Source organism: Lutimaribacter degradans (assembly GCF_023703375.1).
GTDB lineage: Bacteria > Pseudomonadota > Alphaproteobacteria > Rhodobacterales > Rhodobacteraceae > Lutimaribacter > Lutimaribacter degradans.
This window is the reverse complement of record NZ_JAMQGO010000001.1, coordinates 617995-674106: the sequence shown is the minus strand read 5'-3', so window position 1 is coordinate 674106 and position 56112 is coordinate 617995. Positions and strand designations below refer to the sequence as shown.

Genomic DNA, 56112 nt, shown 5'->3' with positions numbered 1-56112 from the left:
CCTGCCCGACCACGCAACGCCAAATCCTTCAGTCGGGCTGAACGGTCGCGCCCGGAACATCCTGCAACTCGGCCACGACGCGGGCGAGGTCGCCGTCGGCCTCGATATCGGCCAACTCATAGGTCCGGGTCAGGTTTTCGGGCGACAGGGCCAGGTTCGACGTGACAGACCCCTTGGGCCCGGCGGGCCCGTAAGTCTGCCCATCGACGGCGAAATAGACCGCGCCGCTTTCGCCCACGCGGATCGTGTGCGGCTCTTCGGTCTGGGCCACGGCATATGTCTCGCCGGGTTCCATGATGCCCTCGTACACGGTCGAGCCATCGGCGGCTCGCACCCGCACCCAAGCCGCGCGCGCCGCAACCAGCGTGACGCCCGGGCCCAGCTCTTCTACAACACGGGGCAGCGGCGTCTCGCCGCCCTGCTGTTGTGCGGCGCTGGCCTGCATCACGCTGCCTCGCGCCTCGGCCACGGCCTGCGCGATGGCATCGCGCCGATCGACCTGCGGCAACTCGGGCGTGGCGGGCGCGGCGAAAACACCGACGCTGTCCGGGTCGAGCGTCGAGATGGGCGCATCGCGCGCCACCAGCACCGGCACATCCAGCGCTTGCGGGCGATACAGCCGGTCCAGCGCCTCGGGCGCGGGGGAAAAACCGTCATCTTCGGCGGCGCGGGTCACCGCACTGGCAGCTTGCAGCGGATCGAGGTCAGACAAGACATCGGGGGTATTCTCGACCGGCACGACCTGCACCTGCTGCACCTTGTTCAGCACCGTCCAGCCGCCAAAACCGATCGAGCCGATCAAGACCACCAGCACCAGCATCGAGCCGATGGCGCCCGGCTCGATCCGGCTGAAGAACGCTTCGCGCGCGGGGGCGAAGGGCGTGGCCGGTTGGGCAAAGGGGTCGCGAACAGTCGCGGGTGCGCGCGGTGCGTCGTCCTTCTTGATCGAGGACGCTTCGGCCGACATGCCATGCGCGGTGGTAAAACCGCTTTCGGCGCAGAACTGGGCAAAGGCGCGATCAGGGTCCATGTTCAGGTAGCGCGCGTAGGACCGTACGTAACCGGCGATGAAACCGGGTGTATCGAATGCGCTGGGGTCGCAATTCTCGATCGCGGCGATATAGCTGGCCTTGATACGAAGCTCGCGCTGAACGTCCAGCAACGATTTGCCCATGGTTGCGCGTTCGCCGCGCATGACATCGCCAAGTCGCAGATCGAAGTCGTCAAAGCTCATGGGCTCGACTGTCGTCGCCTCATCTCCGCGCTGGGATTTGCGCCCGATCATGCGTCTCTGCCCCGTGTTAACGACAAGCTCGGCCCCATCCCCGGATTCGAGTCGTCTTATTTCTTAATGCCAAGCTACCATGACGCAAGAAAGATTATAACCGTCTGCCGGTCAGGCGCTCATTTCGGCACGATTCAGCGCACAATGGCTCCACAATTCATCCATCGCGCCCACCAATTTGGCAATCTCGCCCGGCCCGTGCACCGGCGACGGGGTGAACCGCAGACGCTCGGTGCCGCGCGGCACGGTGGGAAAGTTGATGGGCTGCACGTAGATGCCGAACTGCTCAAGCAGCATGTCGGACAGCTGCTTGGTGTGCACCGGGTCGCCGACGATGACCGGCACTATATGGCTGCCATGGTCGATGATCGGCAGGCCCATCCCCTTGAGCCGCAGTTTCAGCACCTTGGCCTGTTCCTGGTGGCGCGCCCGCAATTCGCGGCCCGCGTCGGTTTTCAGGAAGGCGACAGAGGCCGCGGCCCCGGCCGCCACGCTGGGCGGCAGCGAGGTGGTAAAGATGAACCCCGGCGCGTAAGAGCGTATGGCGTCGCACATTTTCGCGCTTGCCGCGATATAGCCGCCCATCACGCCATAGGCCTTTGCAAGGGTACCGTTGATGATGTCGATGCGATGGGCCAGGCGGTCACGCTCGGTCACGCCACCGCCACGGTGGCCATACATCCCCACGGCGTGCACCTCGTCGATATAGGTCATCGCACCGAATTCATCGGCGATATCGCAGATCGCCTCGATCGGGCCGAAATCGCCATCCATCGAATAGACCGATTCAAAGGCGATCAGCTTGGGCGCGGCGGGGTCGTCGGCGGCCAGCAACTCGCGCAGATGCGCCACGTCATTGTGGCGGAAGATGCGCTTGGCCCCGCCATTGCGGCGAACACCTTCGATCATCGAGGCGTGGTTCAACGCGTCCGAATAGATGATAAGGCCGGGAAACAGCTTGGGCAGCGTGCTCAAGGTCGCGTCATTTGCGATATAGGCGCTGGTGAACAGCAGCGCGGCTTCCTTGCCATGCAGGTCGGCCAGTTCGGCCTCGAGCCGCTTGTGATAGACGGTCGTGCCCGAAATGTTGCGCGTCCCGCCCGAACCCGCGCCTGTTGCGTCAAGCGCCTCGGCCATGGCCGACAGCACCTCGGGGTTCTGGCCCATGCCCAGGTAATCGTTGCCGCACCAGATCGTCACGGGCTGCTTTTCGCCGTCCGGGCGATGCCAGACCGCATGGGGAAAATTACCCTTTTCGCGTTCTATATCGATGAAGGTGCGATAGCGGCCTTCTTGGTGCAGACGGTTGATGGCTTGATCAAGCTGAGCGTTATAGTCCACGCGCATCCCCTTTTGGTCCTGTTCGTATCGCGCCCGGGCAGCCTGCCGACTGCCGTATTCGCATTCGTGAATAACATTAGGTTTCACACGCATTCTTGCACAGGTTACATTTTGACGCGCAAGGGCTGACATGATTCAGGTCAAGAAAACGACGAATTCCAGCGTTTTTCATCCGCCGAAACGGCGAACCACCAGCATGTACCGCCCGTTGCACGGCCAGCGCCGCCGACGCCCCGGAAATGGGGTGGAGCGGCACGAGTTCCAAGGCCCCGGCCGGCATTGCCCGGCAAGACCAACCGAAGGGGCGGACGTGACAAACGCCCGGCACCGCATTACCACACCCGTGGCCGCTGATCGCGGCCGGCGCGCTGTTGCACCTTGCGCCGGAACTGCCCACAAAGGGTGCGACCAAAAAGAGACAGGACACCGAGATGACACAAGACGCCGTGCTCAGCCACATCGACGCCGATCTGCCCAACGCCATTGCCCGCCTGCAGGATCTTTTGCGCATCCGCTCGATCTCGACCGACCCCGCCTTTGCCGATGACTGCCAGCGCGCGGCGGAATGGCTGGCGGCCGACCTGCGCGGCATCGGGCTGGATGCCGCCGTGCGCCCGACGCCGGGGCACCCGATGGTGGTCGGGCACATGGACGGGCCGGCAGACGCCCCGCACCTGCTGTTTTATGGCCATTACGACGTGCAGCCGGTCGACCCCCTGGCGCTTTGGGAAAGCGATCCGTTCGACCCGGCGGTTGTCGACGGGCCCCACGGCAAGACGATCCGCGCCCGCGGCGCCAGCGACGACAAGGGCCAGCTGATGACCTTTGTAGAGGCGTGCCGCGCGTGGAAGGCCGTGAATGGCGACCTGCCCTGCCGCCTGACCATCCTGTTCGAAGGCGAAGAGGAATCGAGCTCGCCCTCGCTGGTGCCGTTTCTCAAGGAAAACGCCGACGAGCTGCGCGCCGACCTGGCACTGATTTGTGACACGGGGCTGTTCCAGTCGAAAACGCCCGCGATCATGACCATGCTGCGCGGCATGGTGGCCGAGGAAGTCACCATTCATGCCGCCAGCCGCGATTTGCATTCGGGTATGTATGGCGGCGTGGCGATGAACCCCATTCGCGTACTGACCCGTATCCTGGGCGGGATGCATGACGACACGGGACGGGTCACCATCCCGCATTTCTATGACGGTGTTCCCGATCTCGACCCCGAGATAGCCGAGCAATGGGCGGCACTCGGGTTCGATCACGCCACCTTCCTGGGCGATGTGAACCTGTCGGTGCCCGCCGGCGAACAGGACCGCACACCGCTGGAAATGATCTGGTCACGCCCGACGGCCGAGATAAACGGCATCTGGGGTGGCTATACCGGCGCGGGGTTCAAGACCGTGCTGCCGGCCGAAGCCCATGCAAAGGTCAGTTTCCGGCTCGTGGGCGACCAGGACCCGCAGGCGATCCGGCAGAATTTCCGCGACTGGATCACCGCGCAACTGCCCGCCGACTGCACCGCCGAGTTCAAGCTGTCCGGTGGCGCGGGCGGCAGCCGCATGGTCACCGACCACCCGCTTTTCGAACAGACCCGCGACGCCTTGACCGAGGAATGGGGCGAAGAGGCGGCTTTCATCGGCTGTGGCGGCTCGATCCCCATCGCCGGGCATTTCAAGGCGATCCTGGGGATAGACGCGTTGCTGACCGGCTTTGCCAAGGATGACGACAACATCCACTCCCCCAACGAGAAATACGACATCGACAGCTTTCACAAGGGCATCCGCAGCTGGGCGCGGATGCTGGGAAAGCTGGCGTAGCGCAATCAGCCCGAGACCGCTTTCGGGCTGGCTGCGCGCCTGCCCGGCCGGCGCTTGGCACGCGTCAGCCGCCTGGATAGGTGCGCGCGCCAAGCGGCATGGTGGCGATTGACCGTCGCAGGTCGTCGATCATCAACGCCTCGGCGCGGTTCAACCGCTTGCGCGGATTGGCGACAAGAAAGATATCGACCGCAGGCGGATCGTCATAGGGCGGCAGGCGCCACAGCAACCCGTCGGCCACGTCGCGCGCGGCGACATGAACTGGCAGCGCGCCAATGCCAAGCCCGCACAGGATCATGCGCCGCACCTCTTCAAGCTGGCTGGAGCGGCCTACCACCGTCTGGTCCAGCGCGCTTTGCCGACGCAACAGCGCAACCGGCCGCAACGCATCGTTCAAATCATCGGTTTCAAAGGCCACGGCATCGCGGCCGCGCAAATCATCGAGCGTCAGACCCGCCCGGCCGAACAACGGATGGTCCGGCCCGCAATAGAACCCGAAGAATTCGCGGTATAGAACCGCGTAATCAAGGTCGGGGTTCTGCCGGTTCGCAAGACAAATGCCGAAGCTGGCGGTACGATCCTGCACCGCGCGGGCAACCTCGGCGCTGGTGGCGGTGCGCAGGCGAAAACGCACCCGCGGATGATCGGCATGAGTTCTGGCCAGCAGGTCATCCAGAAGCGGCGTGACCACGTGGCTGGCCAGCGCGATCGAAACCTGGCCCGACACCTCGACCTCGGCCCGCGCCGCCAGGTCGGGTAACCGCGCGACGCCGCCGTAAAGATCGGCACATTCCTGGTACAGCGCGCGCCCTGCCTCGGTCAGGGCGAACTGGCCATGGCCCCGCTCGATCAACCGGGTATCCAGCGCCTCTTCCAACCGCTTCAGCGCCAGGCTGACAGCCGGTTGCCCGCGCAGCAAGCGCCGCGCGGCGGTGGTGATGCTTCCAGCCTCGACGATCACCACGAAACTGCGCAGAAGGTTCCAGTCAAGCTGGCTGACGAAGCGCTCACCCGAGGGGGTGGCATTATTTTCATCAATGTCGTTCATTCCATTTATCAATTTGAACGAATGACAGACCCGTGCAAGGGTTTTCCACACCCCTGACAGGAACCAGACAGATGGCCAGCAAACTTTTCTACCAATCCCGCCTGCCCCGCCCCGCGCTTGACCGCGCCGAGGGGATCTACATGTGGGACCAATCGGGCAAGCGGTATATCGACGGCTCCAGCGGAGCGATGGTCAGCAATATCGGCCATTCCAACCCCGCCGTCCTGGACGCGATGCGCCAGCAGATGGAAAAATCGACCTTTGGCTACCGGCTGCATTTCCAGACCGACGCATCCGAATTGCTGGCCGAGAAAACCGCCGCGCTGTGCCCCGATGGCATGAACCGGGTGTTCTTCGTCTCGGGCGGCTCGGAAGCAGTGGAAAGCACGCTGAAACTGGCGCGGCAATATGCGCTGGCCAAGGGCCAGGCGCAGCGGTTCAAGGTGATTTCACGGATGCCCTCGTACCACGGCAGCACGCTGGGGGCGCTGGCGGTAACGGGCTATGCGCCGCTCTCGACACCGTTTGACCCGATGATGCAAAGGATGCCGAAAATCCCCGCTCCGCGCGCCTATCTTGACGGGCTTGACGCTGACGACCCGGCCACTGGCCATCATTACGCCGACATGCTGGAACAGAAAATCCTGGATGAAGGGCCCGAAACCGTACTGGCATTCATCGTCGAGCCAGTGGGCGGCGCCTCGACCGGGGCGCTGGTGCCGCCTGACGGTTACATGCAAAGAATACGCCAGATTTGCGATACTTACGGTGTGCTTTTGATCCATGACGAGGTGATGTCGGGCGGCGGACGCACCGGGCGATTCTGGGGCGCGGATCATTGGGGCACGGCGCCTGACCTTATTTCGATCTCCAAGGGGTTCGGCGGCGGCTACGTGCCGCTTGGCGCGATGATCGCGCGCGATGACATTGTCGAAACGGTGCTGGATGCCGGCGGCTTTGCGCATGGTCACACCTATGCGGGCAACCCGCTGGCCTGTGCCGCGGGCGCCGCCGTGATCGACGAGATCCACCGCGCGGGGCTGATCGACAACGCCGCCCGGACGGGCGATTACCTCAAATCACGGCTGTCCGCGCTGATGAACCGGTTTCCCTTCATCGGCGACGTGCGCGGCAAGGGGTTGTTGCTGGCCTTCGAAATCATGTCTGACCGGGTGACGAAAGAGCCACTGCCCACCGGACTGAATGCCCATTCCCGGCTGGTCGATATCGCCTATGAAAAGGGGTTGATCATCTATTCGCGCCGAACGCGGGGGGGGCTTTCGGGCGATCACTTCCTTGTTTGTCCGCCGATGATCTCCACCCAGGCGCAAGTGGATGAGCTTATGGAACTGTTGATTGCCTCGCTGGATGAGTTCGCGGCCGAATCCGGGCTGGAGCGCAGCGCCGCATGATCCGGCCCGCCACGCCAGAAGATGCCGCGACCATCGCCGCGATGACACGGGCGCTGTCGGGCCACGTGGGTGACTTGGGCCAGCATCGCGGCTCGGCCGATACCCTGCGCCGCGACTTTGCCCGATTCCGTGTTCTTATCGCGGAAAACGGATCAACTGCGTCGGGCATGGTTTTGTTTTTCCCGTATTATTCGTCGCTACGTGGTGAAATGGGCCTCTATGTCCAGGATCTGTTCGTAGGTGCCAATGCGCGGGGCACCGGGTTGGGCCGGGCCCTGCTGGCCGCGGCAGGCCGTGCCGCGCGGGATGAATGGGATGCGCGCTTCCTGATCCTGTCGGCGGCACGAAGCAATGAAACCGCGCTGGCCTTTTACGATCGGCTTGGCATGGCTCCCCATGATGACGCGGTGCAACTGTCGCTGGAAGGCGCGCAATTCACTCAACTGACGGAGACGGCATGAAACTGCCTGACAAGACAACCACGATGGAATCCGCCATCGCCGCGATCCCTGATGGGGCCACGGTGATGCTGGGCGGCTTCGGCGTTCCGGGCACGCCGTTCCTGATGATCCGTGAACTTGTGCGCCAGAACAAACGCGACCTGACGATCATAAAGAATGACGCCAATGAAACCGGGATGGGCGTCGACCACCTGCTGGTCGCGGGTTGCGTGCGGCGGCTGATCACGACCCACCTGGGGCTGAACGCGAACGCCATTCGCATGATGAACGCCGGCGAGATCGAGGTGGAGTTCTGCGCGCAAGGCATGTTGGCCGAACGCATCCGGGCCGGCGGTGCCGGGCTCAAGGCGATCGTCACCGATATCGGCATCGACACCGAGATGGGCGCGGGCAAGCCGCGGGTCGAGGTAAACGGCGAAACGGCAATGATCGAAACCGCCCTGCGCGCCGATGTTGCGGTGCTTCACGCGGCGCAGGCCGACCCGTTCGGCAACCTTTGCTATGCCGCCACGGCGCGCAATTTCTCTCCGCTGATGGCGATGGCCGCCAAGACCGTGATCGTCGAGACCGAGAAGCTGGTCGCGCTTGGCGCACTGGCGCCCGACCACGTTCACACCCCCGGCCCCTTTGTCGATCATGTCGTTCACATCCCCGAACTGTCCGAGGAATACGCCGTTGTCCGACGCTAAACTCCGCCTGATCGCCCGCGCCGCCCGCGACATCGCGCCGGGCATGACCGTGAACCTGGGGATCGGCCTGCCGACGCAGGTGGTCAACCACCTTGGCCCCGATTTTCCCGTCTGCCTGCATACCGAGAACGGCATGACAGGCATCGGCCCCACCCTGCCCTTCGACGCCGCCGACCGGAACCTGATCGACGCCGGCGGGGCTTATGTCTCACCCATTCCGGGGAGCGCCTATTTCGACAGCGCAACCAGTTTTGCGATGGTGCGGTCAGGGCGGCTGGACCTGACGATGCTGGGTGCATTCGAGGTGGCGGAGAACGGCGACCTTGCAAATTGGAAGATCCCCGGCAAATTCTCGCCCGGTGCGGGCGGCGGCATGGAACTGGCGCAAAAGGCCCGCCGCGTCGTGGTACTGACCACCCATACCGACCGGGCGGGCAACCCGAAATTGCTGACGCGCTGCACCCTGCCATTGACCGCGGCGGGATGCGTCGACCGTATTTTCACGGACATGGCGGTAATCGACGTGACACCGGCCGGCTTTGCCTTGCGCGAACTGGCCCGGAGCGTCACGGTGGCGCAAGTTAAAAAGGCCACGGGCGCAGCACTGCACCTGCCCGAGGGCGACATACCGACATTCTGAGGGGAAAGCAGATGGAACGTGAACTGAAAACCAGGATCCTGCACGCGGTCGACACCTTGTTGGACGACCAGGTCGCGTTCCTGTCCGAGCTGACGGCCCACCCGTCGACCCGTGGCAATGAACAATCCGCGCAGAACCTGATGGCCAGGGAACTGGCCGCCCGCGGGATGGAGGTTGACCGCTGGCAGGTCGACGTGGCCGACATTCGCGACATGCCCGGTTTTTCGCCCGTGATCGGAAATTACGACGACGCGGTGAACGTGGTGGGCACCCACCGCGCCACAACCACGAAAGGCCGGTCGCTGATCCTGAACGGGCATATAGACGTGGTGCCCGAGGGCCCGACCGACATGTGGGACACCCCGCCTTATGCCCCCCGTGTCGATGATGGCTGGATGTATGGGCGCGGTGCCGGTGATATGAAGGCGGGACTGGCCAGCAACCTTTTCGCGCTCGACGCGTTGCGCCACGCCGGGCTGACACCTGCCGCCGACATTCATTTCCAATCGGTGGTCGAGGAAGAATGCACAGGCAACGGCGCGTTGGCCTGCCTGCAACGCGGCTATCGCGCCGACGCGGCGCTTATCCCCGAGCCGCTGGCCGAGGGGCTGGTCACGGCGCAGCTTGGCGTTCTGTGGTTCCAGGTGCGCCTGCGCGGGCTGCCTGCCCACGTGGCCTATGCCAGCACGGGTTCCAATGCGATCGACGCTGCCATTCCGCTTATCGCGGCGCTGCACGAGCTTGAAGAACGGTGGAACGCCGATGACCGCAAGCATCCGCAATACGCCGATGTGCACCACCCGCTCAACCTCAATGTCGGCAAGATCGAAGGCGGCGACTGGGCCAGTTCGGTGCCGGCCTGGTGCGTCTTCGACGTGCGGATGGGGTTGTATCCCGATCAGGATCTGCAAGATCTGCGCGACGAGATCGAAACCACGCTGCAAGACGCCGCGCAGAAAAACGCGTTCCTGCGCAACAACAGCCCCGAGGTGGTCTATAACGGCTTTGCAGCCGAAGGTTATGCGCTGAGCGAAGATAGCAGCCAGGCCGCGGCGCAGGCCATCGGCGCGCTGGAAACGGCGCATGGCCTTGTCACCGGCACCGCGCTGGAAACGAAATCCAGCACCGGCACGACCGATGCCCGCTTTTTCGGGCTTTATGCCGATACGCCCGCCTTGGTCTATGGCCCCAAGGCCGAGAACATCCACGGCTTCAATGAACGGGTCGACCTGGAAAGCATGCGTCGCGTGACCCAGACCACCGCGCTTTTCATCGCTGATTGGTGCGGCGTCACGACCGACTGACGCGTGGCGCAGCAAGGGCGCGACCTTTCACGGGGTTGCGCCCGCGCATCTTGTGGTCTTGGGCAACGCGGCCGCATTGCCGCCTGTCAGACGATACCGGAAAACCGCTCGGGCAGCTTGAACAGCTTGTCCGAACCCACCCGCTTGAAATGGTACAGCTCGTTGTTGCGGTGCTTGAACGACTTTCGCATATGCTTGCGGAAGGGCGCGAAATCCCAGCTTTCGTCCACCTCGCGCTCCATGAAGGGCGCGAATACCGCGGCGTCGTCACGCTCTTCCTCGAACCAGACGGCCTTGGTGCGTTTCTCTTTCATCTCGGTCAGCCCGGCGGCCTTTACCATGTCGCGGCGCCGGTTCAGCATGTCCACATACTGGTCGAAATCGCAGAACTTCATGTGGAACAGATACAGGAAATCGGGCGCATCCAGCTTGTCCCAGGTGGCATAGTGCCCGCCGCGCGACAGCTTGGCCGGGCGCGAGATGATGCAGGGTTTCGAATACCACGGGTTCAACTGGGCGTGGCGCCGTGGCCCCAGGATCGACTGTTCTACCCCCTCGGGCTCGCGGTCGCGCAGGTGCAAGATCTCAAGCCCCAGGGCCGTGCGCACCGCGCCGGGCTTTGCCACGTCCATCAACCACGAGCCAAGGTCATGCCCGGAGTCCGGATCGACCACGATGAACTCGTCCACGTCGCAGACGATCACATGAGTATACCATTGCCGCAGCCCGGCCATCAGGTTGTTCTGCGTGCGCCAGCGCCGGATGTTGAAATTCTTGGTGTCGGTGTCGGGAATCGGAAACAGGTTGCAGCCCGCGGCGATCTCGCGCACGGCGGGCTGGTTGCCATGATTGATGACATACAGCGCCTCGCGACCAAAAAAACCGCCGTAATAGTTCACCCATTTCTTCAGGAAAAAATCGTCGTCCCGCACCGTCGTGAGAACCGCAACCTTGGACTGCATCGTTACCGCTTTCGTTCACTGCCTCGTTGTCGCGCAGCATAGCGCGCATTTCGTGGGGCGAGAATCCCCAAAGAATCTGGCCTCAGCGTGACATGCTGCGGGCGATTTTGGCGAAAAGCAGCAAGAACGGTGCGCCATGCATCAGCAGGTCGAAGATGTCGATTGGCTGGCTCAGCGTGCCCTGGACCAACATGCGCAGCTTTTCCAGCAGGTGCGGTTCGGGCACGAAGGGGGCTCCGCCCAGCAGCACGCACAAGGCGACGATCGTGACCCAGGAAATGCTGTCCAGCGCTTTCATGTGTCACCTGTCGTTCGGGGAAAGATGGCGCGGTTGACGGGGCTCGAACCCGCGACCCCCGGCGTGACAGGCCGGTACTCTAACCATCTGAGCTACAACCGCGTGAGGGGTGGGATAGGCGATGCACGGGGGGGCGTCAATAACCAAAATGAAGGTCTTTCCGCCCAATCGCGCCCCCTTCGGGAAACCGCGCGAAATTCGCGCAGTTCCGCACAGTCCGGGCGAAACGTATTGCCTAAAGGGAGATAGTGGCGCGGTTGACGGGGCTCGAACCCGCGACCCCCGGCGTGACAGGCCGGTACTCTAACCATCTGAGCTACAACCGCGCGTGAGGGCGGATTTACGCGCCCCGCCCGCCCCCGTCAAGCACCAGTTTCAGCGTCGCGTGATTTTTTTCGCCGGGTCACACCGACGGGCGTAGACCATGCAGAGCACGCGCGAAGAACGGCGGATTCACCCAAGTTTTCGCATGGCGCAAAGAAAAAGGGGGCGCATGAAAGCGCCCCCGGAGTTTCGTCGATCAGGCTCACTCTGTTAACCGCTCGGTACCATTTCTGCCTGCGGCCTGATCCACGCGGGGCGAGCGCACCCGCCCCGTGTTCGGTCAGCTACACCCGCTCGTCGCGCCGCAGGTGTTGCACTTCATGCACGTGCCGTTGCGCACCAGCGTGTAGTTGCCGCAATCGCCGCAGGCCTCTCCCTCGAAACCCTGCATCTTGGCCTTGGTGCGCGCATCCATCGAAACCGAGCCGCTGGCCACTGTCGTCGTGGTGGTCGAGGCCGCCGCCATCGTGGCGGTGCCGCCCGAGGTTTCCGGCACAAGCGTGTTGAGCGTCGTCACCGGATCGGTGCCGGTGGCCAGCCCCTGCCCGCCATTCAGCACCACCAGCTCTTGCGGCAGACGCTTGCGCAGATATCCGGTCGAGCTGATTTGCTTCAGCACCTCCAACGACCTGGAGGCCGCGCTTTCGCTCAGTTCGCGCAGGTTGGACACGCCTTCTTCCTCGCCACGGCCCAGATCGTCGAACGATGCGCCCTCGGGCTTTACATGGGCCAGGTCGGTACGGTCGAGATAGCTGACCGCCAGTTCGCGGAAGATGTAGTCGAGGATCGAGGTGGCATTCTTGATCGAGTCGTTGCCCTGCACGATCCCGGCCGGTTCGAACTTGGTAAAGGTGAAGGCATCGACGAACTCTTCCAGCGGCACGCCATATTGCAGGCCCACCGACACGGCGATGGCGAAATTGTTCATCATCGCCCGGAAGCCCGCGCCTTCCTTGTGCATGTCGATGAAGATTTCGCCCAGGGAGCCGTCCTGGTATTCGCCGGTGCGCAGATACACCTTGTGCCCGCCCACGACGGCCTTCTGGGTGTAGCCCTTGCGCCGTTCGGGCATCTTCTCGCGGTGGCTGCGGACGATTTCCTTGACCACGACCTTCTCGACGATCTTTTCGGCCAGAACGGCGGCCTTTTCCTGGGCGCTGCCGGTTTCCAGAACCTCGGCGGCCTCGTCGTCATCCTCGACCAGCGCGGCGGCCAGCGGCTGCGACAGTTTCGAGCCATCGCGGTACAGCGCGTTGGCCTTGATGCCCATCTTCCAGCTGCGTTCATAGGCGCGCTGGCAATCCTCGATCGTGGCATCGTTGGGCATGTTGATCGTTTTCGAGATCGCCCCCGAGATGAAGGGCTGTGCCGCGGCCATCATGTCGATATGGCTGTTGACCGACAGGTAGCGCTTGCCCTTCTTGCCGCAGGGGTTGGCGCAGTCGAAGACGTGGTAATGCGCCGGGTCGAGATGCGGCGCGCCTTCCAGCGTCATGGTCCCGCACACATGATCGTTGGCGGCCTCGATATCGGCCTTGCTAAAGCCGAGCTGGCGCAGCAGATCAAAGGTCGGGTCGTTCAGCTTTTCGGGCGGGATGCCCAGCACGTTGGTGCAGAACTCCTCGCCCAGGGTCCACTGGTTGAACACAAAACGGATGTCGAAGGCCGAGCCGAGCGAGCGTTCGATCTTGTCCAGCTCGTTGGGGCCGAAACCATGGGCCACAAGCGTGCTGTGATTGATCGCCGGCGCCTGGCCCAGGCTGCCATGGCCCACGGCGTAGGCGATGATTTCCTCGATCTGCGCGCTGCCATAGCCCAGCTTTTCCAGCGCGGCGGGCACCGACTGGTTGATGATCTTGAAATAGCCGCCGCCCGCCAGTTTCTTGAATTTGACCAGCGCGAAATCGGGCTCGATGCCGGTGGTATCGCAATCCATCACCAGCCCGATCGTCCCGGTGGGCGCGATGACCGTGGCTTGCGCGTTGCGATAGCCATTCTTTTCGCCCAGCCGCAGCGCCTCGTCCCAGGACGATTTGGCCAACTCGACCAGACGCGCATCGGGGCAATTGCCATGATCCAGCGGTACCGGCGTGGTTGCCAGCCCCTCGTAGCCCTCGGTGGCGCCATAGGCCGCGTTGCGATGGTTGCGGATGACGCGCAGCATGTGCTTGCGGTTGCGATTGTAGCCCGCGAAAGCGCCCAGCTCGCCGGCGATTTCGGCGCTGGTGGCATAGGCTGTCCCGGTCATGATCGCGGTCAGAGCCCCGGTCAGTGCGCGGCCCTCGTCGCTGTCATATCCCAGCCCCATGTTCATCAAAAGCCCGCCGATATTGGCATAACCCAGGCCCAGCGTGCGGAACTCGTAGCTCAGTTGCGCGATCTCTTTCGACGGGAATTGCGCCATCGTCACGCTGATTTCCAGCGTCAGCGTCCAAAGACGGATGGCGTGCATGTAATCCTCGGCCTGGAACTGCCCGTCCTTGAAGAAGGTCAGCAGGTTCATCGAGGCGAGGTTGCAGGCCGTGTCATCGAGGAACATGTATTCCGAACAGGGGTTCGAGCCACGGATCTGCCCGTCTTCGGGGCAGGTGTGCCAGTCGTTGACCGTGTCGTGATACTGGATGCCCGGATCGGCACAGGCCCAGGCGGCGTGGCCGATATCTTCCCACAATTCGCGGGCCTTGACGGTTCTGGCCACGCTGCCGTCGGTGCGGCGCAGCAATTCCCACTCGGCGTCATTCTCGATCGCCTTGAGGAACGCGTCGGTCACCCGGACCGAGTTGTTCGAGTTCTGGCCCGAAACGCTGGCATAGGCTTCGGAATCCCAGTCGGTGTCATAGGTCGGGAATTCGATGCTGTCATAGCCCTGGCGCGCGTAATCCAGCACGCGCTTGACATAGGTTTCGGGAATTGCGGCCTTTTTCGCACCGCGAATGGCCGATTTCAGCTGCTCGTTCCGGCTCGGGTCCACCGCGTCCTCGGTGCTGCCATCCCAGGCGCGGATCGCGGCGAAGATATCGTTGAGCTTTTGCTCGTGCATCTTCGAGCCGGCGACGATGCTGGCGACCTTCTGTTCTTCCTTGACCTTCCAGTTCACGAACTCCGCGATATCGGGGTGATCGACATCGCAGATTACCATCTTGGCAGCCCGGCGTGTCGTGCCGCCCGACTTGATCGCGCCTGCCGCGCGATCCCCGATCTTGAGAAAGCCCATCAGGCCCGACGACTTGCCCCCGCCCGAAAGCTTTTCGCCCTCGGCGCGCAGCGAGGAAAAGTTGGTGCCCGTGCCCGAACCGTATTTGAACAACCGCGCCTCGCGCACCCACAGGTCCATGATGCCGCCATCGCCCACCAGGTCGTCGGCGACCGACTGGATGAAGCAGGCATGGGGCTGGGGATGTTCGTAGGCGCTGGTTGATTTCGTCAGTTCGCCGGTTTCGAAATCGACGTAGTAATGGCCCTGGCTGGGCCCGTCGATACCATAGGCCCAATGCAGGCCGGTGTTGAACCATTGCGGGCTGTTGGGCGCGGCGCGCTGCGTGGCCAGCATGTAGCGCATTTCATCGAAATAAGCCCGCGCGTCTTCCTCGGTCGAGAAATAGCCGCCCTTCCAGCCCCAATAGGCCCAGGCGCCTGCCAGGCGATCGAACACCTGTTTGGACGAAGTTTCGCCGGTAAACTCGGGATTGTCGTCGGCAGGGGCGGACCGCCACAGGAACTCCGGCACACCATCTTCGGCGACGCGCTTGATCTTGGTCGGCACACCGGCCTTGCGGAAATATTTCTGCGCGATCACGTCGCTGGCGACCTGGCTCCAGCTTCGGGGCACTTCGACCTCGTCGAGCTTGAACACAACGGTGCCATCCGGGTTCCGGATCTCCGAGGTGGTGGTGATGAAATCCAGATCCGCGTACGCGTCCTGGCCAGCCTGTGTAAATTTTCTTTCGATTTTCATCGGTGCTGCCCCATAAGTGCCGTTTCGTCATCGCCCGAAAGGCAGAGTTGCGGCAGACAGGAACAGTCCGCGCAAAAACAACTTGCGCGATGGCGGCCGGATACAAGCCCGACTTGACTTACTTCTTACAATTCCTGCCCGGCCTGACACTACATATTGTGTCCCCTACCGAAGGCCCGCACAAATTGACGTAATTTGGGTGAAACGGTCAATGCACTTTTTGCGATCAGGAGTGTAAAAATTACATTGACGTGAAGATACGGCGACTCCCCGATGATTCATTGGTTAACGCGCCACTGTGGATAGCCCTGTGAACAACCCCGGTATAAGCGTCGAAAACCGTTGCCTGCGGCAGGCTTACCTGCCACTTTTACAACCAAGGCTCAACTTGGGGCCGCTGACGCGGCTTTTGAACGAGCATTAAGCACCCGGTCGCGGAATCGCGAATATGGGAGGCCCTCCGCGAAGGAACACCACATCTTGGGTATCAAGCGATTCTTTTTCAGTGCCTGCGCCGGGCTGCTGGCGGGCTGCGCGACGTCCCTGCCGATCGCGGCCACGCCTGACATCCAAATGGTATTCGACGCGCCCCCGACGCAGCTTTACGCGGCGATGCCGCTGGCCTGTTCGGGGCCGGGCGAGCGTGTGCTGCGCCCGCGCGACGACCTGATCGAATGTCGCCGCCTGCTACCGCCCGAGGGCGCGGCCAGCGCGATCCTGCGCCATGACGGCACGATAGATGCCCTGCCAGAAAGCGTGATCCGCTTTGAAAGCAGCCCGGCTGACACGGCGGGAACACTCGTCAAGGCCACGGCCTTTGTCGCGGTGCCTCAGCGCGACGGGCGCGAACTGCACGTGATCTATCCCGATACACGGGTCAACCGAAATATCCGTAACATGCTTGAGCAGATGGGCGGCACGCCCCTGCCCCGGTAAAGGATGCCACAGGCAGCGGTGGCGTGAAACGAAAACTGCGCCAGCCTTTCGACCGGCGCAGTTCCTGGTTTTGCACATGACCCGGCGATGCATCGCTTGGCCGGTTTGGCCCGATCAGCGGCCCAATGACCACCAACCGCGGCGCTTGGGCTTCTTGTCGTCTTCGGGCTCGTCGGTGGCAGCCGACGTCGGGGCCGCCGGTTCCGGGGCCGGAGGTGCTGCGGGCGCCTCGGCCTGCGGGGTTGCCTCGGGGGCGGGTTCAGCGGCGGCCGTTGGCGCGGGCTCGGGCTGCTTGTCCGCAGGCTCTGCCTTGGGCTCTTCGGGCGCAGCGGCCTCTTGCTTTGGCTTGGGACTGCGCGATCGTGGCGTGGGTGCCTTGGCCGGCGCGTCAGCCATATCCTCGGGCTTGGCCTCCGGCGTGGGCGCCTCGCCCCCCTCGTCGCCCTTGGCGGCCTCGACCTCGGGTTTGGTGCTCTTGCGGCTGCGCGGTTTGCGCTTGGGCTTCTCCGCCGCCTCGGCACCGTCATCCTTGGGCTTTTCGGTGGCGCGCGGTTTGCGGCTACGCGGCTTGCGGGCAGGCTTGTCCTCGGGCGCAGGCTCGTCGGCCGGTGCGGCCGCGGGCTCTGCCTCGGCTTCGGGTTGCGGCGCGTCTTCTGCGCTTTCGGCCTTGGGGGTGCCTTCCTGCGTCTCGGCCTCGTCACGCGACGCGGATTTGGGCCGCCGCGAGCGCCGCCGCCGCCGCCGCTTCTTGGGCTTCGTCTCGTCCTCGGTCTCGGTAACGGTTTCGGATTCGGTCGCCTGCTCTTCCACCTGGTCCCCGTCGGTATCTTCGTCGATGGCATCCATCAGCGAAGTGTCCACCGAGACGACAGGTGCCGACACCTCGGCCACGATGCGGGTGGCGGTCTTGAACTTCTCAAGGCTGAAATCGGGGCTCACCAGCATCGGGTCGCCCTCGATCCGCACGGCCATGCCGTAACGCGCCTCGATCTGGGCCACGTGTTCGCGCTTTTGGTTCATCAGGTAATTGGCAATGCCCACGGGCGCCTTCACCAACACCTCGCGCGAACGGCGGCGCGTGCCCTCTTCCTCGATCTGGCGCAAGATCGACAAGGCCAGGTTGTCATCCGACCGGATCAACCCGGTGCCGTGACAATGCGGGCAGGGCTGCGTCGTCGCCTCGATCATGCCGGGGCGCAGGCGCTGACGCGACATTTCCAGCAGGCCAAAGCCGCTGATCCGCCCCACCTGTATGCGGGCGCGGTCGGTTTTCAGCTTGTCTTTCAGTTTCTTCTCGACGGCGGCGTTGTTCTTGCGCTCGTCCATGTCGATGAAGTCGATCACGATCAGACCGGCAAGGTCGCGCAGGCGCAATTGGCGCGCCACCTCTTCGGCGGCCTCCAGGTTCGTCTTGAGCGCGGTTTCCTCGATCGAGCCTTCCTTGGTGGCTCGGCCCGAGTTCACGTCGATCGCGACCAAAGCCTCGGTCACACCGATCACGATGTAGCCACCCGATTTCAACTGCACCGTCGGGTTGAACATCGAACTCAGGTAGCTTTCCACCTGGTAGCGCGCGAACAGGGGCAGCGCATCGGTGTAATGCTTCACGTTCTTGGCGTGGGACGGCATGATCATCTTCATGAAGTCCTTGGCGATGCGATAACCGCGTTCGCCCTCGACAAACACCTCGTCGATATCGCGATTATACAGATCGCGGATCGAGCGTTTGATCAGGTCGCCCTCTTCATAGATCTTGGCCGGCGCGATGGATTCCAGCGTCAACTGGCGGATCTGCTCCCACAGGCGGAACAGGTATTCGTAATCCCGCTTGATCTCGGACTTGGTGCGCTTGGCCCCAGCCGTGCGGATGATAAGCCCCGCGCCGCGCGGCACATCGATCTCGTTTGCGATGGTTTTCAGCTTCTTGCGGTCGACGGCGTTGGTGATCTTGCGCGAGATGCCGCCGCCGCGCGCGGTGTTGGGCATCAAAACGCAATAGCGGCCGGCCAGCGAAAGATAGGTGGTCAGGGCCGCGCCCTTGTTGCCGCGTTCTTCCTTGACGACCTGCACCAGCATGATCTGGCGCACCTTGATCACTTCCTGGATCTTGTAACGGCGCGGGCGTGGCTTGCGCGGCAGGCGGATGTCTTCGACATCGTCGTCATCGGCCACCGACTCGATCGTGGTGTCTTTCTCGACCGTTTCGGCGCCGCCGTTCGACTCTTCGCCGGCGTCGGCCTCTTCGGGTTCGGCCACCGGGGTTTCGCCCACCGTTTCCATGGGCGAGGTGCCCTCGGGCACAGTGTCGCCCTCTAGGTCGATGGTCTCCATGCCCGAGATTTCGTTGTTTTCGGGCTCGGCCGTGGCCACCGCATCTCCGTTATCGGCGCGCGCTGCCTTGCTGCGTGACCGGCGACGGGGTTTTGGCTTGTCCTCTTCCTCGTCGCGGGCGCGCATCGCCTCGGCATAGGCGCGCTCTTCTTCCATCAGCGCCTCGCGGTCGGCGACGGGAATCTGGTAATAGTCGGGGTGAATTTCCGAAAAGGCCAGGAAGCCATGGCGGTTGCCGCCGTAATCGACAAAGGCAGCCTGCAGCGACGGTTCGACGCGCGTTACCTTTGCGAGATATATGTTGCCAGCCAGCTGGCGCTTGTTTTCCGATTCAAAGTCAAACTCTTCGACCTTGTTGCCGTCCACCACAACGACGCGGGTTTCTTCCGCGTGGGTGGCATCGATAAGCATCTTCTTTGCCATTTAATCCATTCGCACGGCAGAACCCATGCCGCCCGGGGGGCGCGCCTGTGATCCTGCCATGTCCATTATTTGAGGCGAAGCCGGAGCAGTCGCGGGACAGCCCGGCCACGGGGGCCGCTGTCATCCTGCGTTTCTCACATGCGCCAAGCATCGCGTTTCGTCTCCGACATCTGTCAGGCAGATGCCAATTCAAAGGCCCGGCGCTTGTCAGAGGTCTGCTCGCGCCCGAGGGCTGTTCACAATGGCCTCGTTATCAGAGGGCCATATTCCACGGTCCGGGAAGGGTCGGGTCTTTCTCCACGATGCCCTTTCGGAAAATCCATCCGGCTCACAGGGCGCAGCGTCGCGCCAGCAATCCGTTCCCTAGTCATAGAGGAGGATGGACGCAAATTACAATCGCAAAGTGCGATATACCCATCCCCACCTACCGATCAGGCCACGTAATCCGCCCGTTGCAGGCCGTATTTCGCCATTTTTTCGTTCAATGTCCGGCGCGGCAGGCACAACTCGTCCATCACCGACTGGATCGAGCCCTTGTGGCGCCGCATCGTGTTGTCGATCAACATTCTTTCGAACGCCTCGACATATTCCTTGAGCGGCTTGCCCTCGGTGGTCATCACCGGCTGCATCTCGTCGTGATCCGCCATCAGGAGCGAGGCGATGGTGCCCTGCCCGCGCCGCGCCTGAAGCACCGCACGTTCGGCCACGTTGATCAACTGGCGCACATTGCCTGGCCAGGGCGCCTGCAAAAGCTGCGCGGCCTCTTGTGCACTGACCTGGGGTGCATCGCAGCCATATTCCTCGGCGAATTGCTCCGACAGCTTGGTGAACAGCGACAAAATATCCTCGCCGCGCTGGCGCAGGGGCGGCAAGGTGATCCGCAGCGCCGCCAGTCGGTAGAACAGGTCGGGGCGCAGCACATCCTCAAGCGTCTTGTCCTGCTGTTGCAGGTTGGAAATCGCGACAATGCGGGTTTCGGCGGGGGTGCCCTGCTCGTTCATCACGCTCAGCAGGCGCGCTTGCTGCGTGTCCGACAGCGCCTCGATATCCTCAAGCACCAATGTCCCGCCGCGCGCCTCTTCGATGGCGGGCAGTTGGCTATCCTCGGGCTGCATCGGCCCGAACAGCCGCTTGGCCAGCGCGTCTTCCTCGAAGGCCGCGCAGGAAATCAGCACGAATTTCTTGCCGGCCCGCGCGCCCACCGCGTGCAGCGCGTGGGCGACAAGCGTCTTGCCGGTGCCGGTTTCGCCGTCGATAAGCACGTGGCCTTCGGCCTGGCCCAGGTCCAGGATGTCTTCGCGCAGGCGCTCCATCACCGGGCTCTGGCCGATCAGTTTCTTCATGATCTGGCCACCATCCGACAATTCCCGGCGCAGCGCGCGGTTGTCCAGCGTCAAGCGTCGGGCATTGGCCGCTTTCTTGGCCAGTTCGGTCATGCGGTCGGGGTTGAAGGGCTTTTCAAGGAAATCGAAGGCGCCCACGCGCATCGCCTCGACCGCCATGGGCACGTCGCCATGGCCGGTGATCATGATGACCGGCAACGCGCTGTCGCTGCCCATCAGCTTTTTGAGAAACTGCATCCCGTCCATGCCGGGCATCTTGATATCCGAAATGACGATACCGGGATAATCGGGCCCCAGCGCCTTGAGCGCGTCCTGCGCGCTGGAAAAGGTTTCCGTGTCATAGCCAGACAAGGCCAGCCATTGGCTGATCGACTGACGCATATCCTGTTCGTCATCGACGATGGCAATTTTCATGGCTTTCGACATGGTCGGTTTACTCCGCAGCCTCGATGTCTTCATTGTCTTCACCCAAGATAGGCAGTTGTACCTCGAATACAGCCCCCCCGCCCTCGGCGTTGCGTGCAGTCAGGCGCCCGCCAAGGTCGTTCACGATCCCCGAGGAAATCGCAAGACCAAGCCCGACGCCGTCGCCGGCGGTCTTGGTGGTGTAGAATGGTTCGAACAGCTGGTCCAAATCGTCGATCCCCACGCCGTTGTCGCGCACGGTAAGGGTGGCGGTTTCGCCCGCTGCCAGAATAATACTTATCTCGGGGTCATCCTGGGCGGTGGTGGCGTCGATCGCGTTGCGCAGCAGGTTGACCATCACCTGCTCAATACGCACCCTGTCGCCGTGCACCATAACCGGCTCCGACGGGATCGCCCGGCTGATGCGGATGTGCCGCTGCTTCAGTTGGGGTTCCATCATCGACAATGCCGAGGCCAGCGCATCGCCCATGTTTACAGGTGCAAACTCTTCGCTGCCCTTGCGCGCATAGGATTTGAGCTGCCGGGTGATGGCGCCCATCCGCTCTATCAGGTCGTCGATCCGCTGGAAGGATGAAAGCGCCTCTTCGGGGCGGTTGCGGCGCAACAGCAGCCGCGCACCCGCAAGATAGGTTTTCATCGCCGCAAGCGGTTGGTTCAATTCGTGGCTGACAGCGGCCGACATTTCGCCAAGGGCAGCCAGTTTCGAGCTTTGCGCCAAGGTCTGTTCGGCCACGACAAGGTTCTTTTGCACCCTTTCGCGCTCGGCAATTTCTCGCTGCAAGCGCGCGTTCAATGCGCGAAGGTCCGCCGACTCCCGCTGGAAAAGCGCCATGCGCAGCGCGTTCTTGCGGCTGAGAAAATAGAACGCCAGCGCCAGCAAGATGGCGAATCCCATGATTTCCAGCGCCAGGACGCCATTCACCCGTTCGCGCACGCTGGAATAGGTCGTGAAACTCGTCATCTTCCAACCGCGGAAGGGAATGCGGGTTTCCATCCGCATCACCGCTTCGCCCTGCACGTAGGCATCGGCGGGCAGCGCCGTCCAGTCGGCGGTGGCCTGTATGGCGCGCTGGATGGCGCTGCGCGCGGGCTCGGCAGCAAGCGCCTCGGTCTCGGTCCGGCCGCGCCAGCGCGGTTCCGTCGCAAGGATGATCGTGCCTTCGCTGTCGGTCACAAAAACGGCATCCGAGATCCCGGCCCAGGCACGCTCGAACTTGGCAAGGTCCACCTCGACCAGGATAACGCCCAGAACGGAGCCGCGCTCTTCGACACGGCGCGAATAGGTAAAGACATGGGCCCCGCCATCGCGCTGCATCACCGAGAAAATCGTGCCCGACGCGCGGATCGCATCGACGAAATACCCGTCCGAGCGGTGCTGGCTGCCCAGCCGGTTGCGATCGGTCGCGGCCACCGCGCGCCCGTCGCGATCCAGCAGCATCAGCGATGCCGCGCCGATTTCATCCACGAAAGAAATAAGCCGCTGCGTAGAACTGCTGAAATCGCCCGATTCCAGCGCGCCGATCAGCGCCGGGTCTCGCGCCAGAAGCTGTGGGACGATGGCGTTGCGACGCAGCTCGGACAACAGGTTTCCCGAGTAGAGCGCCAGCCGCAGCTCGGCCCGGTTGCGGGTATTTTCGGTGAAACGACTGGTCAGCAGGATATTGGTTGTCACGACGGTGGCAATTGCCAGAACCAAAAGCGCCAGCAAGGCCACCCGCGCCCGCCAGCTGACGGTGCGCGCGCGTGACGGAAAGGGGGTATTGATGCGGACCATGCTCACAAGGTTACGCCCGGCGGCCCGCCCGCTCAAGTCATGCGGTTGCGAGTTGTTCGATCAATGCGCGGAACATCGCCTGCCCGTCGGTGCCCCCGTGGGCGGGCTCGGCCATGCGTTCGGGGTGAGGCATCATGCCCAGCACGCGCCGGTTTTCCGACAATACGCCGGCAATATCCTCGACCGAGCCGTTGGGGTTCTTGACATAGCGAAAGGCCACGCGATCCTGGTCATTGAGCGCGCGCAGCGTGTCATCGGCGGCAAAGTAATTCCCGTCGTGATGGGCGATGGGCACCGTGATTTCCTGCCCCTCGGAATAACCTGCGGTAAAGGCGCTGTCGGCCGTTTCCACGCGCAGATCCACGGGCTTGCAGATATATTTCAGGTTGGCGTTGCGGCGCAGCGCACCGGGCAGCAGGCGCGTTTCCGTCAGCACCTGGAAGCCGTTGCAGATACCCAGGGCGAAACCGCCCCGGTCAACATGCCCGCGCAGCGCACCGCAGATGGGTGAATTGGCCGCAATCGCGCCACAGCGCAGGTAATCGCCGTAAGAAAACCCGCCCGGAATGCCGACGATATCGATACCATCAGGCAACACGGTGTCCTTGTGCCAGACCATGCTGACCCGCGCACCGGCCTTTTCGAAAGCCACCGCAAGATCGCGGTCGCAGTTCGAACCGGGAAAAACCAGAACCGCCGCGTGCATCAGAGCATCTCCACCCGGTAGCTTTCGATCACCGTGTTGGCGAGCAGCTTTTCGCACATCTCGGTCACAGTTTCTTCGGTGGTGCCCTCGGCCAGGTCCAGCTCGATCACCTTACCCTGTCGTACGCCGTCGACGCCGTCGAAACCAAGGGCGCCGAGGGCATGCCGCACAGCCTCGCCCTGCGGATCGAGCACCCCGTTCTTCAACATCACCGTGACCCGTGCCTTCATGGCGTCCTCCGGAATTCGCGGCAGGCCCCCTGCCCGCCTGATGGTTTGCTTGCGATCAGTTGATCAGCGTCGGTTTGCTGGGCGGCACGTTGGCCTTGGGCATCACGCCCAGGCGCGTGGCCACCTCGGTATAAGCATCGGTCAGGCTGCCAAGATCACGGCGGAACACGTCCTTGTCCAGTTTCTGGCCGGTTTCCATGTCCCACAGGCGGCAGCTATCCGGGCTGATTTCGTCGGCGACGATCAGGCGCTGATAGTCGCCGTCGTAAACGCGGCCGATCTCGATCTTGAAATCCACCAGCTTGATGCCGACGCCGTACATCACGCCCGACAGGAAATCGTTGACCCGCAAGGCGAGGCTCAGGATATCGTCCATGTCCTGCTGGCTGGCCCAGCCGAAGGCAGCGATATGTTCCTCGGTCACCAGCGGATCGCCAAGCTTGTCGTCCTTCAGGCAGTATTCGACCACCGGACGCGGTAGTTGCATGCCCTCTTCTATCCCCAAGCGCTTGGCCATCGAGCCCGCGGCATAATTGCGCACGATTACCTCGAGCGGAACGATCTCGCAGGCGCGCACCAATTGCTCGCGCATGTTCAGGCGCCGGATGAAATGGTTGGGGATGCCAAGGTTCGTCAGCCCGCGCATGAAGTATTCGCTGAGCATGTTGTTCAACACGCCCTTGCCCTCGATCGTGGCGTGTTTTTCGGCGTTGAACGCGGTGGCGTCATCCTTGAAATACTGCACGATCGTGCCGGGTTCGGGCCCTTCGTACAGGGTTTTTGCCTTGCCTTCGTAAATCTTCTTGCGCCGTGCCATGGCCACCTCGTCGCTCGCGCCCCGGGCTGAGTCCCGGCACGCGTAGCTCCCGTTTAGTGTAAGGGCGCGTGCCCCGCAAGGCGCACCCGCCCCTTGCGTCCACGCGCGAGGGCGGGCATATCAAGGCCAACCGACCTGTCAGACAAGGGATGCAGCCGATGACAACTTTCGATGATCGCGAAAGCGCGTTCGAAAACAAATTCGCCCATGACGAAGAGATGAAGTTCAAGGCCGAAGCGCGGCGCAACAGGCTGCTGGGTCTGTGGGCGGCCGAGAAACTGGGCAAATCCGGCGACGATGCTGCGGCCTATGCCAAGGAAGTCGTCAAATCCGATTTCGAAGAGGCCGGCCACGAAGACGTGGTGCGCAAGGTTCTGGCTGACCTGGGCGACAAGAGCACCGCCGAGGAAATCCGCGCCAAGATGGACGAACTGATGATCGTGGCCAAGGGCCAACTGGTCGAAGAAAACTGAAATTGATCTGCGCAGTCGGGCCCCGCGTCCGGCTGCGTGGCCATTTGCGGGCAGCTTTCGTGCGGATATGGATTCCCGTGGTGCCGCATGAACGGCGCACATGAAAACCCGCCCCTAGATTCCTTGCAGGAGCCCCCGATGACGAACGCCCTTTCGCGCCTTCTGGAAACCCGCGACTGGCTGATGGCCGATGGCGCCACCGGCACCAACCTGTTCAACATGGGGCTGAGTTCGGGCGATGCGCCCGAAATGTGGAACACCGACCACCCGGACCGCATCAGGGCGCTTTACAAATCCGCCGTTGACGCGGGCAGCGACATTTTCCTGACCAACTCGTTCGGCGGCAATGCCAGTCGGCTGAAACTGCACGACGCGCAAGATCGCGCGCGGGAGTTGAGCCGCGTCGCCGCCGAACTCGGCCGCGAAGTAGCCGATGCGGCGGGGCGCCAGGTGGTTGTTGCAGGCTCTATCGGGCCGACGGGCGACATCTTTACGCCGATGGGGACGCTGACGCATGAACTGGCGGTCGAGATCTTTCACGAACAGGCCGAGGGCCTGAAAGAAGGCGGCGCCGACGTGCTGTGGCTGGAAACCATCTCCGCCCCCGAAGAATACAAGGCCGCGGCCGAAGCCTTTGCGCTGGCCGACATGCCCTGGTGCGGCACGATGAGTTTCGACACTGCCGGCCGCACGATGATGGGCGTGACCAGCGCCGACATGGTGGCCATGGTCGAGGCGCTGCCCAACCCGCCGATCGCCTTCGGCGCCAATTGCGGCGTCGGCGCGTCCGACCTGCTGCGCACCGTTCTGGGCTTTGCCGCGCAGGGCACCGAACGCCCGATCATCGCCAAGGGCAATGCCGGCATCCCAAAGTATCACGATGGGCATATCCACTATGATGGCACGCCCGAGCTGATGGCCGAATACGCGGTGATGGCGCGCGATTGCGGGGCCACCATCATCGGCGGTTGCTGCGGAACCATGCCCGAGCACCTGGAAAAGATGCGCGAGGCGCTGGAAACCCGGCCGCGCGGCCCCAGCCCGACGCTGGACGAGATCGCCGAACGTCTTGGCGGTTTTTCGTCTGCAGCCGACGGCACGGGCGAAGACGACACGCCAAAACGTCAGCGCCGCGGTCGTCGCCGGGGCTGACCGGCCTCGCCACGGCCGCGATCAGAACAGGCTCGGTTGCTCTTGCGTGCCCAGCGGCACGGCGAACCGCCCGCAGTCAAGAGGCGGCAACCCGCTTGACAGGCCCAGCCGCCGAGCCGCGATATCGAACCTTCGGGCGATCATGCGCGCATGCACGCCCTGCCCCCGCATCCGGTGGCCGAACCGCGAATCGTAAAGTTGCCCGTCATGCATTTCGCGCAGGCGGCGCAGCACTTTTTCGGCCCGGCCGGGAACATGCTCTTGCAACCAATCCTCCATCAGCGGCGCCACCTCGTGCGGCAGGCGCAGCATGATCCAGCTCGCCGCCCGTGCGCCTGCCGCGGCGGCGGCCTCCAGTATCGCCTCAAGCTCGTGATCCGTCAGGCCCGGAATGACCGGGCTGACCATCACCCGCACCGGCACACCCGCATCGGCCAATTGACGGATCAGCGCCAGCCGCCGTGCAGGCAGTGGCACGCGCGGCTCCATCCGGCGCGACAGGTCAGGGTCAAGCGTGGTGATCGTGACGCCCAGATGCGCCATTCCCTGCGCCGCCATGGGGCCCAGGATATCAAGGTCGCGCGCGACCATCGTGCCCTTCGTCACGATACCGACCGGATGACCGAATTCCTTCAATACCTTCAATACCTTGCGCGTCGCTTTGAATCTTGACTCAATCGGCTGGTAGGGGTCGGTATTGGTACCCAAGGCAAGCGGCGCCGGCACGTAGGACGGGCGGCGCAGTTCCTTGTCGAGTATCCGCCATATCTCGGGGCGCGCCACGAGCCGGGTTTCGAAATCCAGCCCGGGCGACAGGCCGAGATAGCCATGGCTGGGGCGCGCGAAACAGTAGATGCAGCCATGCTCACATCCGCGATACGGGTTCAACGAGCGGTCGAACGGCACATCGGGCGAGGCATTGCGCGTGATCGCGCTGCGCGGCGCCTCGATCGCCACCTCGGTGCGCCATGCCTTTGGCGGCTCGGGAATGTCCCAGCCATCACCCTCCCAGCCTGTGCCGGGCTCGACCCTTTCAAAACGCTCGAACCGACCGGCCATGTTGCGCCCCGCGCCACGGGCGCGGCGCGTTTCGGCTGGAACCAGGGGCGGATGTTGCTGCGACATGCCGTGAAGATGGAACATAAACGGAACATTTGCAATTCACTGCGACATCATCGTGAAGATTTTTCCGAACAGGGGCGTGGTTTTGCCTCTATAAGTCGGAACTGTTGGCGCTTATGTCGCTATTGACGCAGTCGGCATGCGACAAAATGACGAAACGTGCCGCCAGAAACACCAACAGCCACGCCACGTTGCGTGGCCCGGAAGGAAAAGCCCATGTCGGAAGAAGAAGACGACATCATCCTCAGTGAACTCGACGACGACGAACTCGTACAACAGATGTTCGACGACCTTTATGACGGTCTCAAGGACGAGATCGAGGAAAGCGTGAACATCCTGCTGGAACGCGGCTGGGCGCCTTACCGCATCCTGACCGAGGCGCTGGTGGGCGGCATGACGATCGTGGGGCAGGATTTCCGTGATGGCATCCTGTTCGTGCCAGAGGTGCTGCTGGCCGCAAACGCTATGAAGGGCGGCATGTCCATCCTGAAACCGCTGCTGGTGGAAACCGGCGCACCGCGCATGGGCTCGATGGTGATTGGCACGGTCAAGGGCGATATCCACGATATCGGCAAGAACCTCGTGGGCATGATGATGGAAGGCGCCGGCTTCGAAGTGGTCGACCTCGGGATCAACAACCCGGTCGAAGGCTACCTTGAAGCGCTGCAAGAGCATAAACCCGACATCCTGGGCATGTCGGCCCTGCTGACAACCACGATGCCCTACATGAAGGTCGTGATCGACACGATGATCGAACAGGGCCTGCGCGACGATTACATCGTGCTGGTGGGCGGCGCACCGCTGAACGAGGAATTCGGCAAGGCCATCGGCGCCGATGCCTATTGCCGCGATGCCGCCGTGGCCGTTGAAACGGCCAAAAGCTTTGTCGCGCGCAAGCACAACCAGGGCGTCGCCACCGTTTGACGGCACCCGCGCCGGTTCAGGCCCCTGCCGACACGGCGGGGGCTTTCGCGTTTTACCCCGAAATCCCGCGGTCGCGCACGGCCATCAAGGTGCAGCTCATCGTGGCGATCAACCGCCGCGCCCCTGCATCGTCCATCGCCTCGGCCCGACCTTCGGTCAAAACCAGGGTTCGGCCCGGTTTCACCACGCGGCCCACGAATTCGAACCGCTCCCCCTGCGCGGGCGCCAGAAAGTTTATCTTGAACTCGACCGTCAGCACCGCGCTGTCCGCATCCATCAGCGAAAACCCGGCAAAGCCGCAGGCGCTGTCCAACACGGATGCAACCGTGCCGCCATGCAGGAACCCGTGCTGCTGCGTGAACTCGGCCGCGTAAGGCATTGAAATGGTCACCTCGCCCGGTGCCATCCGCGCCAGTGTCGCGCCCAGGCTGCGCATCATGCCCTGGCGGGCAAAACTCTCTTGCACGCGCGTCTCGAAATCGGCGCAACGCGGTTGGAACATGGTCGCGGTCATGGCGGGCGCCTCCTGCACTCATTGATGCCTGCTGCGGGGCAGCTTATGTCGCATTCAGGCGCGCCTCATCCGGAACGCCGCGTCACACCGGCAATCACACCACGCAGGAGCCGATCAGAGATGTCGATGCCCGATGATGAAACGCTTACCACCAACGGCCTGCGGCCCAGCGGAACAGGCCGCGTGCTGCTGATTGCCTGCGGTGCGCTGGCGCGCGAGATCCTTGATCTGAAAGAGCGCAACGGATGGGACCACCTTGACCTGCACTGCCTGCCCGCGATCCTGCACAACACGCCCGAGAAAATTCCTGCCGCCGTCGAGCAGGCCGTCACACAGCGCCGCGACGCTTATGACGATGTCTTTGTGGTCTATGCCGATTGTGGCACCGGGGGGCTGTTGCGCGCAGCCTGTGACCGCCTGGGGGTCGATATGGTCGAGGGCCCGCATTGCTACAGTTTCTTCGAAGGCAACGCGCGCTTTGCGACCCATTCCGAGGATGAAATCACCGCCTTTTACCTGACCGATTTCCTGGTGCGCCAGTTCGACGCTTTCGTGTGGAAACCCCTTGGGCTCGACCGCCACCCCGACCTGCGCGAGATGTATTTCGGCAATTACGAGAAACTGGTCTACCAGGCCCAGACAGATAACCCCGCCCTGACCGAAAAGGCGCGCGACTGCGCCGCGCGGCTGGGGCTTGCCTTTGAACGCCGGTTTACCGGCTACGGCGATCTGACAAACGTGCTGGCCAGCCTGCCGCCCCCTGTTTCCTCTCTCTGAAAATATCCCGGGGGGAGTCCGCGGCACGCGGACGGGGGGCAGCGCCCCCTACCCGCGCACCTCACGCGGCACGACCCGCAGCCATATCCCGTCCTTCGCCCGCACCGTCAGATGCGCCACCGGCACCGGCTCGCGGCCCTCTACCGCCTCGAACCGGAACGCGCGGCACAAAAGCGCCAGCAAAAGCGGCCCCTCGACCATGGCAAAGCCCGCGCCCGTGCACACTCGCGGCCCTTCGGAGAAGGGAATATACGCCTCGCGCGCGCAGGTTTTGCCATTCTCGGTATGCCAGCGCGCGGGGTCGAATTCGTCCGGCCGCTCCCAAAGACGTTCGTGGCGATGCAGGTGCCACGGGCTCAGCACGATCTGGCTGCCCTTGGGCGCGGTGCGGTCGCGCATTTGTTGCGGGCAGGTGGTTTCACGCACCATCATCGGCACGGGCGGGTATAGCCGCAGGGTTTCACGAAACACGTCGCGCGCCACTCGCAGCCGCCCGGCTTCGGCAAAGGCGCCGGTCTGTAGCACAGCTGCCTCTTTCGCCACGCGATCTTGCCATTCAGGATAAAGCGCCATCATGTAAAGCGCCCAGCCCAGGGCCGAGGCGCTGGTTTCGTGACCGGCCAGGAAAAAGATCGCCACCTGGTCGACCATCTCTTCGGTTTCGAACCTGTCGCCCGTTTCCGGGTCGACCGTTGTCATGATCTTGGTGGCCAGGTCATCGGGCGCCCGCCCGGCCCGGATCTCTTCCATCCTTGCTGCCGTCAGTTCGGTGATCAGCGTTCGGATGACCCGTGCCGAGGCCCGCGTGCGCCGCCGGTGAAACCTTGGCATCCAGCGCGGCAGGGGCACAAAGGCGGCAAGGTTCAGGATGGGCTGGGTGCGCTGATACGCGCGAAACTCGTGAAAGACACGCGTTGCAATCTCGTGCTCGATCGGGATCGAGAACAGCGTGCGAAAAATCACGTCCGCTGCCGCGTGGCTGGTGATCTCTTCTATCTCGACCGGCCCGTTACCCGTCCGGCCACCCAGCCGTTCGACACAGGCCAGCGCCGCGTCCCACATCGCCGGGTAGGTATCTTTCAGCCGCCCCCCCTCGAACGCGGGGTCGATGATGCGACGCTGCCGTTTCCAGGCCGCGCCATTGGTCAGAAATACCGAATTGCCCAGAAGCGGGCGCAGCCCCTCTCCCACGCGCTCGGATTTCGGGAACTCGTCGGGCCGCTCTTTCAACACGCGACGCACCAGCGCAGGCTGGTTCACCAGGTAAGAGCGAAAGAACGGCGTGCGAAATTCGGCCATCCACGCCCGGTAAAGCTTGGCGGGTTGCGCCGACAGGATGTCGGCACGGAACAGCCGCATGTATTTCAACAGTGACACGCGGTCTGGCCGCGCCTTGGGCTTGGGCGGGGTCATGCGGCCACACTGGTATATTTCGACACGGCCCGCTCAATCCGGCTTTTCGACGCAGGCCGCCCGGCATATCGGCGCGACAGGCGCAGCGGGCCTGCGGTGATCAGGAAATAATCGTAATCCTTGGGCCGATCGAAGGCGCAGAGGTATTGGAAATGCAGCCGGAAATAGCGCCGTTTCAGCGCCCGCCACCGTTGGGGGCCCAGAGTTTGAGAAAACGCCGCCGAAAAGACAAGCGGCCAGCGTTTGTCATGCGGCGACACGCCCGACACGGCAACCGGGTCGCACAACGCAAAGGCGCATCCATCGCCCGGCGCGGTCACGTCGACCCAGGTCAGCCTGTCGCTGCGCGACAGATACGCAAGATCGCGCCGCAATTGCCAGGCATCGGGAAGGAAACTGACCATCGGCACGACCTGTCCAAGGCTCAGAAAACCCAGAGCGGGCCCATCGTCGGGCAGCTCGCCCGCGCGGATCAGGTCGGCCAGAACCATCACGCCCAGATGCGCGCCCGAGCTGTGGCCAACCACCAGCACCTCGTCCAGGTCGCCTTGTTGCAGGGCGGAGGCGATGCGGGCGCGAAACGCGTTCATGCGTGCCTGCAACTCGGGCGGGGTGGCGCCCTTCCAACGCGCCGAATAGGCGTAGTCATGCATAAGGTAATAGGCGAACAGCTTGTTGTCGCGCGCCTTGAACCAGCGCAGCACGGCAAGGGCCACGCCGACCAGCGCCACAAGGTACACGGCATTTTCCATGACCACCCGCACCCCGGATTGCGGCCCGCCATCGCCGGGCAAGGGCGCCAGCCCCGCCAGCACCTGCAGAACCAGCCCTGCAAGGTGCCCCAGCCCCAACGCCAAGGCCAATTGCAGCAGCAGCATGCCCACCGGGTACAATGCCGCGATCACCGGCCCCTTACGCAGTTTCATCAATCGCCACAGCGCGCCCGAGCCGATATAGGCCCAAGCGGTTCGCAGTAGTTGGCCATAGGTGGCGAGAATCGTGTTCGACATGCTGTTGCGCACGATATCAGACCACACCATAACCTCGACATCGGTGTTCACCGTTGCGCCACCCACCTCGGCCTGCACATGCCAGCCATAGGGCCCATCGCCACGCTTGGGCGCCAGCGTCAGCTCGTACCCCGAAATGGCCGCCTGTTCGGCGCCTTCCTTGCGATAAAGCTCGCGGTAGCGGCGGGGGTGAATCGGGTCGTAGCCCGGAATGTAGAACACCCGGCGCTTGCGCACGTCTTTGGCTTGTCGGTCCGAACTGCCCATGACTGACCCCATTTTTCGTGACGTTACATCGCAAATCCGGCAAGCATAAGGCGGTTTTACGCAGCCATGTATCGGGGAACGGTCATGAATTGCCACGCCCCATCGGGTCGCCTGCGCAAAAACGCCGGGCGCCGGGCGGGGGCTGGCCGCGCTCAGCCCAGGGCCGCCAGCGCCGGAAAGGTTTCGAGCAGCCAGTACGAAAAGGCCGAGAACCCGCCCGTCAACATCAGCAGTCCGATCGTCCACAGCAACAGGCCCATAACCCGTTCGATCTGCTCCATGTGCCGTTTCATCCAGCCCATCAGCCCCTGCATACGTGGCAGGAAGGCCGCAACCAGCAGGAAAGGAATACCCAGCCCGGCGGCGTAGACGGCCAGCAAAAGCGTGCCACGCGCCACAGATGCCTCGCTTGCCGCAAGCGAAAGGATCGCGCCCAGTTGCGGGCCGATGCAAGGTGTCCAGCCAAAGGCAAAGGCCAGCCCCAGAACATAGGCACCAAAGGCGCTGCCACCCCGGTCACCGGCATCCAGCCGTGCCTCGCGATCAAGAAAGCCGATACGGTAGACGCCCACGAAATGCGCGCCGAACACCATCACGATCACGCCCGCGATGGTGTTGAACCAGCCTTGGTATTGCAAGAACAGCGTTCCCACCGCGCTGGCTGCGAATCCCAGCAGCAAGAACACGGTCGACAGGCCCAGCACGAAAAACGCCGCCGGCCCCACCGCGCTTTTGGGCGAATCCTCGCGGTTCAGATCCGCCAGGGACACGCCGCTCATATAGGCCAGGTAGGGCGGCACGATGGGCAGCACGCAAGGCGACAGAAAGGACACCAGCCCTGCAATAAGGGCCACCACCATCGCGGGCAGCAGCGCCGCGTCTATGATCTCGATTCCGAACATGGGCGTTGCATAGCCCGACCTGCCCGCCGCGTCACGCCCCAACCTGGTGACGGATGGTCACATACGCGTGGACAGCACTCCGCCCCCGCGCTAATCCACCGCCATGACCGACAAGGCCGACATCACCATAGATGCACGCGGGCTGATCTGCCCCCTGCCCGTCTTGCGCGCGCGCAAAGGGTTGGTGGGGCTGGCGCCGGGCACGCTGGTGGCCGTACTGGCCGATGACGCCATGGCGCGAATCGACCTGCCGCATTTCTGCGCCGAGGCCGGGCATCTGCACCTATCGCTTGTCGAAGAGGCCGGTCACCAGCGCCACCTGATACGGCGCGGGCCCGATTAACCGCGCGCCAGGTCGGGCCGTGCGCGCAACACCCCTTGGGTGATGAACCCGGCCAGAACGGCCTTTATCACGTCGCCGGGCACAAAGACCCACATGATCGCTGCCGCCGCGCCGAACGACCGGTCGGTAACAAGCGCAAACCCGGCGATGCCGAAAACGTAAAGCACCACGACACCGCCCAGCAGCGCCGCCAGCGCCGTGCCCAGCACGCCCGTGGCACCGCGGCCCGCCCAGGCCCGGCTGGCCCAGCCGGTGACAAGGGCGGCCAGGGGAAAGCCAACGATAAAGCCCGCGGTTGGCCCCTGGAACACGCCCAGGCCGCCGCGCCCGCCCGCCAAGAGAGGCAGGCCAAGCGCCACGAGAAACAGGAACAAAAGCACCGCCAGCGCCCCCCGGCGCGCGCCCAGGATCGTACCGGCCAGCATCACGCCCAGGCTTTGCGCCGTAATCGGCACACCGCCCGCAAGGTCGAATTTCGGCACCAGCCCAAGCGCCGCGATCAGCGCGGCAAACAGGGCGATCAGGGTAATGTTGCGTTCCATCTCGAGGGTCTCCAGCTTGGGGTCATGCCTGTCTACAATTCGCCCGAGCGGGCGCGCAAGGCCTCGGCCACGCGTTCGGCGTCGTCGATCGCGACCAGCGCGAAGGGCAACACCAGCCGCCAGCCAGGCCGCCGCCGGCTGCGCGCGCGCCAGGATTGCGACAACGCCGCGCCCTTTTGCACCAGCACAGGGGTAAAACGGATGACCAGCGCAACCGCCAATGCCAGACGCCGCCGCCAGGCCTGTGGCAAGCGCAAAAGCGCCAAGGCGGCATCGACACGGTCCAGCATGTCTTGCAAACGCGTGGTCATGGTGACGAGGTTGGCCAGCGCGATCAACGCCACCATCCGCAGCACGATGACCACGCCCTGCGCCAATGCGCCGGTCCACCAGTGCCAGGCCAGGATCACGACGACGAAGGGCACAACCGGCGCCAGCATCCGCGCGCCCGCCCGCGCGAATACAAGCCCCCCCGGCATGTAAAGCGCCGCCACCGTTGCCGCGAATCCCAGGATGGGACCAACACCCTCGATCCAGAAGGCCCCCAGCGTCGCCGCAAGCAACACCAGCATCTTGGGCCCCGCCGCGATCGCGTGCCAGGGGGTGCGCCGTTCAGATGTCAGTGAAAGCATCGCTGCCCCCCAGCGCCACCATCGCCGCACGATAGGCCGGCAGAACCTGCGCCGGCGGGCCATCGGCGCGCACTGTCCCGCCATCCAGCCAGATCGCGCGGTCATAATCCTCGACCGCGGGCAGATCATGGGTGATGTGCACAAGCTGTTGATCGACGGTTTCCAGGTAGCGTGTCAGGCGCAGCGCGGTGGCCATGTCCAGACCGGCAAAGGGCTCGTCCAGAACGATGACGCGCGGTGCCATCAACAAGACCGCCATCAGGCATACGAGGTGGCGTTGCCCCTGGCTGAGCGTGTGCACCGCGCGCGTGGCCCAATCGGCGCGATTGAATCGCGCCAGCATATCGCTCACGCGGCGTGCGGCTTCGCGCGGGTCGAGGCCCTGGCTGCGCAGGCCAAAGGCCAGTTCTTCCTCGACGGTGGGAAAGATGATCTGGTGATCGGGGTTCTGGAACAGGATGCCCACCGTCGCCAGCGCCGCACGCCTGTCGCGCCCCACGTCGATATCTTCCACGCGCACTCGGCCCGTATCGGGCGCAAGCAAACCGGCGACCAGGCGCGCCAGTTGTGATTTTCCCGCCCCGTTGCGGCCAATGACAGCAACGCGCCGCTCGGACATGCGCAACGAGAACTCGTTGAAAACGCGGGTTTCCCCAAGCGTCAGCGACACGTTTTCAATCACAATGTCAGGGATGCTCATTCCGGCCCCGTGCCACGCCGGCCGGATAGGCCGAACAGGGATATATGGTCGGGACGGCGAGATTCGAACTCACGACCCCCTGTACCCAAAACAGGTGCGCTACCAGACTGCGCCACGTCCCGAACCATGTGCTCCAATACCCCGTGCCAACCGGATTGAAAAGCCCCTTAACAGGGCCAGGCCGCGTCTTCGCGATCAAAGGCGGGGTGGCGCATCTCGCTGCCCGGCGCGATCCCCAGTTCACGCGCCAGACCGGCATTTATTTCCAGAACCACCAGGATCTCGCGCCCGCCGCGTATCGGGGTCAGGTCGCCCGGCACCGCGTCGTGATGCACGTGTCGCACCGTGCCGGTGGAATCGAGAAAGATCATGTCGAGAGGAATCAGCGTGTTCTTCATCCAGAACGAAACCGATTGCGGCCTAGGATATATGAACAACATGCCGCGGCTGCGCGGCATCTGTTCGACAAACATAAGGCCGCGGGCTTGCTCGCGCGGCGTTTGCGCCAGGTCGACCGAGAATCGCGCCCGGCCCCAGTCACCGCGCAGATGCACGACACCCGGCGCACAGGCGGCGGTATCGGCCCGCACCGGGCCTGTCACCGTACCTGCAAGGCCAAGCACCAAAAGCAGAAGCGCGGCAAAGCCAAGGCCCCGCCGCGCGCGCGACATTACGCGTCTGACGTCTTCAATGCTGCTTCCCATGCCAATACCTCGGTCGCCATCCGGCCGCGTTTGCCGTCGATCACACGCAGGCAGATTGCCTCGCCCGGTTGCAGGTCGGCAAGCCCCGATCGGCGCAGAACCTCGATGTGAAAAAACACATCTTCGGGACGCCCGAACACGTTGCCGAATCCGAACCCCTTGCCCTTGTCGAACCACTTGACGCGCGCCGGCTCCAAGGGGGCGGCGGCGATCGTTTCAGGGTCGATCTCCTCGAAATCCGTCAGCGTGGCCGCACCCGCCCCCTCGGGCGGTTCGATAGAGAACACGGTAACGGCCTGCACGCCGCGTGGCGTTTGCTGTGCCTCGATCTCGATCCGCGCCCCATCCGCGACCGAGCTTTGTCCGAAGTTCCTCAGCACGTTGGCATGCAGCAGGATGTCCGGTCCGCCTTCATCGGCGATCACAAACCCAAAACCCTTAACCGGGTCGAACCATTTAACCTGCCCCGTCAACCTGCGGGTGTTTTCATTTTCATTCGTCAAGTTTTTTACCCACGAGTCCTATTCACCTTGTTGCATTGAATGCGGCATAATCCACACTGGGTGCAAGGTGAAATAATTCAATTTTCATGGGCGTCTGCATTTCACGCGACGTGAAATTCACGGGTTGAGCCGTGTTATTTCCCAATTTTGTCCCGCGTCCGCCCTGCGCCACACGAAACGGTCGTGCAGTCGAAACGCCCCATCCGCCCAGAACTCGATCTGAGTCGGCATGATTCTGTAACCCCCCCAAAAGGATGGTCTGGGCGGATTGGTGCCATGACATGCGGTTACTTTCGCGACCTCGGCCATCAGCGCAGCGCGGGATGCCAGCGGGCGGGACTGTTGGCTGGCCCAGGCGCCAAGCCTGCTTTTCAGACTACGCGACGCGTAATAGGCATCCGCTTTCGGGCCGTCCTCACGCGTGACGGTGCCGCGTACGCGGATTTGCCGACGCAGCGATTTCCAGTGCATGACGAAGGCCGCCTTGCCGGCCTGCTCGATTTCCCGGGCCTTGGCGCTCTCGTAATTGGTGTAAAAGACGAAGGCGTCATCCTCTATCTCCTTCAGGAGCACCATCCGCGCGTTGGGCATGCCGTCTGCATCGACGGTCGACAGCGCGATGGCGTTCGGATCATTGATTTCGGCCTGCTCGGCCTCGGTCAGCCAGGCCCGCGCGATTGCAAAAGGGTCATCCCCGGCGAAGATCCCGCTACGGTCGGTCATTAGTGAAAATTCCTTGTTTCATCACGGTCGGGCATGGCCTTTCGTGGTTGGTTTGGGCGCGCAGGCCCCGGTTTGCCTTGATGCAGCGTAAGCCATCGCCTAAAGGACAGGCAACGTCACAGGAACTGGGTAAGGTTGCGGAAATGTCAAACACTCTCATGGCCGGGAAGCGCGGTCTGATCATGGGCCTGGCCAACGACAAGTCAATCGCTTGGGGCATCGCCCGTGCCTGCGCCGAGGCCGGCGCCGAAATGGCGTTCACCTACATGGGCGACCAGTTTCGCAAACGCGTCGCCCCGCTGGCCGAACAGCTGGGCGTCGAGACCCTGATTGATTGCGACGTGTCCGACGCCGACTCGATCGACGCCGCCTTTGCCGAGATCGAAGCGAAATGGGGCAAGCTCGACTTCATCGTGCACGCCATAGGGTTTTCCGACAAATCCGAACTGCGCGGTCGCTATGTCGATACCAGCCGCAACAATTTCCTGATGACGATGGATATCAGCTGCTACAGCTTCACCGCCGTCGTGCAGCGCGCCGAGAAGCTGATGACCGAGGGCGGCAGCGCGCTGACGCTTACTTATTACGGCGCCGAGCAGGTCATGCCCCATTACAACGTGATGGGCGTCGCCAAGGCCGCGCTTGAAGCCTCGGTGAAATACATGGCCGAAGACCTGGGCAAGGATGGCATCCGCGTCAACGCGATCAGCGCCGGCCCGATCAAGACGCTGGCCGCCAGCGGTATCGGCGATTTCCGCTATATCCTGAAATGGAACGAACTCAATTCGCCCCTGCGCCGTAACGTGACGATCGACGACGTGGGCAAATCGGCGCTTTACCTGCTGTCCGACCTGGGCAGCGGCGTGACCGGCGAAACGCTGCATGTCGACGCGGGCTATCACGTGGTCGGCATGAAGGCCGTGGACGCGCCCGACATCGACGCCGTGACCGGCCGGAAGGACGGCTAAGCCCTATGGACTGGCCCCACCTGATCGCGTTCAACATCGCCATTCTTGGCGCGCTTGCCTCGCCGGGGCCGGCCTTCATCGCGATGATGCGCACGTCTTTTGCCCACGGCCGCCACGCGGCGCTGCGTTGCGGGCTGGGATTGGCCTGTGCCGCGGTCTGCTGGACGCTTCTGGCGCTGGCGGGCCTTTCGGCGATCTTTGCGCTGGTGCCCTGGGCCTACATGGCGTTGAAGTTGCTGGGCGGGGCGTATTTGTTGTGGCTGGCCGTCGTGCTGTGGCGCGGGGCGCATCGCCCGATTGACCAGGACGCCCCAAGGGGCCTTGGCGGGTTCAGGCTGGGGCTGGTCACGAATTTCGCCAACCCCAAGGCCGTTTTCTTCATCGCCGCGATCTTTACCACCGTGTTTCCCACGATGCCGGCGGGGGCCGAGGCCGCGCTGATCGTGGGCAATCACCTGGTGCTGGAAACAGTGTGGTACGGCGCAGTTGCGATGATCCTCAGCACGGCGCCGGCACGGGCCTTCTATTTCCGCCTCAAGGCGCGGATCGACAGGATAGCCGCAGCGGTGCTGGGCGTTCTGGCGCTGCGCGTGGCCAGCTGAGCCGGGGGCGCGCGGATGGAGATCGGCCACCTGATCGCCTTCAACCTGGTGCTACTGGCCGCGATGGCCTCGCCCGGGCCCGCGCTTCTTCTGGCCCTGAGGGCAACAATGGCATCGGGGCGGCTGGCCGGGATTGCCACCGGCGCGGGGCTGGGCACGATGGCCGCGCTCTGGACGGGGGCGGGGCTTTTGGGGCTGGACGCGATGTTCACGCTTTTTCCCTGGGCCTACGTGATCCTGAAAACCGGGGGCGCGCTTTACCTGCTGTATATCGCATGGGGCATGTGGCGCGACGCCCGCCAACCCGTGGCCGCGCCCGATGGCAACGCCCCACGCCTGCGCCGCGCCTTTGGCACCGGGTTCCTGGTGAACCTGGGCAATCCGAAATCCGTGCTGTTTGCCGCCTCCGTGCTGGTGGTGGTCTTTCCGCCCGACCTGTCGCTGGTGGAAAAGGGGCTGATCGTGCTCAACCACCTTTTCGTTGAATGGGCGGTCTACACGGTTTTCGCGCTTGCCCTGTCCACCGCCACCGCGCGCGCCGGGTACCTGCGCCTGAAACCCCTGCTTGACCGCATCGCCGCGGGTGTTCTGGCCCTGCTTGGCCTGCGCCTGCTCTTCTCAAGATAAAGGAGACTGCCATGACCGACCGCCTGCCGCACGAAAAAGGGTTTCACGTCAGTTGGGACCAGATCCATCGCGACAGCCGGGCACTGGCCTGGCGGCTTGACGGGTTCGGCCCGGATGAGGGCGCCTGGCGCGCCATCGTCGCCATCACCCGTGGCGGCATGGCGCCCGCGATGATCGTGGCGCGCGAGCTGGGTATTCGCACGGTCGATACCATTTCGGTCAAGTCCTATCACGCCGGCGGTGGCAAAGAGGATGAACGCCGCGAGGCGGAAGTGCTCAACAGCCCCGACCCCGAACTGATGGGCGACGGCACGGGCATCCTGATCGTCGACGACCTTGTCGACAGCGGCAAGACGCTGGAACTGGTCCGCTCGCGCTACCCAAAGGCGCATTTCGCCTGCGTCTATGCCAAGCCTGAAGGCGAGAAACAGGCCGATACCTTCATCACCGGGGTCAGCCAGGATACCTGGATCTTCTTTCCGTGGGACATGGCCCTGCAATATGTCGAGCCCTATCGCGGCCGCGACTGACCACGCCCTGATCGGCATCGGCCCAACACCGGCCATGCGCCCGTGCCCCGGTAAATCCAGAGGTTGCCAATGACCCAGACCCGCACCAACGCCACATTCGCCCCGCCCGTGATGGAGGCCCGCCGCTGGCTTGAGGGGGTCGTGTTTCCACCCGACCGCCCGTTGATCAATGTCAGCCAGGCCGCCCCCGTCGACCCGCCCCCGGCCGGGATGCGCGACGAGATGGCCCGCCTTGTCCAGGAAGATCCGGGCACGCATCTATACGGCCCCGTTCTGGGCCTGCCCGATCTGCGCGCCGAGCTGGCAAGCCAGTTCAGCACTTCCTACGGCGGCAAGATCGGCGCGCAGAACGTGGCGATCACGGCCGGTTGCAACCAGGCTTTCGCCGCCACTATCGCGGCGCTTACCGGCGAGGGCGACGAGGTGCTGCTGCCCATCCCGTGGTACTTCAATCATAAAATGTGGCTCGACATGGCCGGGGTGCGGGCCGTGCCCCTGCCCTGCGGCGCCGACATGCTGCCCGATCCCGACCACGCCGCACGGCTGATCACCCCGCGCACCCGCGCCATCGTTCTGGTGACGCCCAACAACCCCTGCGGGGTCGAGTATCCCGCCGACCTGGTGGCCGGCTTCGCCACGCTTGCGCGCAAGCACGGGCTGCGGCTGATCGTCGATGAAACCTACCGCGATTTCCACAGCCGCTCGGACGCGCCGCACACCCTGTTCACCGATCCCGACTGGTCGGAAACGGTGGTGCAATTGTATTCCTTTTCCAAGTCCTACCGCCTGACCGGCCACCGCACGGGGGCGATGATCGCCCATCCCGCCCTTCTGGCCGAGGTTGAAAAGTTCCTTGATACCGTTTCGATCTGCGCGCCCCAGTTGGGCCAGCGCGCCGCGCTTTGGGGGATGCGGAACCTGGGGCAATGGCTGGCCGGTGAGCGCGCCGAGATACTCGACCGGCGTGCCGCCATCGAAGAGGGGATGCCACGGCTGGCCGAGCGGGGCTGGCAGCTGATGGGCGTGGGCGCCTATTTCGCCTATTTCCACCACCCGTTCGACATCGCGTCAGACGCGCTGGCCCAACGGTTGGTGGCCGAGGCCGGTGTACTGGCCCTGCCCGGCACCATGTTCATGCCCGAAGGCAATGCCGACGGCGCAAGCCAGATGCGCATCGCCTTTGCCAATGTCGACCGCGCGGGAATCACGCAGCTTTATGACAGGCTTGCAGGCTTTCAGCCTTGAGGCATCGCTTGCGCGGCTGCGCGCCGCAGCGTAGACAGTCGCAAACACGATTTGAGGGAGCACCATGGCGCGCGGCAACACCATTTCGAAAACAGCGGTCTGGATTCTTCTGGCCCTGCTGATCCTGGGCCTGGGCGGTTTCGGTGTCACGAACCTGTCGGGGGGCGTCAGCCCCGTGGGCTATGTCGGCGACGAAGAGATCGGGATGGACGATTACGCCCGCGAGTTGCAACAAGAGATTCGCGCGGTCGAGGCCGACAGGGGCAGCTCCCTGCCATTCCCCGAGGCGCAGAACATGGGCCTGGACAGCCAGGTGCTGGGCCGGCTGATCACCGCCGCCGCGCTGGATCACGAGGCCGCGCAGCTTGGCCTGTCGATCGGCGACGAGAACCTGGCGCGCCAGATCACCGAGATCCCGGCCTTTCAGGGCCCTGGCGGTGATTTCGACCGCGAAGCCTATACGTTCGCGCTTGATCGTGTCGGCCTGGGCGAAACACAGTTCGAGGAACAACTGCGCAAGGAAACCGCCCGCACGCTCATGCAAGGCGCGCTGGTGCGCGGGGTGCAGATGCCCGACACGTTCACCGACACGCTGATGACCTATGCCGCCGAGCGGCGAAATTTCTCGTATATCCGGCTGGACCAGGCCGATCTGGACGCGCCACTGGGCACCCCCGGCGAAGATGAACTGCGCAGCTATTACGAGGCCAACCTGTCGCGGTTCACAACGCCCGAGATGAAGCGGATCACCTATGCCTGGCTGAGCCCGGAAATGGTTGTCGAACAGATCGACCTGCCCGAAGACGTGCTGCGCACCGAGTACGAGCGCCGCGCCGACGACTACAATCGCCCCGAGCGCCGCCTGGTCGAGCGCCTGGGGTTTGCCGACGCGGCTGCCGCCGAACAGGCGAAATCGCGGATCGCGGCGGGCGAAACAACTTTCGATGCCGTCGTGCAAGATCGCGGCCTGGAACTGGCCGATGTCGATATGGGTGACGTTGCGCGCGGCGATATCGGCGCGGCGGCCGATGCCGTGTTTGGCGCCGAAGTGGGCGAGGTTGTCGGCCCCGTCGACAGCCCGGTTGGCCCCGCGCTATACCGCGTGAACGCCAAACTGGACGCGCAGGAAACCCCCTTCGAAGAGGTCGAACAAGAGCTGCGCGACGAAATCGCGCTGGATCGCGCGCGCCGCCTGATCGAAACCCGCCTGACCGAGATCGACAGCTTGCTGGCCGGTGGCGCCACGCTGGAAGAGCTGGAAAGCGAAGCGGGCATGCAGGTCGCGCAGATCGACTGGTTCCCTGAAAGTGGAGAAGGCCCCGCGAATTACGAATCCTTCCGCGAGGCTGCCCAACAGGTCGCGCAAGACGATTTCCCCGAAGTCGCGGAAATGGAAGATGGCGGCGTTTTCGCCCTGCGCCTTGACGAGGTGATCGACCCGCAAGTGCAACCGTTCGAAGACGTGCGCGCAAGCGTTCTGGCCGGCTGGCAAACGGCTGAAACCAACCGCCGCCTGCGCGAGCTTGCCGAAGGGCTTTTGCCCCGCATATCCGAGGGCCGCGCGATGACATCGCTTGGCTACGACGTCAGGGAAGAACGTGAAATCACGCGCGGCGGCTTTATTGCCGGCACGCCGCCCGACTTTCTTGAGCAGGTTTTTGCCATGACCCCTGGCACGCCCGGTATCATCGACGGGATGGGCGCGGTTTACGTGGTCCAGCTTGACGCGGTTCTGCCGCCGGACACCGAGATTGCCGAGGTCGCAAGGCTGCGCAGCCAGCTTGCCGAACAGGCCCGTCAGGGGCTGGCCCAGGATCTGTTCCAGGCCTTTGCTTCCGATATCCAGGCCCGCGCCGGCTTGCAGCTGGACCAGACGGCCATCAACGCCGTGCACGCCAATTTCCAGTAACCCGATGGACAAGGACCGCCCCAATTGGAGCTGACCCCCGGATTCGACAGCTTTGCTCCCGCCTACGAGGCCGGCCAGAACCAGCTGGTTTACGCACGCCTGGCCGCCGACCTGGACACGCCCGTTTCGCTGATGCTGAAACTCTCGGGCGCGGCCAAGGACGCGTTCATGCTCGAATCCGTCACGGGTGGCGAGGTGCGCGGGCGCTATTCCATCATCGGGATGAAACCCGACCTTGTGTGGCAATGCCACGACCAGACCAGCCGCTTGAACCGCCACGCGCGGTTCGACCCCGACGCGTTTGAAGACCAGCCCGGGCACCCGCTCGACAACCTGCGCGCCCTGATAGCCGAATCGCGAATCGACATGCCTGACGACCTGCCACAGGCAGCGGCGGGGCTTTTCGGGTACCTGGGCTATGACACGATCCGGCTGGTCGAAAACTTGCCCGACGTGAACCCCGACCCCCTGGGCCTGCCCGATGCGCTGATGCTGCGCCCCACGGTCGTGGCGGTGCTGGACGGCGTTAAGGGCGAGGTGACCGTGGTCAGCCCGGCATGGGTAAGCAAGGGCCAGTCGGCCCGCGCAGCCTATGCCCAGGCTGCCGAGCGCGTGATGGATGCCCTGCGCGACCTGGAGCGTGCCCTGCCCCAATCCACGCGCGAGATGGGCGATGCGCAAGAACCCGCGGCGCCGGTGTCGAATTTCGCCAAGGCCGACTACCTCGCCGCGGTTGAACGGGCCAGGGATTACATCCGCGCCGGCGATATATTCCAGGTGGTGCCCAGCCAGAGATGGGCGCAGGATTTCACGCTGCCGCCCTTTACGCTTTACCGCTCGCTCCGGCGTACCAACCCGTCGCCCTTCATGTTCTATTTCAATTTCGGCGGCTTCCAGGTGGTCGGCGCCAGCCCCGAGATCCTGGTGCGCGTCTTTGGCCGCGAGGTGACGATCCGCCCGATCGCGGGCACACGTCCGCGCGGCGCCACCCCCGAGGAGGATCGCGCGCTGGAGGCAGAGTTGCTGGCCGATCAGAAGGAATTGGCCGAGCACCTGATGCTGCTCGATCTTGGCCGCAACGACGTGGGCCGCGTGGCGCGCATCGGCACAGTTCGGCCAACCGAGAAATTCATCATCGAACGCTACAGCCACGTCATGCATATCGTGTCAAACGTGGTGGGTGAGTTGGACGAGGGGCGCGATGCGCTCGATGCCTTTTTCGCTGGCATGCCGGCCGGCACCGTGTCGGGCGCTCCCAAGGTGCGCGCGATGCAGATCATCGACGAGCTGGAGCCGGAAAAGCGCGGCGTCTATGGCGGCGGCGTGGGCTATTTCAGCGCGGGCGGCGACATGGACATGTGCATCGCCCTGCGTACCGCCATCGTGAAGGACCAGACACTTTACATCCAGGCGGGCGGCGGGGTCGTCTACGACAGCGACCCCGAGGCAGAGTACCAGGAAACCGTCCACAAATCGAACGCCATCCGCCGCGCCGCGGCAGATGCGCATCGTTTCACCGGCTCGGGCAACGGCTGAACTGCGCGGCTTGGCCGGTCGGACAAGGAAAAACCGGCCCGCATCGCGGCGGGCCGGCCTGGGGTCGTATCAGGCCGCCTGGCCCTTGTTGCCACGCGCCGGGCCATTGCCGCGGCTACGCTTGCGCTGTTGCGCGCGACGCGCACCGCCGGGTTTGCCACGTCCACCGGCGGGTTTGGCACCCTGTCCTTGCGGCGGCATGATCTTTTCCCACGGCGTGCCCGAGGCAACCGGGATATCGCGCTTCATCACTTTCTGGATGTCCTTCAACTCGCCCATCTCTTCGGGCGCGCAAAAGGCCACGGCGCGCCCATCACGGCCGGCGCGGGCGGTGCGGCCAATCCGGTGCACGTAATTGTCGGGCACGTTGGGCAATTCGTAGTTGTAAACATGGCGCACCTCGGGAATGTCCAGCCCGCGCGCGGCCACGTCGGTGGCCACCAGCACGCGCACACGGCCCGTCTTGAACGCCTCAAGCGCGCGTTGGCGCTGGCCCTGGCTCTTGTTGCCGTGGATCGCGGCCACGGCAAACCCGGCCTTTTCCAGCATTTTTGCCAGCTTTTCCATACCGTGCTTGGTCCGGCCAAACACCAGCGCCAGTTCATCGCGGTGGCCGTCCAGCATTTCCTTCAACAGGCCAAGTTTCTCGCCCTTGGCGATGAAATGCACCTCTTGTTCGATCTTCTCGACGGGCTTGCCCGGCGGGTTCACCTGGATGCGCGCGGGCTTGACCAGGTAGCTCTGGGCGATCTCTTCCATCTGCTTGGGCATGGTGGCCGAGAACAGCATGGTCTGACGCTCTTCGGGCAACAGCGCGGCAATCTTGCGCAGCGCGTGGATAAAGCCCATGTCCAGCATCTGGTCGGCCTCGTCCAGCACCAGAAAGCGCGTTTCGGCCAGGTTCAGCGCGCGGCGATCGAGCAGGTCGAGCAATCGGCCCGGCGTTGCCACCAGGATATCGGTGCCCCGTGCCAACCGGTTGGCCTGGGCATTCAGGCTCGCGCCGCCGACGACCAGCCCCACCTTCATCGGGGTGCCCTTGATCAGCAGCAACAGCTGTTCCTGGATCTGGCGGGCCAGTTCGCGCGTCGGGGCCAGGATCAACCCGCGCACGCTGTGCGGGGCGGGCTTGCCCTGCATCTCCAGCATGGCCGTGACAAGCGGCAAACCAAAGGCATTGGTCTTGCCGGTGCCGGTCTGCGCAAGGCCCATGACATCGCGCCCGTTCAGCGCGTGCGGAATGGCCTGCGACTGGATCGGCGTAGGCGTGGTGATGTTCTGCGCCTCGAGCGCGCGCAGCAAATGCGCGGGCAGGCCCAGGTCTTGAAACGTTTCAGTCATAAATTCGTATCCTCTTGCGCATCGGGCCCCATGGCCCATGCGCGCCGGGCGCTTTTGCACCCTTCCGTGGTTTGTGCCCGGATCGCAGCCCCGCACGCCGCTTGCGCGCGCGCCGTCCTGGCACCGATCCCCACGCGTGATCTTGGGAAACTCTGTCACACCGCCCCTTCGCGCCCCGTTTCGGGCGCCGGCCTGCTCACGCGGCAAGGTCGGTGTGCGTGTCACATGGGTGCTTTGCGAAACAAAGTCAATCACCAACCGCTTCCTCTTGCCCCAAAATACCCCCGCCGGAGGCAACCCGAGGATACGCAGCCCCGGCTGCGCACCGCAGGCATCATGGGGGCGCGGCACGCGCCCTCCGCCGGATCGCGCCCCGCGCGGGCCAAGAACGGGGTGGATTCACCGCGCGCCATTCGCTACACCCCGCCCACCATCCAGCAGTGCGAGGGCGGCCCATGTCCGATACCATAATCGACCGTTGCGAGACCGCGGGTCTGCGTCTGACCGATCAACGCCGCACCATCGCCGCGATCCTGCAAGAGGCCGACGATCACCCCGATGTTGAGGAACTGCACGCCCGCGCCGCCGCGCGCGACAGCCGCATTTCCATTGCCACCGTCTATCGAACCGTGAAACTGTTCGAGGAATCCGGCATCCTGGAACGGCACGAATTCCGCGATGGGCGCGCGCGCTACGAAGATGCCGAGCGCGACCACCACGACCACCTGATCGATATGAACACCGGCGAGGTGATCGAGTTCTGCGACCCCGAGATCGAACGGCTGCAGGAAAAGATCGCCAAGCGGCTCGGCTACCAGCTCAAGGATCACCGGCTCGAACTTTACGGCGTCCCGATCCGCAAATGAGGCCCCTTGCCCCGCCCCGCGCCGGGGACTAAGCCGGTAGGGCGGGCCACGGGCCGGCATTGCGAACGGGACAGATCATGGAAAACCTGCGCGGCGCGACCGTCATGGTGGTGGCGATGGCCGCCTTTGCCCTCGAGGACATGTTCATCAAGTGGTTGGCCGTCGACATGTCGACAGGCCAGATCCTCATGCTGCTTGGCGCGGGCGGCGCGCTGGTGTTCGCCGTGCTGGCGCGGCGGGGCGGCGGGCGCCTGCTTTCGGCCGACTTCCGGACTCGCGCCGTCATCCTGCGCAACACGGGCGAGGTGATCGGCACGATGGGCTTCGTCACCGCGATCGCGCTGACACCGCTTTCCTCGGCCTCGGCCATCCTGCAGGCCACCCCGCTGGCGGTCACCCTCGGGGCCGCCATCTTCCTTAACGAAACCGTCGGCTGGCGCCGGTGGAGCGCGATCCTCGTCGGGTTCTGCGGTGTGCTGCTGATCATCCGGCCGGGGCTTGACGGTTTCGAACCCGCGTCGCTTTTCGCCGTGCAAGGCGTCATCGGGCTTGCCATCCGCGACCTGGCGACCCGCGCGGTGCCACGCACGATCGGGGCGATGCAGTTATCGTTCTATGCCTTCGCGCTGCTGGTGCCGACCGGGCTTGTCCTGCTCTTGGTGCAGGGTCACAGCCTTGTCCCGCTTGAGGGCGCGCATTGGCTGAAAATGGCCGGTGCGCTGCTGCTGGGGTTGGTGGGCTACCACTCGATCGTCAGCGCCATGCGCCTGGGCGAGGTCGCTGTGGTCACGCCGTTTCGCTACTCCCGCCTGATCTTCGCCATCCTGATCGGCGTCGCGGTCTTCGGAGAACGCCCCGATGCGCTGACGCTGACAGGGGCCGCCCTGATCGTGGCCAGCGGGTTATACACCCTGGTGCGCGAGGCGCGCATACACCGGCGCGCTGTACGGGCCGCCCGCGCGGCCCGGTAGCGATATCATCGCCCCGGCCTCTTTCCCTTGGCGCGCCCTGCGCATAAAAGCGGGCCAAACGCCCCAACCCAAGGAAGCGACAGAATGAGCACGATTATCGACATCCACGCCCGCGAGATCCTCGACAGCCGCGGCAACCCCACGGTCGAGGTGGACGTGATCCTGGAAGACGGCACCATTGGCCGCGCCGCCGTGCCCTCGGGCGCGTCCACCGGCGCCTACGAGGCGGTCGAACGCCGCGACGGCGACAAGGGCCGTTACCTCGGCAAGGGCGTGCTCGAGGCTTGCGCCGCCGTGAACGGCGAGATTGCCGAGGCACTACTGGGGCTCGATGCCACCGAACAGGTCGCCATCGACGAGGGCCTGGTCGAACTTGACGGCACGCCCAACAAGGGCCGGCTGGGCGCAAACGCCATCCTCGGTGTCAGCCTGGCGGTCGCCAAGGCCGCGGCCGACTTCACGGCGCAGCCGCTCTATCGCTACATCGGCGGCACCTCGGCCCGCCTGCTGCCGGTACCGATGATGAACATCATCAATGGCGGCGAACATGCCGACAACCCGATCGACATCCAGGAATTCATGATCATGCCGGTCAGCGCGGGCAATATCCGCGACGCGGTGCGCATGGGCGCCGAGGTGTTCCACACGCTGAAAAAAGAGCTTGCCGCCGCCGGTCTCGCCACCGGCGTGGGCGACGAGGGCGGCTTTGCCCCGGCGCTCAATTCCACGCGTGACGCGCTGGATTTCATCCTCAAGGCGATCGAGAAAACGGGCTACAAGCCGGGCGACGACATCTATCTCGCGCTCGATTGCGCGGCCACCGAATACTTCAAGGACGGGAAATATGTCCTTGCCGGAGAAGGAAAAACGCTGTCGCCATCCGAGAATGTCGATTACCTGGCCGCGCTCTGCGCCGACTATCCGATCATCAGCATCGAAGACGGATGCTCCGAGGATGACTGGGACGGCTGGAAACTGCTGACCGACCGGCTGGGCGCAAAGGTGCAACTGGTGGGTGACGACCTGTTCGTGACCAACCCCGAACGCCTGGCCATGGGGATCGAGCGGGGTTGTGCAAACTCGATGCTGGTCAAGGTCAACCAGATCGGCACGCTGACGGAAACCCTGCGCGCCGTCGACATGGCCCACCGCGCGGGCATGACCAACGTGATGTCGCACCGCTCGGGCGAGACCGAAGACGCGACCATCGCCGACCTGGCCGTGGCCACAAATTGCGGTCAGATCAAGACCGGTAGCCTCGCGCGCTCGGACCGTCTGGCCAAGTACAACCAGCTTATCCGCATCGAGGAACTGCTGGGGGAAACCGCGCAATACGCGGGGCGGTCCATCCTCAAGTGACCGGACGGGCGGGGCTTGCGCGGCCCCGCCCCCTCGATCATGACGGGCACGGCGCCGTGTAATAGGTGCCGTCGCCACGCGCATAGGCGCAGCTCTGCCTGTTCTGGTTTTGCGCAACCACGGTACCCGCGGCGGCCCCGGCAAGCCCGGCGATCAGGCGCCAATCGTTATCGGCCTCCAGCACGTCCGCCGCGATCAACCCGGCGGCGGCCCCGCCGGTGGCGCCCACAACAGTGCGCTGGGTCTCTGTCAGGTTCTGGCACGCTCCCAACGCGACGACGGACAGGATGGCAAGTGTCGATTTAAACAACTTCATATCATCTTCCTTTATTATTACCCCGTTACACCGTCGCGGCTTGCGCGCGACATGAAAACCGCCATGCACCAAATCCGGCTTTCTGCGCCGGTATCCGCCGACGCAGGCAAGGCAAAACGGCTTTTTTCCGCCGACTGTTCGACAGCACGGGCGCGCTTGCACAAGGCCGGCCGGGCCCCGCAATTCCGCGCATTCCGACCACTCCGGCTGCAAATGCCCAAATCTTCCTCTTGCCGGAAATACCCCGGGGGGAATTGGGCCGCAGGCCCAAGGGGGGCAGCGCCCCCTGTCATCGCGCGGCGCGCGATGGCCGCCTAGCGCCGCAAGAAGGCCACCAGCCCCGCGGTCGAGGCGTCCTTGTCCTCGGCGCCCTCGCTGCCCGACAGCAGCGGCTCCAGCGCCGTGGCCAGTTCCTTGCCCAGTTCCACGCCCCATTGATCGAACGAGTTGATGCCCAGGATCACCCCCTCGACAAAGACACGATGCTCGTAAAGCGCGATGATCTGCCCCAGCCGGCGCGGCGTAAGCTTGTCGAAAGCCAGCGTGACCGAGGGCCGGTTGCCCGGGAACACCCGGTGATGGGCCTCGCGCTCGGCCGCGTCCGGCGCAAGGCCGCGCGCGGCGACGATGGCGCGCGCTTCCTGCATGCTGCGCCCCTTCATCAGGGCCTCGGATTGCGCCAGGCAATTCGCCACCAACAACGCGTGGTGATGGGCCAGTTCGGGCTCGTGCCCTTCGGCGGCCACCAGGAACTCGCAGGGTACGATATCGGTGCCCTGGTGCAGCAATTGATAGAACGCATGCTGCCCGTTGGTACCCGCCGCCCCCCACACGATCGGCCCCGAAACCCGCGACAGCGGTGCGCCGTCGCGCGTGACCCGCTTTCCGTTGCTCTCCATTTCCAGTTGCTGCAGGTAATCCGGCAATTGTGCCAGGCGCTGCTCGTAGGGCAGAACCGCGCGCGTCGGGTAGCCGCAGACCTGGCGGTGCCAAAGCCCGACCAGGGCCAGCATGACCGGCAGGTTGTCCTGGCCCTCGGCTTCGCGGAAATGGGTGTCCATCGACGCCGCCCCGCCCAGGAAAAGATCAAACTGGTCGGGGCCGATGGCGATCATCAGGCTCAGACCGATCGGACCCCATACGGAGTATCGCCCGCCCACCCAATCGGCAAAGCCGAAGACGCGCTCGGGGGCGATGCCCCATTCGGCCGCGCCCGCGCCATTCGACGACAGCGCGACGAATTGAGCACCGGGCTCGCTGACCTCGCGCGCCATCCAGTCGCGTGCCGTGGCCGCGTTGGTCATGGTTTCGGCCGTGGTAAAGGTCTTGGATGCAACGATGACGACCGTTGTCTTCGGGTCCAGCCCCTGTAGCGTGTCGTGAATATGCGCCCCGTCCACGTTGCTGACGAAATGACAGCGCGGCCGATCGTGATAAGGGGCCAGCGCGGCGGTGGCCATGGCCGGGCCCAGGTCGGAGCCGCCGATACCGATATTCACCACGTCGGTCACGCGCCCGCCTGCCGCGTGAAATCCGCCACCGCGCAGCGCGGTGGCGAAGGCGGCCATGCGCGCGCGCGTCTCGCGCACCTCGGGCATCACATCGCGGCCATCCACCAGGATCTGCGCCGTGGGCCCCGCGCGCAGCGCCGTGTGCAGGGCGGCGCGCCCCTCGGTCGTGTTTATCGCCGCCCCCGAGAACATCGCCGCGCGCGCACCTGCCACGTCCGCGGCCCGTGCAAGCGCCAACAACCCTTGCCGTATGCCGTCGTCCATGGCCGTCTTGGCATAATCCAGAAGAAGCCCGTCGAACCGCGCGGAAAAGCGCGAAAACCTGTCCGGGTCTTCGCACAGCGCCCGGATCGGCCGCTGCGCCACGTCGGCCCATGCGGCATGCAACCTGTCCCAACTATCGTCTATTCCGCCCAATGTACCGAAGCCTCATCCAATACCGACGCCACGGGCGCCTCCTCCGGCGGCAAATCCATGGCACGCTCCAGCGCCTCACGTTTGTCCGCCCCGTTAATCACCATATGCAATGACAGCGAGTCTGCCAGCGCACGTGCGCTGAGCGTCACCCGGGTATGCTCGACGCCCGGCGCGCGCATCTCGACCAGCAGTGGCGCCTTCGGATCAAGCGCCAGCCGCAGGTTGTCCCCGCGCGGAAACAGGCTGGCCGTGTGCATGTCGGCACCCATCCCCAGCAGCGCCACGGCGGCCGGCATCAGGGGCGCAAGCGCCTCTTCCAACGCGGGCAAGGCGGCCTCGGGGGTGGTATCGGGGACGTAGAACGGGTGAAACCGCGCCGCTTCCGCCCGGTCGGCCAGCAGCCTTTCGCGCAGCAGCCGCGCGTTCGACGCGGGCGCGTCCTCGGGCACCCAGCGCTCATCCGACAAGATCACATCCACCCGCGACCATTCCAGGTCAGCGGCGCAAAGCGCATCGAAAACCGGCCCCGGCGTGGTGCCGCCGGGCACGATCAGCGTCACGCGCTCGTCATGCATCAGGGCCGCGGTCAACTCGCCGGCAAGCTTGTTGGCCAGGTCGATGCATAGCATGTCCCTGTCCGCGTACTCGATCAGTTTCATGCGCGTATCTCCCTCCAGCGACGCCCGTCGCGATGCATGAGCGCCAGCGCCTCTTCGGGGCCGGAACTGCCGGTGTCATAAGTCAACGGCACCTGCCCCGCCTCTTCCCAGCGGGCGATGATCGGATCGGTCCAGGCCCAGGCCGCCTCGACCTCGTCGCCACGCATGAACAGCGTCTGGTTGCCCCGGATCACGTCCATGATCAACCGTTCGTAAGCATCCGGCACCCCTTCGGCCTCGGGGCCAAGGGCCTGGGCGAAGGTCATGTCCAGCGGCACGTCGATCAGCCGCATCCCGCCCGGCCCCGGCTCCTTGATGGTCACGCCCAGGTCGATGCCTTCGTTGGGTTGCAGGCGAATCGTCAGGATGTTGCGATGCTGGCCCGCCTCGGGCCCAAAGATCGAATGTGGCGTGTCCTTGAACACCACGGCAATCTCGGTGGTCCGCGCGCGCAACCGCTTGCCCGTGCGCAGGTAGAACGGTGTGCCCGCCCAACGCCAGTTGCTGATCCGGGCCTTCAGCGCGATGAAACTTTCGGTGGTGGATTCTGCGTTCTCCACATGCTCCTTGAAGCCCGGTTGCGCGCCATCGGCCAGGTATTGCCCGCGTACCACGTCGGTTTCTTCCACGGGGTCGAGCGCGCGGATCACCTTGAGCTTCTCGTCGCGCACGGCATCCGGCTCGAACTTGGCGGGCGGCTCCATCGCGATCAGGCACAAAAGCTGCATCATGTGGTTTTGCACCATGTCGCGCATCGCGCCCGCGCGCTCGTAATACTCGCCCCGGCCATTCACGCCCACGGTTTCGGCGACGGTGATCTGGATGTGATCGACATACTGGCTGTTCCACAACGGCTCGAACAGCATGTTGCCGAACCGGATCGCCATCAGGTTCTGCACCGTTTCCTTGCCCAGGTAATGGTCGATGCGGTAAATCTGGTTTTCGTCGAAATGCTGGGCAAGCGCCACGTTCAGCGCCCGCGCCGAACCAAGGTCGTGACCAAAGGGCTTTTCCACCACGATGCGCGCGCCTTCATCGGCCAACCCGTGCCGCTGCAAACGCTCGGCCAGGGGCCCGAACAAGCGTGGCCCCACCGAAAAATAAAAGGCGCGCACCCGCGAACTGTCCAGCATCTCGGCCAGCTTATCCCAGCCGCGCGCGCCCAGGGCGTCCAGCGTGACATAGGACAACATCGAAAGGAATCGCCCGCGATCGTCGCAGCCCGCCGCGCCTGCGAACTCATCCAGCGCCGCGCCCACGAAATCGCGCCAGGCGGCATCATCCATGTCCGAGCGCGCCGCCCCGATGACCCGCGCCCCATCGGGCATCTGGCCCGCGCAGAAACGCCGGTAAAGCGCAGGCAGGATCTTGCGCCGTGCCAGGTCGCCTGTGCCGCCGATAATGACCAGGTCGAACGGATCGACGGGGATAACTCGGGAAACCATGCCGCTCCTCTTTTCTGGGCACAAGGTAACATGCCGGGGGCGGGGCACAATCCCACCTGTGAACGCCTTGCCTTGCGCGGCCCGGCTGCGCGTTCTCGGGTTATCGCGCCGCCATCAGGCCAGACAGGTCGCCGCTTATCTCGCCGCCGCCCACCGCGGCACGCACTCCCGTGGTGCCACGGCAAGAGGTGGGCAAGCCGCGTGCCACGCGCACCGCGAGATAGGCGAAGGCCTGCGCCTCGAGCATATCGCCGTCCAGCCCCACCGCCTCGACCGGCCCGACCGGGCAATCCAGCCCGGCGGCCAGCATTTCCATCATCACCGGGTTGTGCCGCCCGCCGCCCGTTACCAACAACCGCTCGGGCGGGGTGGGGCAGAACTGCATGCCCCCCATCACCGCCGCCGCCGACATCGCCGTCATCGTGGCGGCGGCATCGGCATCGTCCAACTCGCGCACCAGCGCGAGCATCATCGAGAAATCGTTGCGATCCAGGGACTTGGGCGGCATCTTGAAGAAATACCCCTCTTCGAGAAACATCTCCAACGCGCCGTCCGCCACCTGCCCCGTCGCGGCCAGCGCACCATCGCGGTCATAGGCCAGACCGCGCCGTTCCATCATCAGGTCGTTGATCGGCGCATTGGCCGGCCCGGTGTCAAAGGCCAGCAGCGCGCCTTCCGCCTCGGGCGTGCTCGCCGTCGGGTCCACCCAGGTCAGGTTGCCGACACCGCCCAGGTTGAGAAAGGCAAGCGGCGCCCGGGCACCGATATGGCGCGCGCAGGCCCAATGGAAAAACGGTGCCAGCGGCGCGCCCTGCCCGCCCAGCCGCACGTCGGCACTACGGAAATCCCACACCACCGGCAGGCCCAGCCGCGCCGCCAGCCGCGCCCCGTCACCCGCCTGGTGCGTGCCGCGCCCCTGCGGCTCATGCGCCAGGGTCTGACCGTGAAACCCCACCAGGTCGATCCCCGCAAAGCCGCCCAGAACCTCGGCATGGGCCGCTTCCAGCAGCGCGGCCGCCGGTGCCACCCCCGGCTCACCCGGCCAGCGGCCCAGGGCTGCGCGCAGCACCGCCTGCTCGTCATCGGAATAATCGCGATAGGCCGTCGGACCGAAGCCCGAAATCGTCACGCCGTCGGTTTCCACCACCGCCGCGTCGATCCCGTCCAGCGACGTGCCCGACATCGCGCCGAGGGCCCGCACCATCTGCCCGTTCAACATGGCCTTTTCCTTTGCCAATTCGCTGCCTATACATGCCGCGCAACGAGCCAAGGAACAAGACAGATGACCTATCACCCGAAATCGGACTTCATGACCGTCATGATGCAACGCGGCTTTCTGGCCGACTGCACCGATTACCAGGGCCTCGACGAGGCGCTGAGCAAGGGGGTGGTGCCGGGCTATATCGGCTTTGACGCGACAGCCAAATCGCTGCATGTGGGCAGCCTGATCCAGATCATGATGCTGCGCTGGCTGCAAAAGACCGGGCACAAGCCGATCACGCTGATGGGCGGTGGCACGACGAAGGTGGGCGACCCCAGCTTTCGCGCCGATGAACGCCCGCTGCTGACACCCGACCAGATCGACGACAACATCGCCGGGATCAAGCAGGTCTTTGCAAAATACATCCGCTACGATGACAGCCTCACCGGCGCGCTGATGCTGAACAATGCCGAGTGGCTGGATGACCTGAATTACCTCGATTTCCTGCGCGATATCGGGCGGCATTTCAGCGTCAACCGGATGCTGAGTTTCGAAAGCGTGAAATCGCGGCTCGACCGCGAGCAATCGCTGTCGTTTCTCGAATTCAACTACATGATCCTTCAGGCCTATGACTTTCTGGAGCTGAACCGGCGTTACGGTTGCCTGGTGCAGTTCGGCGGCAGCGATCAGTGGGGCAATATCGTCAACGGGATCGACCTGACCCGCCGCGTGCTCGATCACGAGATCTACGGCATGACCTCGCCGCTTCTTACCACGTCGGACGGCAAGAAGATGGGCAAGACCGCCGAGGGCGCGATCTGGCTCAATGCCGACATGCGCAGCCCCTATGAATTCTGGCAGTTCTGGCGCAACACGACCGATGCGGATGTGGGGCGTTTCCTGAAACTATATACCGAGATCGACCTGGACGAATGCGAACGCCTGGGCGCGCTTGGCGGGTCCGAGGTCAACGCGGCCAAGGTCGTGCTGGCCAACGCCGTCACGACGCTTTGCCACGGGGCCGAAGCGGCCGCCGCCGCCGAGGCCACCGCGCGCGAAGTGTTCGAAAAGGGCGGCGTGGGCGCCGACCTGCCCACGCTCAGCCTTGGCGCCGAGGAACTGGGTGATGGCATCTCGATCGTGCAGTTGATCGTGCGCTCGGGGCTGGCGAAATCGGGCAAGGACGCCAAGCGCCTGATCGCCGAGAACGGCGCCAAGCTGGACGATGAGCCGCTCACCGATGCCGGGCTGATGATCGACGCGGCGCGGCTGGAACAGCCGATAAAGCTGTCGGCGGGCAAGAAACGTCACGCGCTGGTCAAGCTGGAGGGGTAAGGTTTCGGGCAGGTTGCCCCTGCCCGACCGGGCGGGGGGCTTTGCCCCCCGTCGCGCGTC

At 64.2% G+C, this 56112-nt stretch carries 52 protein-coding genes and 3 tRNA genes; 23 read left to right on the top strand and 32 right to left on the bottom strand.

Annotated elements, in window-relative coordinates; genetic code table 11:
* Positions 1-28: 28 nt before the first annotated feature.
* Together M8744_RS03305 and hemA are read right to left on the bottom strand one after the other, a co-directional pair.
* Complete coding sequence (locus M8744_RS03305) at positions 29-1285, bottom strand: helix-turn-helix domain-containing protein (RefSeq protein ID WP_434481340.1); 1257 nt, start codon at positions 1283-1285, stop codon at positions 29-31.
* Positions 1286-1396: 111 nt separating this feature from the next.
* Positions 1397-2626, bottom strand: a complete 1230-nt coding sequence (hemA, locus tag M8744_RS03300) for a 5-aminolevulinate synthase (protein ID WP_251409332.1) — start codon at positions 2624-2626, stop codon at positions 1397-1399.
* Positions 2627-3057: 431 nt separating this feature from the next.
* On the opposite strand from hemA, the gene M8744_RS03295 reads away from it, so the two are divergent.
* The gene (locus tag M8744_RS03295; protein ID WP_251409329.1) at positions 3058-4434 is read left to right on the top strand and encodes a M20/M25/M40 family metallo-hydrolase; all 1377 of its coding nucleotides are present in this window, start codon (positions 3058-3060) and stop codon (positions 4432-4434) included.
* 64 nt (positions 4435-4498) lie between these two features.
* Here M8744_RS03295 and M8744_RS03290 read toward each other — a convergent pair whose 3' ends face one another.
* Positions 4499-5482, bottom strand: coding sequence for a LysR family transcriptional regulator (locus tag M8744_RS03290; RefSeq protein ID WP_251409326.1), 984 nt, complete (start codon positions 5480-5482; stop codon positions 4499-4501).
* Positions 5483-5553: 71 nt separating this feature from the next.
* Between M8744_RS03290 and M8744_RS03285 the strand changes: the two genes are divergently transcribed.
* Genes M8744_RS03285 through M8744_RS03265 form a run of 5 tightly spaced genes read left to right on the top strand, consistent with a single transcriptional unit; the run spans position 5554 to position 9988 of the window.
* The gene (locus M8744_RS03285) at positions 5554-6894 is read left to right on the top strand and encodes an aminotransferase family protein (RefSeq protein WP_251409323.1); all 1341 of its coding nucleotides are present in this window, start codon (positions 5554-5556) and stop codon (positions 6892-6894) included.
* Positions 6891-7355 carry a GNAT family N-acetyltransferase gene (locus M8744_RS03280; RefSeq protein ID WP_251409320.1) on the top strand — a complete coding sequence of 155 codons (465 nt, stop codon included), beginning with the start codon at positions 6891-6893 and terminating at the stop codon, positions 7353-7355. The genes M8744_RS03285 and M8744_RS03280 overlap by 4 nt, the downstream gene beginning before the upstream one ends.
* Positions 7352-8044 carry a CoA transferase subunit A gene (locus tag M8744_RS03275; RefSeq protein ID WP_251409316.1) on the top strand — a complete coding sequence of 231 codons (693 nt, stop codon included), beginning with the start codon at positions 7352-7354 and terminating at the stop codon, positions 8042-8044. The genes M8744_RS03280 and M8744_RS03275 overlap by 4 nt, the downstream gene beginning before the upstream one ends.
* Complete coding sequence (locus M8744_RS03270) at positions 8031-8684, top strand: 3-oxoacid CoA-transferase subunit B (RefSeq protein WP_251409313.1); 654 nt, start codon at positions 8031-8033, stop codon at positions 8682-8684. The genes M8744_RS03275 and M8744_RS03270 overlap by 14 nt, the downstream gene beginning before the upstream one ends.
* 11 nt (positions 8685-8695) lie before the next feature.
* Entirely contained in the window at positions 8696-9988 is a 1293-nt protein-coding gene (locus M8744_RS03265) for an ArgE/DapE family deacylase (RefSeq protein ID WP_251409310.1), read from the top strand.
* Between the two features lie 86 nt (positions 9989-10074).
* Here M8744_RS03265 and M8744_RS03260 read toward each other — a convergent pair whose 3' ends face one another.
* The 5 genes from M8744_RS03260 to M8744_RS03240 form a co-directional block, all read right to left on the bottom strand.
* On the bottom strand, positions 10075-10950 hold the full coding sequence (locus M8744_RS03260) for a glycosyltransferase family 2 protein (protein ID WP_251409306.1): 876 nt from the start codon (positions 10948-10950) through the stop codon (positions 10075-10077).
* 82 nt (positions 10951-11032) lie between these two features.
* Positions 11033-11248 (bottom strand): RND transporter, encoded by a 216-nt coding sequence (locus M8744_RS03255; protein WP_251409304.1) that lies wholly within the window; start codon positions 11246-11248, stop codon positions 11033-11035.
* A gap of 25 nt (positions 11249-11273) precedes the next feature.
* Positions 11274-11350, bottom strand: a tRNA-Asp gene (locus tag M8744_RS03250).
* A 147-nt stretch (positions 11351-11497) separates the two neighbouring features.
* A tRNA-Asp gene (locus M8744_RS03245) sits at positions 11498-11574 on the bottom strand.
* Between the two features lie 278 nt (positions 11575-11852).
* Positions 11853-15527, bottom strand: a complete 3675-nt coding sequence (locus M8744_RS03240; RefSeq protein WP_251409301.1) for a vitamin B12-dependent ribonucleotide reductase — start codon at positions 15525-15527, stop codon at positions 11853-11855.
* Positions 15528-16007: 480 nt separating this feature from the next.
* On the opposite strand from M8744_RS03240, the gene M8744_RS03235 reads away from it, so the two are divergent.
* Positions 16008-16463: a hypothetical protein gene (locus M8744_RS03235; RefSeq protein ID WP_251409298.1), complete on the top strand. Its 456-nt coding sequence runs from the start codon at positions 16008-16010 to the stop codon at positions 16461-16463.
* Positions 16464-16577: 114 nt separating this feature from the next.
* Here the strand turns inward: M8744_RS03235 and M8744_RS03230 are convergent, their stop codons facing one another.
* From M8744_RS03230 to purC, 6 genes are all read right to left on the bottom strand, one after another.
* Positions 16578-19217, bottom strand: coding sequence for an Rne/Rng family ribonuclease (locus M8744_RS03230; protein WP_251409295.1), 2640 nt, complete (start codon positions 19215-19217; stop codon positions 16578-16580).
* 431 nt (positions 19218-19648) lie between these two features.
* Positions 19649-20986 carry a sigma-54-dependent transcriptional regulator gene (locus M8744_RS03225; RefSeq protein WP_251409292.1) on the bottom strand — a complete coding sequence of 446 codons (1338 nt, stop codon included), beginning with the start codon at positions 20984-20986 and terminating at the stop codon, positions 19649-19651.
* 7 nt (positions 20987-20993) lie between these two features.
* Entirely contained in the window at positions 20994-22760 is a 1767-nt protein-coding gene (locus tag M8744_RS03220; protein WP_251409289.1) for a sensor histidine kinase, read from the bottom strand.
* Positions 22761-22797: 37 nt separating this feature from the next.
* Positions 22798-23466, bottom strand: coding sequence for a phosphoribosylformylglycinamidine synthase subunit PurQ (gene purQ / locus M8744_RS03215; protein ID WP_251409287.1), 669 nt, complete (start codon positions 23464-23466; stop codon positions 22798-22800).
* Entirely contained in the window at positions 23466-23696 is a 231-nt protein-coding gene (purS, locus tag M8744_RS03210; RefSeq protein ID WP_251409284.1) for a phosphoribosylformylglycinamidine synthase subunit PurS, read from the bottom strand. Before purS ends, purQ begins: the two co-directional genes overlap by 1 nt.
* Before the next feature lie 55 nt (positions 23697-23751).
* The gene (purC, locus tag M8744_RS03205) at positions 23752-24513 is read right to left on the bottom strand and encodes a phosphoribosylaminoimidazolesuccinocarboxamide synthase (RefSeq protein ID WP_251409281.1); all 762 of its coding nucleotides are present in this window, start codon (positions 24511-24513) and stop codon (positions 23752-23754) included.
* Positions 24514-24671: 158 nt separating this feature from the next.
* Between purC and M8744_RS03200 the strand changes: the two genes are divergently transcribed.
* Both M8744_RS03200 and bmt read left to right on the top strand, forming a co-directional pair.
* Positions 24672-24986 (top strand): DUF1476 domain-containing protein, encoded by a 315-nt coding sequence (locus tag M8744_RS03200; RefSeq protein WP_251409278.1) that lies wholly within the window; start codon positions 24672-24674, stop codon positions 24984-24986.
* Between the two features lie 138 nt (positions 24987-25124).
* On the top strand, positions 25125-26138 hold the full coding sequence (gene bmt / locus M8744_RS03195; RefSeq protein ID WP_251409276.1) for a betaine--homocysteine S-methyltransferase: 1014 nt from the start codon (positions 25125-25127) through the stop codon (positions 26136-26138).
* 21 nt (positions 26139-26159) lie between these two features.
* Here bmt and M8744_RS03190 read toward each other — a convergent pair whose 3' ends face one another.
* The gene (locus M8744_RS03190) at positions 26160-27263 is read right to left on the bottom strand and encodes a PA0069 family radical SAM protein (RefSeq protein ID WP_251409273.1); all 1104 of its coding nucleotides are present in this window, start codon (positions 27261-27263) and stop codon (positions 26160-26162) included.
* 213 nt (positions 27264-27476) lie between these two features.
* Between M8744_RS03190 and M8744_RS03185 the strand changes: the two genes are divergently transcribed.
* Entirely contained in the window at positions 27477-28184 is a 708-nt protein-coding gene (locus M8744_RS03185) for a corrinoid protein (protein ID WP_251409271.1), read from the top strand.
* 52 nt (positions 28185-28236) lie between these two features.
* On the opposite strand, the gene M8744_RS03180 is transcribed toward M8744_RS03185, so the two are convergent.
* Positions 28237-28698, bottom strand: coding sequence for a PaaI family thioesterase (locus M8744_RS03180; RefSeq protein ID WP_251409268.1), 462 nt, complete (start codon positions 28696-28698; stop codon positions 28237-28239).
* Positions 28699-28818: 120 nt separating this feature from the next.
* Here M8744_RS03180 and M8744_RS03175 point away from each other — a divergent pair, with 120 nt between their 5' ends.
* The gene (locus M8744_RS03175; protein ID WP_251409264.1) at positions 28819-29475 is read left to right on the top strand and encodes a DUF1638 domain-containing protein; all 657 of its coding nucleotides are present in this window, start codon (positions 28819-28821) and stop codon (positions 29473-29475) included.
* 48 nt (positions 29476-29523) lie between these two features.
* On the opposite strand, the gene M8744_RS03170 is transcribed toward M8744_RS03175, so the two are convergent.
* From M8744_RS03170 to M8744_RS03160, 3 genes are all read right to left on the bottom strand, one after another.
* Entirely contained in the window at positions 29524-30888 is a 1365-nt protein-coding gene (locus tag M8744_RS03170) for a cytochrome P450 (protein WP_251409261.1), read from the bottom strand.
* On the bottom strand, positions 30885-32165 hold the full coding sequence (locus M8744_RS03165) for a hypothetical protein (RefSeq protein ID WP_251409258.1): 1281 nt from the start codon (positions 32163-32165) through the stop codon (positions 30885-30887). Before M8744_RS03165 ends, M8744_RS03170 begins: the two co-directional genes overlap by 4 nt.
* Before the next feature lie 152 nt (positions 32166-32317).
* Positions 32318-33067 (bottom strand): cytochrome c biogenesis CcdA family protein, encoded by a 750-nt coding sequence (locus M8744_RS03160; protein WP_251409257.1) that lies wholly within the window; start codon positions 33065-33067, stop codon positions 32318-32320.
* A 103-nt stretch (positions 33068-33170) separates the two neighbouring features.
* Here M8744_RS03160 and M8744_RS03155 point away from each other — a divergent pair, with 103 nt between their 5' ends.
* A complete protein-coding gene (locus M8744_RS03155) occupies positions 33171-33410 on the top strand; it encodes a sulfurtransferase TusA family protein (RefSeq protein ID WP_251409254.1) in 240 nt (79 codons plus the stop codon).
* On the opposite strand, the gene M8744_RS03150 is transcribed toward M8744_RS03155, so the two are convergent.
* The 7 genes from M8744_RS03150 to pdxH all read right to left on the bottom strand — a co-directional run bounded on the left by M8744_RS03150 (position 33407) and on the right by pdxH (position 37214).
* On the bottom strand, positions 33407-33952 hold the full coding sequence (locus M8744_RS03150; protein WP_251409251.1) for a biotin transporter BioY: 546 nt from the start codon (positions 33950-33952) through the stop codon (positions 33407-33409). The two genes, M8744_RS03155 and M8744_RS03150, sit on opposite strands and share 4 nt — an antisense overlap.
* 32 nt (positions 33953-33984) lie before the next feature.
* Positions 33985-34584: an energy-coupling factor transporter transmembrane component T family protein gene (locus M8744_RS03145; protein WP_251409248.1), complete on the bottom strand. Its 600-nt coding sequence runs from the start codon at positions 34582-34584 to the stop codon at positions 33985-33987.
* Positions 34565-35284, bottom strand: coding sequence for an energy-coupling factor ABC transporter ATP-binding protein (locus tag M8744_RS03140; protein WP_251409245.1), 720 nt, complete (start codon positions 35282-35284; stop codon positions 34565-34567). Before M8744_RS03140 ends, M8744_RS03145 begins: the two co-directional genes overlap by 20 nt.
* A 45-nt stretch (positions 35285-35329) precedes the next feature.
* Positions 35330-35406, bottom strand: a tRNA-Pro gene (locus M8744_RS03135).
* Between the two features lie 45 nt (positions 35407-35451).
* Positions 35452-35955, bottom strand: coding sequence for a DUF192 domain-containing protein (locus tag M8744_RS03130; RefSeq protein ID WP_251409242.1), 504 nt, complete (start codon positions 35953-35955; stop codon positions 35452-35454).
* Positions 35955-36491, bottom strand: a complete 537-nt coding sequence (locus tag M8744_RS03125) for a cold-shock protein (RefSeq protein ID WP_251409240.1) — start codon at positions 36489-36491, stop codon at positions 35955-35957. Before M8744_RS03125 ends, M8744_RS03130 begins: the two co-directional genes overlap by 1 nt.
* 117 nt (positions 36492-36608) lie before the next feature.
* On the bottom strand, positions 36609-37214 hold the full coding sequence (gene pdxH, locus M8744_RS03120; protein WP_251409237.1) for a pyridoxamine 5'-phosphate oxidase: 606 nt from the start codon (positions 37212-37214) through the stop codon (positions 36609-36611).
* Between the two features lie 143 nt (positions 37215-37357).
* Here pdxH and fabI point away from each other — a divergent pair, with 143 nt between their 5' ends.
* The 7 genes from fabI to trpE all read left to right on the top strand — a co-directional run bounded on the left by fabI (position 37358) and on the right by trpE (position 44631).
* A complete protein-coding gene (gene fabI / locus M8744_RS03115) occupies positions 37358-38182 on the top strand; it encodes an enoyl-ACP reductase FabI (protein ID WP_251409234.1) in 825 nt (274 codons plus the stop codon).
* Positions 38183-38187: 5 nt separating this feature from the next.
* A complete protein-coding gene (locus M8744_RS03110; RefSeq protein WP_251409231.1) occupies positions 38188-38784 on the top strand; it encodes a LysE family translocator in 597 nt (198 codons plus the stop codon).
* A gap of 15 nt (positions 38785-38799) precedes the next feature.
* A complete protein-coding gene (locus M8744_RS03105) occupies positions 38800-39411 on the top strand; it encodes a LysE family translocator (protein WP_251409228.1) in 612 nt (203 codons plus the stop codon).
* 11 nt (positions 39412-39422) lie between these two features.
* Positions 39423-39941: a xanthine phosphoribosyltransferase gene (gene gpt / locus M8744_RS03100; protein WP_251409225.1), complete on the top strand. Its 519-nt coding sequence runs from the start codon at positions 39423-39425 to the stop codon at positions 39939-39941.
* A gap of 69 nt (positions 39942-40010) precedes the next feature.
* Positions 40011-41186 carry an aminotransferase gene (locus tag M8744_RS03095; protein WP_251409222.1) on the top strand — a complete coding sequence of 392 codons (1176 nt, stop codon included), beginning with the start codon at positions 40011-40013 and terminating at the stop codon, positions 41184-41186.
* A gap of 64 nt (positions 41187-41250) precedes the next feature.
* A complete protein-coding gene (locus M8744_RS03090; RefSeq protein ID WP_251409219.1) occupies positions 41251-43095 on the top strand; it encodes a peptidyl-prolyl cis-trans isomerase in 1845 nt (614 codons plus the stop codon).
* A 24-nt stretch (positions 43096-43119) separates the two neighbouring features.
* The gene (gene trpE, locus M8744_RS03085; RefSeq protein ID WP_251409216.1) at positions 43120-44631 is read left to right on the top strand and encodes an anthranilate synthase component I; all 1512 of its coding nucleotides are present in this window, start codon (positions 43120-43122) and stop codon (positions 44629-44631) included.
* Between the two features lie 69 nt (positions 44632-44700).
* On the opposite strand, the gene M8744_RS03080 is transcribed toward trpE, so the two are convergent.
* Entirely contained in the window at positions 44701-45972 is a 1272-nt protein-coding gene (locus M8744_RS03080; RefSeq protein ID WP_251409213.1) for a DEAD/DEAH box helicase, read from the bottom strand.
* A 455-nt stretch (positions 45973-46427) separates the two neighbouring features.
* On the opposite strand from M8744_RS03080, the gene M8744_RS03075 reads away from it, so the two are divergent.
* The 3 genes from M8744_RS03075 (at position 46428) to eno (ending at position 49168) form a co-directional block, all read left to right on the top strand.
* Positions 46428-46838 (top strand): Fur family transcriptional regulator, encoded by a 411-nt coding sequence (locus tag M8744_RS03075; protein WP_251409210.1) that lies wholly within the window; start codon positions 46428-46430, stop codon positions 46836-46838.
* A gap of 77 nt (positions 46839-46915) precedes the next feature.
* Positions 46916-47809, top strand: coding sequence for a DMT family transporter (locus M8744_RS03070; protein ID WP_251409207.1), 894 nt, complete (start codon positions 46916-46918; stop codon positions 47807-47809).
* A gap of 84 nt (positions 47810-47893) precedes the next feature.
* Positions 47894-49168, top strand: coding sequence for a phosphopyruvate hydratase (gene eno, locus M8744_RS03065; protein ID WP_251409204.1), 1275 nt, complete (start codon positions 47894-47896; stop codon positions 49166-49168).
* Between the two features lie 37 nt (positions 49169-49205).
* On the opposite strand, the gene M8744_RS03060 is transcribed toward eno, so the two are convergent.
* From M8744_RS03060 to M8744_RS03040, 5 genes are all read right to left on the bottom strand, one after another.
* Positions 49206-49484 carry a glycine zipper 2TM domain-containing protein gene (locus M8744_RS03060; protein ID WP_251409201.1) on the bottom strand — a complete coding sequence of 93 codons (279 nt, stop codon included), beginning with the start codon at positions 49482-49484 and terminating at the stop codon, positions 49206-49208.
* A 314-nt stretch (positions 49485-49798) separates the two neighbouring features.
* The gene (pgi, locus tag M8744_RS03055; protein WP_434481345.1) at positions 49799-51403 is read right to left on the bottom strand and encodes a glucose-6-phosphate isomerase; all 1605 of its coding nucleotides are present in this window, start codon (positions 51401-51403) and stop codon (positions 49799-49801) included.
* Complete coding sequence (pgl, locus tag M8744_RS03050) at positions 51400-52071, bottom strand: 6-phosphogluconolactonase (protein WP_251409198.1); 672 nt, start codon at positions 52069-52071, stop codon at positions 51400-51402. Before pgl ends, pgi begins: the two co-directional genes overlap by 4 nt.
* The gene (gene zwf, locus M8744_RS03045) at positions 52068-53516 is read right to left on the bottom strand and encodes a glucose-6-phosphate dehydrogenase (RefSeq protein WP_251409195.1); all 1449 of its coding nucleotides are present in this window, start codon (positions 53514-53516) and stop codon (positions 52068-52070) included. Before zwf ends, pgl begins: the two co-directional genes overlap by 4 nt.
* A 100-nt stretch (positions 53517-53616) precedes the next feature.
* On the bottom strand, positions 53617-54735 hold the full coding sequence (locus M8744_RS03040; protein ID WP_251409192.1) for an anhydro-N-acetylmuramic acid kinase: 1119 nt from the start codon (positions 54733-54735) through the stop codon (positions 53617-53619).
* Positions 54736-54798: 63 nt separating this feature from the next.
* Between M8744_RS03040 and tyrS the strand changes: the two genes are divergently transcribed.
* Positions 54799-56052: a tyrosine--tRNA ligase gene (gene tyrS / locus M8744_RS03035; protein WP_251409189.1), complete on the top strand. Its 1254-nt coding sequence runs from the start codon at positions 54799-54801 to the stop codon at positions 56050-56052.
* Positions 56053-56112 lie beyond the last annotated feature (60 nt).

What these genes read in the sequence shown, in the direction of transcription:
- M8744_RS03295 (WP_251409329.1), top strand. Translation starts at nt 3,058, where the DNA reads ATGACACAAGACGCCGTGCTCAGCCACATCGACGCCGATCTGCCCAAC.
- M8744_RS03150 (WP_251409251.1), bottom strand. Translation starts at nt 33,952, where the DNA reads ATGGAACGCAACATTACCCTGATCGCCCTGTTTGCCGCGCTGATCGCG.
- gpt (WP_251409225.1), top strand. Translation starts at nt 39,423, where the DNA reads ATGACCGACCGCCTGCCGCACGAAAAAGGGTTTCACGTCAGTTGGGAC.
- M8744_RS03260 (WP_251409306.1), bottom strand. Translation starts at nt 10,950, where the DNA reads ATGCAGTCCAAGGTTGCGGTTCTCACGACGGTGCGGGACGACGATTTT.
- M8744_RS03280 (WP_251409320.1), top strand. Translation starts at nt 6,891, where the DNA reads ATGATCCGGCCCGCCACGCCAGAAGATGCCGCGACCATCGCCGCGATG.
- M8744_RS03190 (WP_251409273.1), bottom strand. Translation starts at nt 27,263, where the DNA reads ATGTCGCAGCAACATCCGCCCCTGGTTCCAGCCGAAACGCGCCGCGCC.
- M8744_RS03105 (WP_251409228.1), top strand. Translation starts at nt 38,800, where the DNA reads ATGGAGATCGGCCACCTGATCGCCTTCAACCTGGTGCTACTGGCCGCG.
- bmt (WP_251409276.1), top strand. Translation starts at nt 25,125, where the DNA reads ATGACGAACGCCCTTTCGCGCCTTCTGGAAACCCGCGACTGGCTGATG.
- eno (WP_251409204.1), top strand. Translation starts at nt 47,894, where the DNA reads ATGAGCACGATTATCGACATCCACGCCCGCGAGATCCTCGACAGCCGC.
- M8744_RS03130 (WP_251409242.1), bottom strand. Translation starts at nt 35,955, where the DNA reads ATGTCGCGCGCGCGGCGGGGCCTTGGCTTTGCCGCGCTTCTGCTTTTG.
- M8744_RS03110 (WP_251409231.1), top strand. Translation starts at nt 38,188, where the DNA reads ATGGACTGGCCCCACCTGATCGCGTTCAACATCGCCATTCTTGGCGCG.
- M8744_RS03160 (WP_251409257.1), bottom strand. Translation starts at nt 33,067, where the DNA reads ATGTTCGGAATCGAGATCATAGACGCGGCGCTGCTGCCCGCGATGGTG.
- M8744_RS03240 (WP_251409301.1), bottom strand. Translation starts at nt 15,527, where the DNA reads ATGAAAATCGAAAGAAAATTTACACAGGCTGGCCAGGACGCGTACGCG.
- M8744_RS03140 (WP_251409245.1), bottom strand. Translation starts at nt 35,284, where the DNA reads ATGAGCATCCCTGACATTGTGATTGAAAACGTGTCGCTGACGCTTGGG.
- purC (WP_251409281.1), bottom strand. Translation starts at nt 24,513, where the DNA reads ATGGCACGGCGCAAGAAGATTTACGAAGGCAAGGCAAAAACCCTGTAC.
- M8744_RS03155 (WP_251409254.1), top strand. Translation starts at nt 33,171, where the DNA reads ATGACCGACAAGGCCGACATCACCATAGATGCACGCGGGCTGATCTGC.
- fabI (WP_251409234.1), top strand. Translation starts at nt 37,358, where the DNA reads ATGTCAAACACTCTCATGGCCGGGAAGCGCGGTCTGATCATGGGCCTG.
- M8744_RS03090 (WP_251409219.1), top strand. Translation starts at nt 41,251, where the DNA reads ATGGCGCGCGGCAACACCATTTCGAAAACAGCGGTCTGGATTCTTCTG.
- pdxH (WP_251409237.1), bottom strand. Translation starts at nt 37,214, where the DNA reads ATGACCGACCGTAGCGGGATCTTCGCCGGGGATGACCCTTTTGCAATC.
- pgl (WP_251409198.1), bottom strand. Translation starts at nt 52,071, where the DNA reads ATGAAACTGATCGAGTACGCGGACAGGGACATGCTATGCATCGACCTG.
- M8744_RS03040 (WP_251409192.1), bottom strand. Translation starts at nt 54,735, where the DNA reads ATGTTGAACGGGCAGATGGTGCGGGCCCTCGGCGCGATGTCGGGCACG.
- M8744_RS03165 (WP_251409258.1), bottom strand. Translation starts at nt 32,165, where the DNA reads ATGGGCAGTTCGGACCGACAAGCCAAAGACGTGCGCAAGCGCCGGGTG.
- M8744_RS03075 (WP_251409210.1), top strand. Translation starts at nt 46,428, where the DNA reads ATGTCCGATACCATAATCGACCGTTGCGAGACCGCGGGTCTGCGTCTG.
- M8744_RS03175 (WP_251409264.1), top strand. Translation starts at nt 28,819, where the DNA reads ATGTCGATGCCCGATGATGAAACGCTTACCACCAACGGCCTGCGGCCC.
- M8744_RS03170 (WP_251409261.1), bottom strand. Translation starts at nt 30,888, where the DNA reads ATGACCCCGCCCAAGCCCAAGGCGCGGCCAGACCGCGTGTCACTGTTG.
- M8744_RS03275 (WP_251409316.1), top strand. Translation starts at nt 7,352, where the DNA reads ATGAAACTGCCTGACAAGACAACCACGATGGAATCCGCCATCGCCGCG.
- tyrS (WP_251409189.1), top strand. Translation starts at nt 54,799, where the DNA reads ATGACCTATCACCCGAAATCGGACTTCATGACCGTCATGATGCAACGC.
- M8744_RS03255 (WP_251409304.1), bottom strand. Translation starts at nt 11,248, where the DNA reads ATGAAAGCGCTGGACAGCATTTCCTGGGTCACGATCGTCGCCTTGTGC.
- M8744_RS03265 (WP_251409310.1), top strand. Translation starts at nt 8,696, where the DNA reads ATGGAACGTGAACTGAAAACCAGGATCCTGCACGCGGTCGACACCTTG.
- M8744_RS03285 (WP_251409323.1), top strand. Translation starts at nt 5,554, where the DNA reads ATGGCCAGCAAACTTTTCTACCAATCCCGCCTGCCCCGCCCCGCGCTT.
- M8744_RS03095 (WP_251409222.1), top strand. Translation starts at nt 40,011, where the DNA reads ATGACCCAGACCCGCACCAACGCCACATTCGCCCCGCCCGTGATGGAG.
- purS (WP_251409284.1), bottom strand. Translation starts at nt 23,696, where the DNA reads ATGAAGGCACGGGTCACGGTGATGTTGAAGAACGGGGTGCTCGATCCG.
- M8744_RS03070 (WP_251409207.1), top strand. Translation starts at nt 46,916, where the DNA reads ATGGAAAACCTGCGCGGCGCGACCGTCATGGTGGTGGCGATGGCCGCC.
- M8744_RS03220 (WP_251409289.1), bottom strand. Translation starts at nt 22,760, where the DNA reads ATGGTCCGCATCAATACCCCCTTTCCGTCACGCGCGCGCACCGTCAGC.
- M8744_RS03185 (WP_251409271.1), top strand. Translation starts at nt 27,477, where the DNA reads ATGTCGGAAGAAGAAGACGACATCATCCTCAGTGAACTCGACGACGAC.
- M8744_RS03305 (WP_434481340.1), bottom strand. Translation starts at nt 1,285, where the DNA reads ATGATCGGGCGCAAATCCCAGCGCGGAGATGAGGCGACGACAGTCGAG.
- M8744_RS03080 (WP_251409213.1), bottom strand. Translation starts at nt 45,972, where the DNA reads ATGACTGAAACGTTTCAAGACCTGGGCCTGCCCGCGCATTTGCTGCGC.
- M8744_RS03230 (WP_251409295.1), bottom strand. Translation starts at nt 19,217, where the DNA reads ATGGCAAAGAAGATGCTTATCGATGCCACCCACGCGGAAGAAACCCGC.
- M8744_RS03145 (WP_251409248.1), bottom strand. Translation starts at nt 34,584, where the DNA reads ATGCTTTCACTGACATCTGAACGGCGCACCCCCTGGCACGCGATCGCG.
- M8744_RS03180 (WP_251409268.1), bottom strand. Translation starts at nt 28,698, where the DNA reads ATGACCGCGACCATGTTCCAACCGCGTTGCGCCGATTTCGAGACGCGC.
- zwf (WP_251409195.1), bottom strand. Translation starts at nt 53,516, where the DNA reads ATGGTTTCCCGAGTTATCCCCGTCGATCCGTTCGACCTGGTCATTATC.
- M8744_RS03225 (WP_251409292.1), bottom strand. Translation starts at nt 20,986, where the DNA reads ATGTCGAAAGCCATGAAAATTGCCATCGTCGATGACGAACAGGATATG.
- purQ (WP_251409287.1), bottom strand. Translation starts at nt 23,466, where the DNA reads ATGCACGCGGCGGTTCTGGTTTTTCCCGGTTCGAACTGCGACCGCGAT.
- M8744_RS03060 (WP_251409201.1), bottom strand. Translation starts at nt 49,484, where the DNA reads ATGAAGTTGTTTAAATCGACACTTGCCATCCTGTCCGTCGTCGCGTTG.
- M8744_RS03290 (WP_251409326.1), bottom strand. Translation starts at nt 5,482, where the DNA reads ATGAACGACATTGATGAAAATAATGCCACCCCCTCGGGTGAGCGCTTC.
- M8744_RS03200 (WP_251409278.1), top strand. Translation starts at nt 24,672, where the DNA reads ATGACAACTTTCGATGATCGCGAAAGCGCGTTCGAAAACAAATTCGCC.